General features: G+C 36.8%; 49 protein-coding genes (2 of these 49 only partly in view). 13 read left to right on the top strand and 36 right to left on the bottom strand.

The genetic code is table 11. From position 1 onward, the window contains the following. Nucleotides 1–612, top strand: partial view of a class I SAM-dependent methyltransferase gene (locus tag P278_RS02305; protein WP_038261569.1) — the 3' portion only. The gene continues 6 nt to the left of window position 1, outside the view; the window shows 612 of its 618 coding nt (coding positions 7–618); its start codon lies beyond the left edge, outside the window; it ends in the stop codon at nt 610–612. A 75-nt stretch (nt 613–687) separates the two neighbouring features. Here the strand turns inward: P278_RS02305 and P278_RS02300 are convergent, their stop codons facing one another. From P278_RS02300 to mnmA, 4 genes are all read right to left on the bottom strand, one after another. Next, nucleotides 688–1,608 carry an AraC family transcriptional regulator gene (locus P278_RS02300; RefSeq protein WP_038261566.1) on the bottom strand — a complete coding sequence of 307 codons (921 nt, stop codon included), beginning with the start codon at nt 1,606–1,608 and terminating at the stop codon, nt 688–690. A gap of 45 nt (nt 1,609–1,653) precedes the next feature. Then, a complete protein-coding gene (locus P278_RS02295) occupies nt 1,654–2,595 on the bottom strand; it encodes an NAD(P)H-dependent flavin oxidoreductase (RefSeq protein ID WP_038261563.1) in 942 nt (313 codons plus the stop codon). Next, the gene (locus P278_RS02290; RefSeq protein ID WP_038261559.1) at nt 2,595–4,217 is read right to left on the bottom strand and encodes a S8 family serine peptidase; all 1,623 of its coding nucleotides are present in this window, start codon (nt 4,215–4,217) and stop codon (nt 2,595–2,597) included. The genes P278_RS02295 and P278_RS02290 overlap by 1 nt, the downstream gene beginning before the upstream one ends. Before the next feature lie 117 nt (nt 4,218–4,334). Beyond that, on the bottom strand, nt 4,335–5,531 hold the full coding sequence (mnmA, locus tag P278_RS02285; protein ID WP_038261556.1) for a tRNA 2-thiouridine(34) synthase MnmA: 1,197 nt from the start codon (nt 5,529–5,531) through the stop codon (nt 4,335–4,337). A 341-nt stretch (nt 5,532–5,872) separates the two neighbouring features. Between mnmA and P278_RS02280 the strand changes: the two genes are divergently transcribed. Further along, complete coding sequence (locus P278_RS02280) at nt 5,873–7,717, top strand: fasciclin domain-containing protein (RefSeq protein WP_038261553.1); 1,845 nt, start codon at nt 5,873–5,875, stop codon at nt 7,715–7,717. Nucleotides 7,718–7,787: 70 nt separating this feature from the next. Here the strand turns inward: P278_RS02280 and yidC are convergent, their stop codons facing one another. From yidC to P278_RS02245, 7 genes are all read right to left on the bottom strand, one after another. Then, nucleotides 7,788–9,677 carry a membrane protein insertase YidC gene (gene yidC, locus P278_RS02275; RefSeq protein ID WP_038261550.1) on the bottom strand — a complete coding sequence of 630 codons (1,890 nt, stop codon included), beginning with the start codon at nt 9,675–9,677 and terminating at the stop codon, nt 7,788–7,790. Nucleotides 9,678–9,762: 85 nt separating this feature from the next. Continuing rightward, nucleotides 9,763–11,397, bottom strand: coding sequence for a CTP synthase (locus P278_RS02270; protein WP_038261545.1), 1,635 nt, complete (start codon nt 11,395–11,397; stop codon nt 9,763–9,765). A 158-nt stretch (nt 11,398–11,555) separates the two neighbouring features. Continuing rightward, complete coding sequence (locus P278_RS02265) at nt 11,556–11,756, bottom strand: DUF3820 family protein (RefSeq protein WP_055725798.1); 201 nt, start codon at nt 11,754–11,756, stop codon at nt 11,556–11,558. Nucleotides 11,757–11,797: 41 nt separating this feature from the next. Next, nucleotides 11,798–12,343 carry a DUF922 domain-containing protein gene (locus tag P278_RS02260; RefSeq protein WP_051413359.1) on the bottom strand — a complete coding sequence of 182 codons (546 nt, stop codon included), beginning with the start codon at nt 12,341–12,343 and terminating at the stop codon, nt 11,798–11,800. Between the two features lie 54 nt (nt 12,344–12,397). After that, nucleotides 12,398–14,302 (bottom strand): LysM peptidoglycan-binding domain-containing protein, encoded by a 1,905-nt coding sequence (locus tag P278_RS02255; RefSeq protein ID WP_038261543.1) that lies wholly within the window; start codon nt 14,300–14,302, stop codon nt 12,398–12,400. A 10-nt stretch (nt 14,303–14,312) separates the two neighbouring features. Further along, nucleotides 14,313–15,842, bottom strand: coding sequence for a glutamine-hydrolyzing GMP synthase (guaA, locus tag P278_RS02250; RefSeq protein WP_038261540.1), 1,530 nt, complete (start codon nt 15,840–15,842; stop codon nt 14,313–14,315). Nucleotides 15,843–15,897: 55 nt separating this feature from the next. Beyond that, on the bottom strand, nt 15,898–17,265 hold the full coding sequence (locus P278_RS02245; RefSeq protein WP_038261857.1) for a pyridoxal phosphate-dependent decarboxylase family protein: 1,368 nt from the start codon (nt 17,263–17,265) through the stop codon (nt 15,898–15,900). Between the two features lie 104 nt (nt 17,266–17,369). Between P278_RS02245 and P278_RS02240 the strand changes: the two genes are divergently transcribed. Further along, nucleotides 17,370–17,918 carry a pyridoxamine 5'-phosphate oxidase family protein gene (locus P278_RS02240; protein WP_038261537.1) on the top strand — a complete coding sequence of 183 codons (549 nt, stop codon included), beginning with the start codon at nt 17,370–17,372 and terminating at the stop codon, nt 17,916–17,918. On the opposite strand, the gene bshC is transcribed toward P278_RS02240, so the two are convergent. After that, a complete protein-coding gene (gene bshC / locus P278_RS02235) occupies nt 17,915–19,510 on the bottom strand; it encodes a bacillithiol biosynthesis cysteine-adding enzyme BshC (RefSeq protein ID WP_038261534.1) in 1,596 nt (531 codons plus the stop codon). The genes P278_RS02240 and bshC overlap by 4 nt on opposite strands. A gap of 201 nt (nt 19,511–19,711) precedes the next feature. Here bshC and P278_RS02230 point away from each other — a divergent pair, with 201 nt between their 5' ends. Next, on the top strand, nt 19,712–22,198 hold the full coding sequence (locus tag P278_RS02230) for a M14 metallopeptidase family protein (protein WP_038261531.1): 2,487 nt from the start codon (nt 19,712–19,714) through the stop codon (nt 22,196–22,198). A 144-nt stretch (nt 22,199–22,342) separates the two neighbouring features. Further along, on the top strand, nt 22,343–22,951 hold the full coding sequence (locus tag P278_RS02225) for a DinB family protein (RefSeq protein ID WP_038261528.1): 609 nt from the start codon (nt 22,343–22,345) through the stop codon (nt 22,949–22,951). 96 nt (nt 22,952–23,047) lie between these two features. On the opposite strand, the gene guaB is transcribed toward P278_RS02225, so the two are convergent. The 6 genes from guaB to P278_RS02195 form a co-directional block, all read right to left on the bottom strand. Next, a complete protein-coding gene (gene guaB, locus P278_RS02220; protein ID WP_038261525.1) occupies nt 23,048–24,520 on the bottom strand; it encodes an IMP dehydrogenase in 1,473 nt (490 codons plus the stop codon). Nucleotides 24,521–24,624: 104 nt separating this feature from the next. Beyond that, on the bottom strand, nt 24,625–27,069 hold the full coding sequence (locus P278_RS02215) for a TonB-dependent receptor (RefSeq protein ID WP_038261854.1): 2,445 nt from the start codon (nt 27,067–27,069) through the stop codon (nt 24,625–24,627). After that, nucleotides 27,050–28,417, bottom strand: coding sequence for an HTTM domain-containing protein (locus P278_RS02210; protein ID WP_038261522.1), 1,368 nt, complete (start codon nt 28,415–28,417; stop codon nt 27,050–27,052). The genes P278_RS02215 and P278_RS02210 overlap by 20 nt, the downstream gene beginning before the upstream one ends. Before the next feature lie 7 nt (nt 28,418–28,424). After that, nucleotides 28,425–29,555 carry an imelysin family protein gene (locus P278_RS02205; RefSeq protein WP_038261519.1) on the bottom strand — a complete coding sequence of 377 codons (1,131 nt, stop codon included), beginning with the start codon at nt 29,553–29,555 and terminating at the stop codon, nt 28,425–28,427. 87 nt (nt 29,556–29,642) lie between these two features. Further along, complete coding sequence (locus P278_RS02200; RefSeq protein ID WP_038261516.1) at nt 29,643–30,839, bottom strand: DUF4856 domain-containing protein; 1,197 nt, start codon at nt 30,837–30,839, stop codon at nt 29,643–29,645. A 124-nt stretch (nt 30,840–30,963) separates the two neighbouring features. Continuing rightward, on the bottom strand, nt 30,964–31,827 hold the full coding sequence (locus P278_RS02195) for a hydroxymethylglutaryl-CoA lyase (protein WP_038261513.1): 864 nt from the start codon (nt 31,825–31,827) through the stop codon (nt 30,964–30,966). 122 nt (nt 31,828–31,949) lie between these two features. Between P278_RS02195 and P278_RS02190 the strand changes: the two genes are divergently transcribed. After that, the gene (locus P278_RS02190) at nt 31,950–33,569 is read left to right on the top strand and encodes a class I SAM-dependent methyltransferase (protein WP_038261510.1); all 1,620 of its coding nucleotides are present in this window, start codon (nt 31,950–31,952) and stop codon (nt 33,567–33,569) included. Here P278_RS02190 and P278_RS02185 read toward each other — a convergent pair. Next, nucleotides 33,566–34,579: a quinone-dependent dihydroorotate dehydrogenase gene (locus P278_RS02185; protein WP_038261505.1), complete on the bottom strand. Its 1,014-nt coding sequence runs from the start codon at nt 34,577–34,579 to the stop codon at nt 33,566–33,568. The genes P278_RS02190 and P278_RS02185 overlap by 4 nt on opposite strands. 286 nt (nt 34,580–34,865) lie before the next feature. Between P278_RS02185 and pepT the strand changes: the two genes are divergently transcribed. Then, entirely contained in the window at nt 34,866–36,110 is a 1,245-nt protein-coding gene (gene pepT, locus P278_RS02180) for a peptidase T (RefSeq protein ID WP_038261502.1), read from the top strand. 6 nt (nt 36,111–36,116) lie between these two features. After that, nucleotides 36,117–36,707 carry a YdeI/OmpD-associated family protein gene (locus P278_RS02175; RefSeq protein ID WP_038261499.1) on the top strand — a complete coding sequence of 197 codons (591 nt, stop codon included), beginning with the start codon at nt 36,117–36,119 and terminating at the stop codon, nt 36,705–36,707. 53 nt (nt 36,708–36,760) lie between these two features. Here the strand turns inward: P278_RS02175 and yajC are convergent, their stop codons facing one another. The 4 genes from yajC to P278_RS02155 form a co-directional block, all read right to left on the bottom strand. Further along, the gene (gene yajC, locus P278_RS02170; RefSeq protein WP_038261496.1) at nt 36,761–37,048 is read right to left on the bottom strand and encodes a preprotein translocase subunit YajC; all 288 of its coding nucleotides are present in this window, start codon (nt 37,046–37,048) and stop codon (nt 36,761–36,763) included. 19 nt (nt 37,049–37,067) lie between these two features. Next, nucleotides 37,068–37,544: a DUF1573 domain-containing protein gene (locus P278_RS02165; RefSeq protein ID WP_038261494.1), complete on the bottom strand. Its 477-nt coding sequence runs from the start codon at nt 37,542–37,544 to the stop codon at nt 37,068–37,070. Nucleotides 37,545–37,612: 68 nt separating this feature from the next. Further along, a complete protein-coding gene (nusB, locus tag P278_RS02160; RefSeq protein WP_038261491.1) occupies nt 37,613–38,554 on the bottom strand; it encodes a transcription antitermination factor NusB in 942 nt (313 codons plus the stop codon). 83 nt (nt 38,555–38,637) lie between these two features. Next, the gene (locus P278_RS02155; protein ID WP_038261488.1) at nt 38,638–39,741 is read right to left on the bottom strand and encodes a Leu/Phe/Val dehydrogenase; all 1,104 of its coding nucleotides are present in this window, start codon (nt 39,739–39,741) and stop codon (nt 38,638–38,640) included. A gap of 141 nt (nt 39,742–39,882) precedes the next feature. Between P278_RS02155 and P278_RS02150 the strand changes: the two genes are divergently transcribed. The 3 genes from P278_RS02150 (at nt 39,883) to P278_RS02140 (ending at nt 44,797) form a co-directional block, all read left to right on the top strand. Continuing rightward, nucleotides 39,883–41,640, top strand: coding sequence for an ABC transporter ATP-binding protein (locus P278_RS02150; RefSeq protein ID WP_038261485.1), 1,758 nt, complete (start codon nt 39,883–39,885; stop codon nt 41,638–41,640). A gap of 78 nt (nt 41,641–41,718) precedes the next feature. Further along, entirely contained in the window at nt 41,719–42,108 is a 390-nt protein-coding gene (locus tag P278_RS02145; protein WP_038261482.1) for a PUR family DNA/RNA-binding protein, read from the top strand. A gap of 178 nt (nt 42,109–42,286) precedes the next feature. Then, nucleotides 42,287–44,797 (top strand): M14 family metallopeptidase, encoded by a 2,511-nt coding sequence (locus tag P278_RS02140; protein ID WP_038261481.1) that lies wholly within the window; start codon nt 42,287–42,289, stop codon nt 44,795–44,797. On the opposite strand, the gene P278_RS02135 is transcribed toward P278_RS02140, so the two are convergent. From P278_RS02135 to recR, 13 genes are all read right to left on the bottom strand, one after another. Further along, nucleotides 44,790–45,065: a hypothetical protein gene (locus P278_RS02135; protein WP_038261478.1), complete on the bottom strand. Its 276-nt coding sequence runs from the start codon at nt 45,063–45,065 to the stop codon at nt 44,790–44,792. The two genes, P278_RS02140 and P278_RS02135, sit on opposite strands and share 8 nt — an antisense overlap. Nucleotides 45,066–45,070: 5 nt before the next feature. Continuing rightward, nucleotides 45,071–46,684, bottom strand: coding sequence for an amidase family protein (locus tag P278_RS02130; RefSeq protein ID WP_235444232.1), 1,614 nt, complete (start codon nt 46,682–46,684; stop codon nt 45,071–45,073). A gap of 94 nt (nt 46,685–46,778) precedes the next feature. Beyond that, nucleotides 46,779–47,732: a signal recognition particle-docking protein FtsY gene (gene ftsY / locus P278_RS02125; protein WP_038261473.1), complete on the bottom strand. Its 954-nt coding sequence runs from the start codon at nt 47,730–47,732 to the stop codon at nt 46,779–46,781. A gap of 148 nt (nt 47,733–47,880) precedes the next feature. Beyond that, the gene (locus P278_RS02120) at nt 47,881–49,515 is read right to left on the bottom strand and encodes a glycoside hydrolase family 5 protein (protein WP_082436062.1); all 1,635 of its coding nucleotides are present in this window, start codon (nt 49,513–49,515) and stop codon (nt 47,881–47,883) included. Between the two features lie 213 nt (nt 49,516–49,728). Then, nucleotides 49,729–49,881: a DUF4295 domain-containing protein gene (locus P278_RS16380; RefSeq protein ID WP_074979502.1), complete on the bottom strand. Its 153-nt coding sequence runs from the start codon at nt 49,879–49,881 to the stop codon at nt 49,729–49,731. Nucleotides 49,882–49,893: 12 nt separating this feature from the next. After that, complete coding sequence (rpmG, locus tag P278_RS02115; RefSeq protein WP_038261471.1) at nt 49,894–50,076, bottom strand: 50S ribosomal protein L33; 183 nt, start codon at nt 50,074–50,076, stop codon at nt 49,894–49,896. 20 nt (nt 50,077–50,096) lie between these two features. Continuing rightward, a complete protein-coding gene (rpmB, locus tag P278_RS02110) occupies nt 50,097–50,333 on the bottom strand; it encodes a 50S ribosomal protein L28 (RefSeq protein ID WP_038261468.1) in 237 nt (78 codons plus the stop codon). Nucleotides 50,334–50,409: 76 nt separating this feature from the next. Next, a complete protein-coding gene (locus P278_RS02105) occupies nt 50,410–51,657 on the bottom strand; it encodes a competence/damage-inducible protein A (protein WP_038261465.1) in 1,248 nt (415 codons plus the stop codon). Next, nucleotides 51,657–51,995: an Hpt domain-containing protein gene (locus tag P278_RS02100; RefSeq protein ID WP_038261462.1), complete on the bottom strand. Its 339-nt coding sequence runs from the start codon at nt 51,993–51,995 to the stop codon at nt 51,657–51,659. Before P278_RS02100 ends, P278_RS02105 begins: the two co-directional genes overlap by 1 nt. Next, a complete protein-coding gene (locus tag P278_RS02095; protein WP_038261459.1) occupies nt 51,996–52,607 on the bottom strand; it encodes a fumarylacetoacetate hydrolase family protein in 612 nt (203 codons plus the stop codon). A 98-nt stretch (nt 52,608–52,705) separates the two neighbouring features. Further along, nucleotides 52,706–53,482, bottom strand: a complete 777-nt coding sequence (locus P278_RS02090; protein WP_038261453.1) for a 3'-5' exonuclease — start codon at nt 53,480–53,482, stop codon at nt 52,706–52,708. Between the two features lie 95 nt (nt 53,483–53,577). After that, the gene (locus tag P278_RS02085; RefSeq protein WP_038261449.1) at nt 53,578–54,876 is read right to left on the bottom strand and encodes a dihydrolipoamide acetyltransferase family protein; all 1,299 of its coding nucleotides are present in this window, start codon (nt 54,874–54,876) and stop codon (nt 53,578–53,580) included. 172 nt (nt 54,877–55,048) lie between these two features. Beyond that, nucleotides 55,049–55,666 (bottom strand): recombination mediator RecR, encoded by a 618-nt coding sequence (gene recR, locus P278_RS02080; RefSeq protein ID WP_038261448.1) that lies wholly within the window; start codon nt 55,664–55,666, stop codon nt 55,049–55,051. Between the two features lie 83 nt (nt 55,667–55,749). Here recR and P278_RS02075 point away from each other — a divergent pair, with 83 nt between their 5' ends. Both P278_RS02075 and P278_RS02070 read left to right on the top strand, forming a co-directional pair. After that, the gene (locus P278_RS02075; RefSeq protein WP_038261445.1) at nt 55,750–57,207 is read left to right on the top strand and encodes a sodium:solute symporter; all 1,458 of its coding nucleotides are present in this window, start codon (nt 55,750–55,752) and stop codon (nt 57,205–57,207) included. 32 nt (nt 57,208–57,239) lie between these two features. Further along, nucleotides 57,240–57,671 carry the 5' portion of a lipocalin-like domain-containing protein gene (locus P278_RS02070; protein WP_038261442.1) on the top strand. 30 nt of this gene lie beyond the right edge of the window, so 432 of the gene's 462 nt are visible here — the first part of the coding sequence; its start codon is at nt 57,240–57,242; its stop codon lies beyond the right edge, outside the window.

Below are 57,671 nucleotides of genomic sequence, written 5' to 3'. Positions count from 1 at the left end.
CTATACAATAAATATCTACTGCCAAAATTAATCGATTGGACTTGCAAGCAAAAGCCAAATCGATTACAGCGACAGAAGATTGTTCCATTAGCACACGGTAATGTATTGGAAATAGGTGTCGGCTCTGGATTAAACCTCCCTTTCTATGACAATGAAAAAGTAAAACATCTTATCGCCATCGATCCCTCATTAGAAGTTTGGAAACAAAACAATAATGACCCTAAAATACTTGGACTTCAATTTGACTTTTTAAGAGCATATGCAGATAACCTGCCCATAGAAAACAATGCCATAGACACAGTTGTCACCACATACACCATGTGTTCTATTAAAAATCTCGAACAAACTTTCATAGAATTACGAAGAGTCTTAAAACCTTCGGGGAAACTACTATTTTGTGAACACGGGAAAGCACCTGATAAGAATATTCAAAAATGGCAAAACCGAATCAATCCATTATGGAGGCGATTAGGAGGAGGATGCAATTTAAATCGTGACATTCCCGATATCATTAATAAAAATGGATTTATCATTCCCGACCTCCATACCATGTATATCCCGGGATGGAAACCCGCCAGTTTTAACTTTTGGGGAACCGCCTACCTAAAATGATAATGTATAAATATCTTTTAAATCAAAAACACCGCTTTCGAAGTAACTCAGGTTTTCTCCAAACCAAATAAATCATTATAATTCAATCGGTATATAAAAATCAACTACGGCCTTTTTTTCAGGATGCTCATTGAAGTTGTTATGATAAACTTCAAAAGGATTTGCAGCTGTTTTCTTATATCCATTTTCATTCATCCATAAAAAAAGACCCGTCCACGATTTTTCAAATTCATCCAATCCAATCTCAAAACAACCAACGATAAAAGTGCCTTTAGTTATTGAAGTCAACCCAACCTCTCCATAGAGTTTAACTGGTTTTCGCAGCAAAATAGCCGCACTCATCCTTACTTTTCTGGCCTCTGTCACCTTAAAACTATCATGATATATAGTCACCATTTTGGTATGCTCATTCATTAACCCTTGAGGCGTGGCCCAGCGAATCAATTTATCATACGCATTTTCTAATCCCGCAGGACCATTACATGACACATATGCTAAATCCATATTAGGTACATCCTGAATTTGAATTTTTGCGTTCATCTTTATCCATTTTTTAAGATTATTAATAACGCAAATGTATTTAGAACGATCAGGATAAACTTGTCCATTCTTGCTTTCAAGTTGACGAATCTTACTCAACCTGTTGGGATTTTGCTTTTTAAATAAAATCGGACTTACCCCATAATATTTTTTAAAAGCTCTGGAATAGGAAGAATTGTCACTAAATCCATAAGTATGAGCTATCTCAGTGGTAGACACATTTTTATGCAATAAATCTAAAACCGACTTTTCAATGCGACGTCTGGCTACATAAACATTCAGTGTCTCACCCAACATAAGTTTAAATATGCGATGAAAATGAAATGGAGAAAAACAGGCAACCTCAGAAACCACCCCTAAAGACAAATCTGATCCCAGGTTATTATCGATAAAGTCAAAAACGCGGTTAAGTCGTCTTATATATTCGGTATGTATTGCTTCATCCCTAACCTCCATATGCACTATACCCTTCCTAAATTAATCTTTAAGATCTTGAAGTCATTAAAATTCAGCTATCCGTTCCTTGGCAGCAAAAAATTCAATCATCATATCTTCAATAATTTGAGCTGCCGGCTTAATATCATGGATAAGCCCAGAAATTTGTCCTATTTCTAATTCGCCTTCATCCAAATCTCCTTCAAACATTCCTCGCTTTGCCCTTGCTCTTCCTAAAAGCGCTTTAAGCTCATTTACCGATGGACCCTTTTGATATAAAGACTCCACATCCCGAAAGAATTTATTTTTAAGCATTCTAACAGGAGCCAATTCTTTCAAAGTCAATTTGGTATCACCTTCCTTGGCAGCTACAACCAGCTCCTTGAATTTACTATGAGAAGAAGCCTCCTCACTGGCAACGAACCTGCTTCCCACTTGTACAGCATCAGCCCCTAAAACCATAGCAGCTAACATTCCACTACCAGTGGCTATACCCCCGGCAGCAATTAAAGGAATTTTAATCTGTTCCTTAACCATAGGAATTAAAGTAAAAGTTGTGGTCTCTTCTCTTCCATTATGTCCCCCCGCTTCAAAACCTTCAGCAACAACTGCATCAACGCCCGCTTCCTGCGCCTTTAATGCAAACTTAACACTACTGACAACATGCACTACAGTAATCCCATTCTCTTTTAAAAAAGCTGTATATGTTTTTGGGTTCCCTGCAGAAGTAAAAACAATACGAACTCCCTCATCAACTATAATCTTCATGAGCTTATCGATATCCGGATATAGCATGGGTATATTTACTCCAAAAGGCTTGTCGGTTGCATGTTTACATTTTTGAATATGTTCACGCAATACTTCAGGATACATCGATCCGGCTCCAATAATGCCTAAACCTCCTGCATTTGCAACGGCGGAAGCTAACCGCCAACCACTGGCCCAAATCATTCCCGCTTGAATAATAGGGTAATTAATTTGAAATAAATTGGTAATTCTATTTTGCATTATTGCTTGATAATTTTTAGTGTTTTTTCTGCGTTTTTTGAAGTTATTTTAGCAATATAAACACCACTATTCAAATGGGCAATGTTTATCTGATTATTTCTTGATGAAATATCCTTATTAAAAACCCATTTACCGAGTATATCGTACAGGTTAATTTCTGCATATTTGATTTGCTCAGGAAAAACAACCTCAAATTTACCCGAAGTTGGATTTGGAAAAACACTGAACTCTACGGAGGCAATTTCCTGTGAAAAATTAGCACCAGCAACCCAAAAACCTAAATTTGGAATTCCAAAACCATAAAGATTATTAGGATGATCATAAAGATGCCCGCTTTTTCTAACCAATTGAATTATCGCCTCATTGGAAAGTGATGGATTAGCTTGCCACAAACATGCCACAGCCCCAGCCACAACAGGTGATGAAAAAGAGGTTCCATTTGCATAACGCATGGAATCATCCGGTAATATTACTGCAGTGGCAACACCTTGAGCCATAACATCTGGCTTAACCCTTAGGTCAGCCGTTGGCCCTCTGGAACTAAAAGAGGCATAATTCCCCTCCGCATCTACCGCACCTACCGTGAGTACATCTGCGTCAGCCGGCGCCGTAACAATCTCCCAGGCTAAATTATTTCCTTCGTTTCCTGCAGAGGTCACCAAAAGCATCCCTTTGTCTAAAGCAATCCCGGCACCTTTTGATATAAATGTGGTCTGACCGTCCATCTCTTCTGGAAAATAACTATAATCAGGGTTATCAAAAGTACTATACCCAAGAGATGTATTGATTATATCCACACCTAAACTATCTGCACGCTCTGCAGCTTCTACCCAATAACTCTCCTCCACCGGTGTTTCCTGTTCTGCCTCCTCGGTCCTGAATAATACATACGAAGCATCAGGGGCCGAACCCATATAAATATCCTTAAGGTAGGCTGCCATAGTAGATAAGACCAAAGTTCCATGCTGGTTGCCCTTATAAGAAGAAATATCAGAAGTACGATCAACAAAATCATAACTATTCAAAAACCCGTTCCCCATTCTTAATTTCCGAAACGCTTCCATGAAATCAACCCCGGGAAATCCCGCATCTAAAACAGCTATCAATATCCCCTCACCTCTAAAACCAGCATTATGAAGTTCAGGCACCCCAATTTGAGTCAATTGAGCACTTGTGTAGCCAGAATTGATTATAGTTTCTTTATCAAACTTATTTTTATATATCCTCTGAGATTCACTCCGGCTTTTAAGAACTTCTCCATCATTTAACCTCTTATTGACAAAAACGATCTGACCTACAAAAGACAATCCATTTAAATTCTTAATAGCAGTAACCGAACCTGTAACATGTATACAATTAAACCATTTTGACTTAGCATGTACAGTAATTCCCTCTCGATTTGCAACCGCTGCTATATAAGGGTCATGGACAGGAACATCTTTATGGTCTATAAGAACATTATGGGCCTTTTTCCTTTCAATACTACGCGCTGATAAAATGGTCGATGGATTTTCTAACAAAGCAGACGCGTTAGGTTTATCTTTAAAGTATACCCGGGCATGTTCCTGAAAAGAGTATGCCTTAGAAACGATAATCAAAAAAAAGAGGAGTATCCATTTCATAGGTACCTATGCATTACATTAACAAATCCAGGATATGCTTAAAACGCTTTATCCAAAAAACCAACATAACATTTCAACCTAAGCCGATTATCACTCAACCCTAGTGCTCAGGTAAAATTACGAAATTACACCCGAACCTATCAATTCATCACCAATATAAAATGCCGCAAATTGACCCTCTGTAATAGCACTTTGAGGTAATTCAAAGTCTACATACAATCCACCATCAACCATATGTAAAGTAGCACTTTGTAAAGGTTGCCTGTAACGAATACGAGCCTGAACCTCTAAAGATTCATTAATTTGAAGGGCTAAATCTTCACGAACCCAATGCAGTTCATCAAGATTTACAAACAAAGTCCTCCTGAATAAACCTGGATGAGCCTTGCCCTGACCAGTATAAATTATATTCTCCGAAACATCCGTTTCAATCACAAACAAAGGCTCAGTGGTTCCTCCTACTGCCAATCCCTTGCGTTGTCCTTTGGTGAAATAATGAGCACCCTGATGTTTCCCCACAATTTTACCATCCGTTAATTGATATTGAGGCTTTTGTGAATAAAAAGATAATTCTTCCTCTATATTTTTAAATTCAGGCAACTCCTTATTATACTTACTGCTTTCAACAGGCACCTCTACAATAACACCTTCTTTAGGCTTGAGCTTTTGTTGAAGGAAATCCGGTAATCGTACCTTTCCTATAAAGCAAAGCCCTTGTGAATCTTTTTTTCCTGCAGTTATTAAATCATTCTCAGCTGCTATTTGCCGAACCTCTGGTTTTAATAAATCCCCAATAGGAAATAAAGCCTTTCCTAATTGTTCTTGTGATAATTGACATAAAAAATACGATTGATCTTTATTACTATCTTTTCCTGCCAACAATCGATAAACTTCCTTTCCGTTCTCTATAATAGTATCCTTCCTGCAATAATGACCGGTGGCAACATAATCAGCGCCCAAATCCAAAGCAATCTTCATGAATACATCAAACTTGATCTCCCGATTACAAAGAACATCAGGGTTTGGTGTACGCCCCCGTTCATATTCATTAAACATATAATCAACAATACGCTCCTTGTATTGTTCACTCAAATCAACGGTTTGAAATGGAATCCCCAACCTTTCTGCCACAATCATGGCATCATTGCTGTCTTCTAACCATGGGCACTCATTAGATATGGTAACCGAATCATCGTGCCAGTTCTTCATGAACAAACCAATCACATTATATCCTTGTTCCTTTAAAAGGTATGCAGTAACACTAGAATCTACTCCTCCCGACAAACCTACTACAACTGTTTTATCTCTATTCATCTCATTATTACACTTAAAGAATCATGAGTCGTAATGACCCATCAATACTTTCACAGATACTCCTAAAATATTCAGATTACAAAATTAAGAAATTTAAATTCTAAGCGTCTAAATATTTAATCGCTTACAATCCAATCTCCTAAAATTAAATCAATTTAAAAACGTTTAATTTTTTATAAAAAACATTAAACGTTAGTAAGCACACAATCAATGCTTCATTATCAGTGTTTTACGATTTTAAAATCATGTTAAAAGAACACTAAATTTTTAACATAACTTTGAAATTTCATTTTTGTTTAATAATTTTATAAATAAGTTAAACATAAATAAATTATAGCGTGATGAAACATTTATCAAAAATTATTCAAATTAGTATGTTAGCTTTCTTGCTGATGTTAACGTCGTGTAATGACGATGATGACGGAGGTGGAGAAATGATGACCGATCCTACAATTGCAGAGATTGCTGCAACAACACCTGAGTTCAGTTCCTTGTATGCCGCCTTATTAAAAGCAGGACTAGCTGCTACCCTCGATAGTCCGGGAACATACACAGTTTTTGCACCTACTAATACAGCATTCGATAATTTCCTGGATGCCAATGGGATTGCTACCATTGATGATGTACCAACAGATGTACTAACCAATTTATTATTGAATCACGTATTAAGTAGCGAAGTAACTTCTTCACAGATTACCACTGGCTACACTAATTCCTTGGCCACTGGACCAGACGATAACAATTTAAGCCTGTTTTTAGACACGACATCAGGCGTTGAAATTAATGGAGTAGCTTCAGTAGCAAATGGCGGAGCAGACGTAATGGCCTCAAACGGGGTGGTACATGTAGTGGACGCAGTTATCCCTACTCCTTCAGTTGTTGATCATGCCTTGGCCAACGACAACTTTTCAACCTTGGTAAGCGCGTTGACAAGACCTTCTTTTGGGTCAACTTACACAGATTTACTTTCTGGAACAGATGCGAGTCCATTTACAGTATTCGCACCAACCAACGAAGCCTTTGACAACCTTTTAATGGCACTGGGAGCAAACTCTTTAGATGATATCGATGATGAAACACTTCAAGAGGTTCTTAACTATCATGTAATCGCAGGGGCTAATGTTACTGCAGGATCCTTAACAGACGGACAAATGGCTACTACCTTTCAGGGTGAAGACCTGACTTTTGACCTTTCAGATGGAGCAAAAATTACCGACGCATCCGATGCGCAAGCCAACATCATTGCTACTGATGTACAGTGTAACAACGGTATTATTCATGCCGTAGACAAAGTATTGATACCTCAAACTGTTTGGGATGCTATAAATCCAACCATAGCAGGATTTGTTGCTATGAATGAGGATTATTCCTCCTTACTGGCAGCAGTCCAAAAGGCAGGACTTGTAGATGCTTTAAATGCAGAAGATGCTAATTTAACCGTTTTCGCACCAAATAATGCCGCTTTTGAAGCTTTCTTGAGCGCTAATGGCTTTGCTTCATTAGATGATGTCCCTGTAGATGTGGTTACTCAGATTTTACTAAATCATGTAATTAGTGGAGTGGCTCTTTCAGGAGACCTTTCTACAATGTATGCAAACACTTTGGCAACAAACGAAGACGGAGATAACCTTAGCTTATATATAAACACAGATAGTGGTGTTAGTTTAAATGGTGTATCAGAAGTTACCGCAGCAGATATTGAGGTGCGTAATGGGGTGATACATGCCGTTGATGCAGTTATTGGGTTACCAACTATTGTAACCTTCGCTACAGCTGATCCAAACTTCACTTCCTTAGTTGGAGCCCTTACTGCTGACGGTCAACCTGATTTTGTAGGAATACTTTCCGGAACAACCAATGCTCCATTTACAGTATTCGCTCCTGTTAATTCTGCTTTTGAAGCTTTAGCTTCTGTACCAAGTGGAGATGATTTAACAGCGGTACTACAACATCATGTCATTATCGAAAATAACATTCGTTCAGAAGACTTATCAGATGGAGCATCTGTCGCTACACTAGAAGGTGACAACATTACAGTAACGCTTCCTGGCACAGGTGATAATATAGCCGATCTAACCGATGGTAGCGGTAATTCCGGAATAGGAGTAATTGCCGTAGATGTTCAAGCTACAAATGGTGTCATTCACGCTATAAATGCAGTACTTCTTCCGGATACTACGAATTAATTAATAACTAGTAATTTAATTCATTCGTAAAAAAAAGCTCCGTGTTTTCACGGAGCTTTTAAATTTATTATTACTTCTTAGCATTCTTTTGCGCTTCTGCCTGTTCCATCATTTCACGCATCTTTCGCTGAAATTTACTTTCCTTCTTAGGCTTTTTCTTGTTCTCTTGAATTTTCGCATGAATTTTATCCTCATCGATCACATATTTCTTTATAAATAACATGATAAAGATGGTAATCAGGTTAGATATAAAATAATACAAACTTAATCCACTTGCATAATTGTTAAAGAAAAACAACATCAGCAATGGAGAGATATAAATCATTACTTTCATCATCTTACCCATATCCGGCATCCCCTCTTGGGTTGGTTGTTGCATCATTTGCTGTTGACCCGTAGTCATTCTCATGTAGAAAAATATAGCCACGGAAGCCAGAATAGGAAATAAACTAACATGATCTCCATAAAAAGGAATTTTAAATGGAAGTTTCGCAATGGTGTCATAAGATGATAAATCTTCTGCCCATAAAAAGCTCTTTTGCCTTAGCATGAATGCAGTAGGGAAAAACATAAACAACGCATAGAAAATCGGCAATTGCATTAAAGCAGGAATACAACCACTCATAGGATTCACACCCGCCTTTCCATACAACTTCATGGTCTCTTGCTGCTTCTTCATTGGCTGATCCTTATACTTCTCATTAATCTCATTCATTTCAGGGCGAATCACTTTCATTTTTGCTTGAGATAAATAAGATTTATAAGTGATTGGTGACATCAAAAGACGAACTAAAATAGTCATCACTATAATAGCAACACCATATGGTAAAAATGAACTTAAAACATCATAGAGCGGTGTAAATACGTACTTATTAATAACTCCAAATATCCCCCATCCAAACGGAACAGCATCCGCTAATTCCACATCTTTATACTCCTTTAAAATTTTAAAATCTGTTGGTCCATAATACCAGTTAAGGTTCTGATTAATCTCTCCACCTTGCCATTCCAACGGAATTGAAGTTGTATAAGCCTTGGTAAATTTAGCCTCGGCACTTTCCTCCTCAACAAGATCTTCAGAGGTTATATGAGCAGTTTTGAAAGGAACACTAGAAACCAAAGTAGCCATAAAAAAGTGATGTCGATAAGCCAACCATTTAGCATCCTCTATAGTTTCATCATCATTACCAGTCGGACTCAACTTACTCGTCTTGTCATCCTCGTGCTTGTAAGTCAAACGCGTGTACCTGTTTTCATAGGTAATACTCTTTGAATGTCGAATAGTTTTAAGATTCCAATCCAAAGTAACCGGCTGACTGGTATTAACCACACCACTTAAACCTTGTGATCTAATAGTGAAATCAACCATATAATCATCCGGCTTTAATTCATAGCGATACTCAAGGTACTTATCATTAGAAACCTTAAGCTTCATTGACAGAACCTGATTTTCTCCATTTTTGGTTAGCCGAGGCTCAAAAAATAAATCTTGAGTGTTTAAGTTTCTGTTGTCTGTAGTAGAAAAACTTAAATTGAAGGCAGCATTCCCATCTTTCACCAAATAAACGGGAATTGAATCATAAGTGGTGAAATTCTTCATTTTCGCCTCAACAATCTGCCCACCTTTATTGTTAATTTTAAGTTCGATGAGCTCATTAGCAAGGGTCGTAATATCATCTTTTGCTGAAGGCAATGCAGCAGAATAACCAAACGCCCCTAAGGCATCCTTGTAATTCGCCAAAGCCGCAGAATCCTGAGGTATTGTAGTTTCCGCAACACTCGAATCAACAGCATTATCCTCTAGTACTTTCGCCTTTTCTTTTTCTACTTGTTCTTGTTTAGCCTTTTCGGCCTGCAATTCTTCTTCAGTAGGTTTGTTAGTGTATAACACCCACATTAAAATGGCCCCAATAAGGACAAAGCCAACAATAGAATTGATATCAAACTTTTTTTCTTCCATCTAAATGAACTTAATTTTTTACACAACGAACGCCGAACAAAGTTCAGCGTCAACGAATACACAAAGATATATCCAAAACTCCGAATTATGCCATAGTGGCATGAGCTTTATCTTTCTTGTACTTTAATGCTGCCTTAACAAATGCCACAAACAAAGGATGTGGATTAGCTACAGTACTTTTATATTCAGGATGATATTGAACACCTACAAACCATGGATGCGATTCTAATTCAACTATTTCAACCAAGCCAGTTTTTGGATTAAACCCGGTAGCCTTAAGTCCTGCCGCTTCAATTTGTTGCTTGTATTTGTTATTAAACTCATACCTATGACGATGTCTTTCAGAAATTATTGTTTCCTTATAAACATCCTTAACTATACTTCCATCCTTTAATTCACAATCCCAGGCCCCTAATCGCATGGTCCCACCTTTGTACTCTACTCCTTGCTGATCTTCCATAAGGTCGATAACAGGATGCGTAGTTTTGGAATCCATCTCAGTTGAATTGGCATCTTCAAAACCTAGAACATTTCTTGAAAATTCAATAACAGACATTTGCATTCCAAGACAAATACCAAAGAAAGGAATGTTATGTTCTCGCGCATATTTAACAGCGTCTATTTTCCCTTCAATACCACGCTCTCCAAAACCTGGTGCAACCAAGATACCATCCAATCCAGTAATTTTTTCCGAAATGACCTTATCATCAATAAATTCAGAATGAATAGGCTCTACGTGAACTTTTACCTCGTTCTCCGCTCCAGCGTGAATAAATGCCTCTAAAATTGACTTATATGAATCTTGTAATTCAACATATTTACCAATTAAACCAATCTTAACCTCATGCTGAGGATTCTTATGACGTTGTAAAAATTGATTCCATTGAGTTAAATCTGGTTGAGCTTCCGCTGGTAAAGCTAATTTTTGAAGAGCAACCGTATCCAAACCTTCTTCGAGCATTAAATTAGGTACATCATAAATAGTTGATGCATCTATAGACTGAATAACAGCCTCACGCTTCACATTACAAAAAAGAGCTAACTTCTGTCTGAGTTCATCCGATAACTCATGCTCAGTTCGACATACTAAAACATCCGCCTTAATACCACTTTCCATTAAAGTTTTAACAGAATGTTGAGTAGGTTTTGTTTTTAATTCACCGGCAGCAGCCAAATAAGGAACTAAAGTAAGATGTATCACAATAGCATTATTATCACCAAGCTCCCATAATAATTGTCGTACCGCCTCTATATATGGTAAAGACTCAATATCACCTACGGTTCCTCCTATTTCAGTAATAACAATATCATACTCACCGGTATTTCCCAAAATCTGAATTCGATCCTTGATCTCATTCGTAATATGTGGAACTACCTGTACAGTCTTCCCTAAAAACTCACCTCTCCTTTCCTTCTCAATAACACTTTGGTAGATGCGTCCGGTTGTTACATTATTGGCTTGTGAAGTTCTTACATTAAGAAAACGTTCATAATGTCCTAGATCAAGATCCGTTTCAGCCCCATCATCGGTAACGTAACATTCCCCATGTTCATAGGGATTTAATGTTCCTGGATCGACATTAATATAAGGGTCTAATTTTTGTATGGTAGTCTTATAACCACGTGCTTGTAGCAATTTGGCCAATGAAGCCGCAATAATCCCTTTACCTAACGAAGAAGTTACACCACCCGTAACAAAAATGTATTTGGTATCTGCCATTATGAATTAAATGTTGTGTTGTTGTATTACGGCGGCAAAAGTACAAATTGCTAGCGGAATTTAACTAAAGATTTCCTTAAAAAATACAATCCAACAAAAAGAAAAACAGATCCACATAAAACCCTATATTTCAAATAATTCCAAAAAAACAAAGGAAATTAATAACGCTTTTGAATCTCCTTAATCAGCCCCTCCAAACCGTTAATCTTAATTTCGTGCATAGCCTTCATCTGCTCACCAAGTTTTCCTGCAGGGAACCCCTTCTGACTATACCAGGTGTAATATGGCTCAGGTAAATCCACAAGAAACCAATCCTTATACTTGCCAAAGGGCATTTTAGCCTTAGCAAGTTTAATCAAAAATTCATTATTTGGTAAAATCTCCAATTGATATTTATGATTTATTTACGTACTTCATTTAACTTTAAATAGGCGGTAAGCTGGTCATTTATTTTTTGCCGCCAAATTACTTGTGCAGATTCATTAACAGAAGCCTCAGTTTGTTTATCATAAATCTTTTGCACAGAGTCCATTTCCTTGGTAACATGATGGTACAACGTTTCTAACCCTTCCCCCACGTCACCTTCAAAATTTAATTCACTAATCTCATGGATTAATTTCTGAGCGTATAAGGCGGTAATATCAAAATGAAGTTGCTCATGAGCCAAAATAGCATTATTAACATAACGAGATTTATACCAACTGTCTCTGGTTGAAAAATAAGCAAATACCACTACGTCGTATTTACGATCATCACTTTCCTTTCTGGTAATAAGCTTATAGCCAATTCCACTGGAAGTTACGGCAACCGCTCTACTATCAACCACAGGCCTGCCTTTAAAATCAGCCCATGAAAGCTTTTGTCCGGCCTCCCATAGTATAATCTCCTTGGGGGCATCCTGAACAGACGCAAACAGTAAAAATAATATGAAAAATAAAAGCTTCATTAATCTTCAATACCAATTGCCATGAAATTAATCAAAAGAAGCTTTAGTTGATAATTACTTCACCTCCTTTATCTCTAAATCATCATATTTAACGATATAAGCTCCAGTATTTAAATACCCCCCTACATACTGTTTCTTATAATCAAACTTGTTTTCGAGATATTCAGTTTCTCCTACTTCAGAAGCAACCTGATAAAGATCTTTTTTATAAGCCAATCGCAATAAAACATCCATCATCAGATCAAAACCGCGAATAGCATATCTATTAGGATAGGTCCCAAAACGATCTTCATAGACTTTATGAAAATTATTATCTAACGAAGAAGGCTTATCTACAGTAGGATAGTGAAACTTTAATGCCGATAAATATGAATTCTTAATATCGTCACTAATCTCATAAGCATCACCCTTATGAGTCGTAAACATCACTATGGTACGCTCTTCATTTCGAAGTGAATTTAAAACATTGGTAATATTGGTTAACAAAGGAATACGATTAGACTCAACAATTACCCAATTCTCTTTCTCCATGGAAAGACTTTCTTCAAGAGCCTCCATTTGAACATAATTATCAGATTCTGTAGCAATTATCTGTGCTGAAGGTATCTTAGATTTTAATTGATTTCTAACGGCAGTATTTTTACTATCTGCAATAACAATTATATGTTTATCCTGACCTCTTTGAGCTATAAAATTAATCATTTGATCTCTTAGCACCTCATCTGAAGGTAAAGTCTGAAATACATTTTGATACAACTCAACCTTCTTACTTGTAAAGGGAGCAAATACAGGTAAATTTTCACTCCTCAAGCCATAGGATAATTTATTAAAAGATCGATAGGTAAAGGGCCCAATCACCGCATCATAATTTTTAAAAGAAGCACTATTAAGCAATCTGGAAATTCCAACCTCTGTACCCTCAGTATCTAACAAAGTAATTTCGGAGTTAACCCCTAATTTCTTAACAGAATCAATAGCGACTAACATTCCAGAATAAAAGTCAAGCGAAACATTTAGCAGACGATCCCGTTTTAATTTATCCTCCGCACCAGCTTCAGAATTAAAGTCAACTTCATTTAGCTTTAAAGGAATAGCCACTACAACTTTAGAAGTAAGCTGCTTGTTAACACTGTCAATCAAGGTAAATCTAGGCATTAGTTTCCCATCTGCCTGAATGTTGTAGTCCCCATAAGTTTCCTTTGGTAGTTTAAGTATCATTCCGGCTTTTAAACCTGCCTTGGCTTCTGGATTCAAGGCTACAATAGAATCCCGCTCCATACCAAATTTCACTTTTAGCCTGTAGAAACCCTCTTTTGGCTGGACGGAATAGTAATTATATTTTATATCATCAACCGTCTTTACACTATCCTGATGAACATCCGGTACAATAATCTCTTCGCCATCTTGTAAGACTGTACCCATTTCCGGGTTCAATTTTTCCAATTCAGGTACCGAAATCCCATGCTCATAAGCTATACGCCACTTACCTTCTTTAGGCTTTACGATATACCTTACAAGACCATCTGGCAAAGAATCTGTTTCCTTTACAGGCACATAAGTGACTTGGGGAATTCGAATTTTTTCACCCTTGTCTAGCTGACGACTATACAGTTCTTTATTATACCGTTTAATATCATCAACCTTTACGTTGTAACGTTTTGCTATACTAAAAAGAGTCTCTTTTTTTCTTACCTTATGAGTAACGAAAGTTACCTTCTCTTGAAAACGTTCATCATTTTCTACAGTGGAAGAACTAGGTATGATTAAGATTGTATTTTTTTCAACTCCCTTTTTAGCTTCCGGATTTAACTTTAAAATTGCATAAGGAGTGACCTTGTAATACTTCGCTATGCTCTCTATAGTTTCCCCTTCTTTTACTTGATGTGTTTTAAACTTATCTTGAGCAAATATCGAAACACTTAAAATAAAAGCTAAAAAAAATACAATCTGTTTATTCATACTTATATATTTATTCCCATTCTATGGTTGCTGGCGGTTTAGAACTAATATCATATACTACTCTATTAACGCCTTTTACCTTATTTATTATCTCATTAGACATTTTTTGTAAAAAATCGTACGGCAAATGTACCCAGTCTGCAGTCATTCCGTCAGTACTTTCCACTGCACGCAAAGCTACACATTTTTCATAAGTACGCTCATCTCCCATTACACCAACCGAATTCACAGGAAGCAAAATTGCACCAGCCTGCCAAACCGAATCATATAAGCCCCAGCTCTTTAGACCATTAATAAATACAGAATCAACCTCCTGTAAAATACTCACCTTTTCTGGAGTAATATCTCCCAAAATTCTAATTGCCAATCCTGGTCCTGGAAATGGATGCCTGCCTAACAATTCAGGATCTATTCCCATAGAAGCACCAACTCGCCTTACCTCATCTTTAAACAACATTCTCAATGGCTCAACAACTTTCAACTTCATAAAATCTGGTAAGCCCCCTACGTTGTGGTGACTTTTGATTGTTGCTGAAGGTCCATTCACAGAAATTGACTCAATTACATCCGGATAAATTGTTCCCTGTCCCAACCATTTGGCATCTTCAATTTTATGCGACTCGTCATCAAAAACTTCAATAAATACACGTCCTATGGTTTTTCTCTTTTCCTCAGGATCAGATATTCCTGCTAATGCATCCAAAAAGCGTGCCGAAGCATCAACGCCTTTTACATTAAGCCCCATACCCTCGTATTGATCCAATACACTTTGAAATTCGTTCTTACGAAGCAAGCCATTATTCACAAAAATACAATGAAGCTGATTTCCAATCGCCTTATTTAACAGCACAGCTGCTACAGTTGAGTCTACCCCTCCGGAAAGACCTAGAACTACCTTTTCCTTTCCTACCTTTTCCTTCAGCTCAGCAACCGTCATGTCAACAAAGTTATCTGGAGTCCATGACTGCTCTACTCCCGCTATTTTCACAAGGAAGTTCTCAAGTAATTGCTTACCATCCGTTGAATGATATACCTCCGGATGAAATTGAATCGCATACGTTTCCTCTCCTTCAATTCTATAAGCCGCATTCGCTACGTCATGAGTACTGGCAATACGAACCCCTCCGGTTGGAAGTTCTTTAATCGTATCACTATGACTCATCCAAACCTGGCTTCCTTCATGAATAGACTCAAAGAAAACTTCCCCGTCTTTCACATAAGAAAGATTAGCTCTACCATATTCTCGGGTATTCGATGGAGCTACATTTCCGCCACCAAAATGCGCGAGATACTGAGCACCATAGCATACCGCCAAAGTAGGAATCTTTCCTTTAATCTCAGAAAGATCAGGATGCGGAGCCTCTTCACTTCGAACCGAAAATGGACTTCCCGATAAAATGACAGCTCTGAAGCTGGAAATGTCTTCTGGTAAATTGTTGTAAGGATAAATCTCGCAGTAGATATTAAGCTCTCTTACACGTCGAGCTATTAATTGTGTGTACTGCGAACCGAAATCTAAAATTAGTACGTTGTGTTGCATGCGCAAAAATACTACTAAATGCTAAAAGCAAAAGGGTTTATTAAACTTTTTTATTCTACATTGAATCCAAAATGGCTTTGATATCATCCTCAGTGGTATCCGGATTGATAAAGCAGAACCTCGAAACAGTTTCATAAGTATCGCCATTCTTCCATTTGGTCGGAGTTACTAACGCAAATCCATCTTTATGATTTTTAAAAGTCCATTCTTTATAATCATCTGGAGTCCACCCCTTCCTTCTGTATAAAACACATGATAAGCCGGGTTCTCTGACCAACTCCAAATTAGGATCTTCTTCGATCATACGAGCTGCAGATTTAGCCAATGCTATTCCACGCTCTACTGCCCATTTATATTTAGCAGTTCCATGCATAGCCAATGAAAACCACAACGGTAATCCACGAACCCTCCTGGTTAACTGAATTTGATAATCTGCAGGATTAAACCCACGGGCACCTTCATCTTTAAAAATATCCAAATATGAACCTTCCTGCGAGTGTGCCTTTTTAGCCAATTCAGGCTCTTTATATATAACAGCTCCACAATCATATGGAGAAAATAACCATTTATGAGGATCAATAGTAATACTGTCTGCCTCTTCAATACCATTAAACAAATGTCTTACCGAATCTGCCGCTAATGCACCGCCCCCATAGGCAGCATCCACATGAAACCATAGGTTTTCCTTTTTACACACCTTAGCTACACCATCCAGTTCATCAACGATACCAGCATTCGTTGTACCCCCTGTAGCCACAACCGCAAATAAACGTTGACGCTCCTCAGGTGATAAATCGTTAATAGCGTTAGACAAATCTCCCCCTAATAAACGATCCTCAGAATCTACCAAATGTACATCCACATCAATAACCTGCGCCATAGCTTTAATTGAAGAATGAGCCCCAATGGAAGTAATAATAAGTCCTTTTTTTCCCTGGTTTGTAGCTTGTCTTCTCCAATGCTCCCTTGCAGTAACCATTGCAGATAAATTAGCAGCTGTACCACCGCTGGTAAAAACGCCAAACGAACCTTCAGGTAAACCAGTTAATGACACCAACCATTTCATCGCTTCATTTTCACAAAAGATCCCCCCGGCTCCTTCCATCCAATAGGCTCCATGAATACTTGATGCAGAGGTTACCAAATCAAACATCACAGCTGCTCTGGAGGGCGAGGCGGGCACAAAAGCCAAATGTCTCGGATGATCTATAGGTACGGTGGCCTTTACTAAAACATCTTTAAAAAGTTGTAATGCCTTTTCGCCTCCTATCCCCTCTTCCGTTACCGTTTCGCCAACAAGAGCCTTTAAATCTTCTTCCCGCATTGGCTTACCCAACTCAGGTGAGGTGTTCGTAATTCTATTAATGACATATTTTGCAATATCCAATGTCATTTCAACTACATCAATATCTATATTATGCATACTTCTATTTTTAGGACCACAAAGGTACGGTTTTGCAAAACTTTCAAAACCCATTTATACAAACTCATCTTAAAATTTAGTAACTTTATAGTAATATCCTTGTTATGATTCCTGATATTTTAGAAATAATAAAAACCGAATTAACCAAGGGCACAACAGTTGAAGGTCATCCATTTCGACTTTGCGCCATGGCAACTGTAGGTATCAATCATACAGCCAGAATCAGAACCGTTGTACTTAGAGACGTAGATGAAAATCTTAATCTTACTTTTTACACCGACAAACGCACAAAAAAAATCACGCATATAAGAGAAAACAAAAACGTCAGCTTATTGTTTTATCATCCAGGAATCAGAACTCAACTAAGAATTGAAGGGTTTGCTATGATAGAAGAAAATGAATCTGTCATTCAGGACTTATGGAGCAAGATACACAAGGATGCACAAAAAGACTACACCTCAGCAGAAGCTCCGGGCACAAAAATCGGAGACCCTGATTTTATAACCCACCTCGAAGACGAACATTATTTTACGGTAATCAGAGTGCTCTCTCAAAAAATAGATTATTTTGAACTAAAACCTAAAAAGCACGTACGTGCAGCATTCTCTTTTGAAGACGGTTATAAATGGAACGGAACCTTCCTGGTGCCTTAAAGCTTCACGATTAAAAATGCCTCTTTCAATGGGTCGAGATCTTCAAACAATTCCCTAAGTAAAGCCTTGCCATTTTCTGCATAAAACTCTGAAAAATTCTTAGTCCGTTCTTGTAAATTTCCATTTGGAAATAAAGTTTCTTGAATTGCTGTCATTCGACTTACCTCGTCCGACAATTTTCTTTTTTGAGCTTTAAGCAATCTTTTCTCAAGTTTATCAAGGCCTTTGAGTTGCTTAACCTCTTGAGCTTTTACAGCATTCAAAAAAGTTTCATCTGTCTTCTCAGCCAAAGCATACATCCCCTCGAACTGATTTTTGAGATGTGCGCGTTGAGGATCAAAATTAATATCAATATCGCTGATCTCCCTTACTCTTCTGTTAATAAAACTATGACGTTTTAAAAATAATAATGGATATGAAATTTCTAATCGCTTTAATTTATCATCCTCCTTTCCAGATACTAATAATGCCGAATTCCTCAATAATAAGATCGGAAATACTACACCAACTTTATTAAAAAAAGATTTCAATTGCAGCCAATAAGCCAACTCTCCTCCCCCTCCGATATAACAAAGGTTAGGCAGTATTACTTCCTGGTACAAAGGTCGCAGCAAAACATTCGGTGAAAAACGTTCAGGATAATCATGAAGTTCTTTAAGAATTTCAGTTTTTGAGAATTTCAGTTCAGTATCGTTAACAACAAAACCATCATCCGTTTTTACAATTCGTTCTCTTAAACCTTCTTTTAAATAAAAAAGATTTATTTCCCTCGGATTCACCTGAACACCATACCCCCTGGAAGATAAATCCTCAACAATATCAACAACCGCATTATAAGAATGTTGATGCAATAATTCATCAGCGGCATATGGAGAAAAAAGCCTTTTAAGACCTCTATCATTTCCGTCAACAATCACCAATCCATAGGCTCCAAATATTTCATTGGCCAAAAATCGAGTGGCAGCATCTAGGGTATCATGTTTCAAATAGGCCTCCTCAAACAATCTCCTCAACTCATCTGCATCCGAGCCTACGCCTAACTCGAGATTTAATAAATCAAAAACTTCCTGTAACCCCTCAGTTGACAAGGCTCCAACTGCTCCGGAAACCTCTTTATTCCATTGAAATTTCTTCCCCTTAAAATTGAAAAAATTAATTTCTTCAAAATCATGATCCTCAGTAGCCATCCAATAAACAGGAACAAAATTATAATCAGGATATGAGGCTTTTAATTTTTTAGTGAGATTTACAGTAGAAATAATTTTATACAAAAAATATAATGGACCGGTAAACAAGTTCAGCTGGTGACCTGTGGTAATGGTAAACGTCTTGGTCTGCGCTAAGGAATTCAAATTCGCATCTGTAGCTTCTGACACCTCAATCCCATGATACTGCGCTCTCAGGGAATCAACCAAAATCTTACGATGCTCTTCATTATATTCAGATTGCTTTTCTTCTATTTGCTTCTTAAAATTCTCTAATTCAGGATACCTGTTATATAAATGTTTAACCTCCTGTTTTTGCTCTAAATAATCTAAAATTAGATTGGAAAAATACCCGGTATCCTTAAAAGATATACTGTCTGCTAGCATAGAAATATAGTTCTTTTGATATTTTTAAGATTATTCCAGATCGTCATTCACATATCAAACCGTCACCTTGAAGAATAAACCTGCTTAAAAAAAGTAAAGATAAAACTCTTTAACATTCTAAAAACTAAAAATTCGTTAAGATTATAAAGAGTGTTTTTTATTATTTATTAGTAGCTTTGAAAGTATTAATCATCTACCTGAATGAAATCAACACTTCTAATAACACTAACTTTTCTGAGTTCTCTATTAACCTTTTCTCAGAACATTAAATCTCCTTCAGAATTCCTGGAGTATGATTTAGGAAAACGATTTTCAAGACATCATCAGGTTGTTGAATATTACGAATATTTAGCAGAGGCTACCCCGGAACAAGTCAAAATGATCGAATATGGTCAAACCTATGAAGGGAGAAGTTTAATATTGGTATATATTTCTTCTGAAGATAATATGATTAATTTAGAAACCATCAGAAACGCACATTTGAACTCTACCAAAAAAGATAATTCGAACGATAAAGCTATCGTTTGGCTAAGCTATAATGTACATGGAAATGAAGCTGTGAGTTCAGAAGCATCAATGCTTACCGCATACGAATTGATTACAAAAAAGAAGGAATGGCTTGAAAATACTATTGTCATAATAGACCCCTGTATAAATCCTGATGGAAGAGATCGTTATGTTAACTGGTATAATCAATTTAAAAACACCCCATTCAATGTAGACCCAAATAGCAAAGAACACCATGAGCCATGGCTCTCTGGCAGGCCGAACCATTATATGTTTGACTTAAACAGAGACTGGGCCTGGATTACACAAAAAGAAAGCCAACAACGATTGAAAGTCTTTAACAAATGGCTGCCACACATTCACGTCGATTTTCACGAACAGGGAGTAGATGCCCCGTATTATTTTGCTCCTGCAGCTGAACCACTCCATGAAGCCATAACAGACTGGCAGATTGAATTTCAGACAACAATTGGTGAAAATCATGCGAAATATTTTGATGCCAATGGATGGTTTTATTTCACCAAGGAAATCTTTGATTTATTATACCCAAGTTACGGAGATACCTACCCCACATACAATGGAGCTATAGGAATGACCTACGAACAAGGCGGAAGCGGTAGAGCAGGTCTGGGCGTTATTAATCGAAATGGAGACACGCTTACCCTTAAAGACCGTATTGCACATCATCATACTACAGGGCTCTCTACCATTGAAGTATCATCATTAAATGCAGACAAATTAAACAATGAGTTCAAAAAATTCCATGCGAAACAAGATTTTAAATTTAAAAGCTATATACTGTCCGGCAACAAAGATAAGATCCAACTACTGACAGAACTATTAGACGCCCATGAAATTGAATATGGCTACACCCCGGTTACAACAGTACGCGGATACGATTATAATAGCGGTAACAACAACACTTATAAAACCTCCGAAGATGATCTCGTTATCAGTACAGATCAATTCAAAGGTACACTTGTAAAGGTGCTCTTTGAGCCGAAAACCAAATTAAGCGACTCCCTGACCTACGATATTACAGCCTGGTCTTTACCTTACGCCTATGGATTAAACGCCATAGCCTCGGAACAAAAAATAACCTCAACTGCTCAAAATAAAACGAACGATGTTTTAAATAATATCGATTTTAACGAAAATGAATATGCTTATATCTGTAGGTGGGAAAGCATGAAGGATGCCCGCTTTTTGTCAGATCTTCTTAAAAACAAAATTAGAGTACGATTTACCACTGAACCATTCGAAGTGAATAACACAACTTTTAAAAGAGGAAGCTTGATTATTACAAAGGCTGACAATAAAAGTAATCCTGAATTTTTAACCATCCTAAAAGAAACAAGATTCAAACATAGTAGAGAACTTACCGTTGCTCCAACAGGATTGGTGGATACCGGCAAGGATTTTGGTTCTAGTGCAGTCAAAATGATTCACAATAACAAAGTAGCAGTTTTGACAGGAAAACCTTTTTCAAGTCTTAGTTTTGGTGAAATTTGGCATTACTTTGAACAACAACTTCACTACCCCATTACAGTTTTAGAACAAAGCTATTTTAACTATATAGATCTATACCAATATGATATCATCATACTTCCGGAAACAGCTGGGGTCATTGAGAAACAGACTATGGATAGAATCAAAAACTGGGTCAAGAATGGTGGAAAACTTGTAACCATAGGAAGAACTGTCAATTCCTTAGCTAAAGACAAAGACTTTAGCATAACACAAAAAAAGGACTCCGCGGAAAATGATGAAGACGCTGAAAATGGTAAGGATAATAGCGAAATGAACATAATCCCGTACAGTGGCAATGAAAGAAACTATATAAAAGAAATGATAACCGGAGCAATATTCAAAGCAAAAGTCGATAAAACACACCCATTAAGCTATGGATTTAACAACGACTATTTCACTCTTAAATTAAATAGTGACGCGTACGATTATCTCGAGGGTGGAAATGCTGTTTATATAGACCATGAAAACAAACCCTTTAACGGCTTTGCCGGAAGTGACGCTACGGATAAGCAAAAAAGAAGTGTAATAGTAGGGTCCCAAAAATACGGAAAAGGCAATATTATTATCATGGTAGACAATCCTTTATTTAGAGGTTTTTGGGAAAACGGTAAGCTTTTCATGGCCAACACCCTATTCTTTATGGGAAGCTAACCGTCCATTAAACCCAAAAAAAATTCTTATAAACTAGATTCCAAAAAGCAACTAGCTATTGTTTATATTTTTTCGTATCTTAACATTTAGAAATCTCACCCCCTTTAGCTTTCCCTACGAAATGTAAACCAATAGCATAGTAAAATGAAATCATTTTGTAGCATTCTGTTTGTTTGTGCTTTCGTATTCAACTTAAGCCTCTATAGCCAAAACACTTTATCGGAGAAAGACCGAGCTTTTGCAATAAAGCATCTGAATGAATCTAAAGCAGAATTATTAAAAGCAATTAAAGGATTATCTGAAGAACAGTTAAACTTTAAACCTTCTGAAAATTCATGGTCAATTGCTAATTGCGTTGAACATCTTGCGCTATCAGAAAACAATATTATGGGGGCAGTTAAAAAGTCCTTGGAAGAGAAACCAAGCACTGAATCCCTGAACGAATTAAAAACTAGCGACAAAGAATTAATTGACATGATTACGGATCGGTCCAGTAAGGTCAAAACATCCAAACCATTTGAACCAACAAATAGTTTTGGATCCTACGAAGAAACACTGAAAGCATTTAAGGATCGAAGAAAAAACAATATCACATTTGTAAAAAAAGACAAAATCAATTTACGAAATTACGTAATGGATTTGCCGTTTGGAAAAATTGATGCATTTCAGGGTATTCTATTTATGTCCGGACACACAAGTCGTCATGTAAAACAGATAAATGAAATTAAATCTAATGAAAGCTTTCCGGAATAACCAGCCAGCATACCACTTATAAACAACCAACCAAAAGAAGAGGCCTGTAATCAGAATTACAGGCCTCTTTTATTTTAGAATGCTTTATGCTATACTTTATCTACTGTAATTAGGAGCCTCTTTAGTAATGGTTATATTATGTGGATGACTCTCCTTAATTCCACTACCTGTTAACTTAACAAAGCGACCGGTTTCTTTAAGCGTATCAATATCTTTGGCACCACAATACCCCATACCGGCACGAAGACCTCCAATAAACTGATGCATACTCTCATTCAACTCTCCTTTATACGGAACACGCCCCACAATACCTTCAGGAACTAATTTTTTGATATCATCTTCAACATCCTGAAAATATCTGTCTTTACTACCTTTATTCATAGCCTCTACAGACCCCATTCCACGATAGGACTTAAACTTTCTTCCTTCAAAAATAATAGTTTCTCCAGGAGATTCTTTAGTACCTGCCAAAAGTGATCCAAGCATTACACAATCAGCACCGGCAGCAATAGCTTTAGGGATATCACCAGTATAACGAATACCTCCATCAGCAATTACCGGAACTCCAGTTCCTTTTAATGCAGCAGAAACCTCTAAAACCGCAGAAAGTTGAGGAAAACCAACACCTGCAACAACCCTTGTAGTACAAATAGAACCAGGACCAATACCTACCTTCACGGCATCTGCTCCATTATCTGCCAAATATTTAGCAGCTTCTGGAGTTGCTATATTTCCAACAACTACATCGAGATCAGGGTGCGCTTTTTTAACCTCTTTTAATACGGTAACAACACCTTTGGTATGTCCATGAGCCGTGTCTATTACAATAGCATCAATACCCGCATTTACGAGTACTCCTGCACGTTCCATAGCATCACTGGTAACTCCTACAGCAGCAGCAACTCTTAAACGACCATATTTATCTTTATTCGCAATAGGCTTTTGCGTTAATTTAGTAATATCTCTAAACGTAATTAACCCAACCAGCTTTTCTGCATCATTAACAACCGGAAGTTTTTCAATCTTATTTCCTTGTAAAATCTGTTCGGCATCCTTAAGTGAAGTTCCCTCAGCAACAGTTACCAGATTCTCACTCGTCATCACCTCAGTGATTGGTCGATCCTCATTTCGCTCGAAACGAAGATCTCTATTCGTAACAATCCCTTTTAAGAATCCACTATCATCAACGATTGGAATTCCTCCAATACTATGTTCTTTCATACACTGCTTCGCATCGGCAACCTTAGCTGTAAGCGGCAGAGTTACAGGATCTATGATCATACCACTTTCAGCACGCTTTACCTTACGCACCTCCAGGGCTTGTTGTTCAGCAGTCATGTTTTTATGTAAGACCCCGATTCCACCTTCTCTGGCCATTGCTATAGCCATAGCTGACTCGGTCACAGTATCCATAGCAGCAGCTACAATAGGTACATTCAGAGTAATGTTCTTAGTAAATTTTGCTTGGATATTTACTTCGCGGGGGAGTACCTCTGAGTAATTAGGTACGAGAAGAACGTCGTCGTAGGTTAGACCTTCGCCAACAAATTTAGCATCGTGAGCTTTCATATTGCAACTTGTGATTTTGTTGCACGCAAATATACTGCTTTTTTATAGATTAAATAATGCTTTAACTATTATTTAATTTTATCCCATTTAAGTTTCTGTTTATATTAAAACTTAAATTGCAAGGTAGCGTAATAAGTACGTGGTGCAGAAGGTATAATTCCAGGTCCTGGATACCCGGTTGCCCTGCGGGTAAAATAATTATTATCAGTTAAATTATTAATCCCTGTTTCAATCCTGAATCTGGAAAATGAATACGACAGAGCCAGATCCATAACATGGTAAGCTGGAATCTGCCCTTCAATTCCTCGCACATTATCATTCACATCAATTGGAGCATTTGAAGCATCCGTATATTGATCTGACAAGTACGTATACTGAACAGATGCTAAAAAGTTTTTATATCCGAATGAAGTACCGGTCTTTAAGTTCACATTGGGAACAAACTCAACCTTATTCCCTTCAACGCCCGGAATATCAGACTCGATATACTCCGAATTTGTAAAAGCTGAATTGACAAAAACACTCCATTTGTACTGAAGGTCACCATTAAAAAATGTTTTGTATATATTCCAGTCAATAAAACCTTCAAGACCGTACATAAAAGCCTTCCCTATATTACCACGGCTTCTAACAACCCTGTTATCTTCAGCTACCAGCACTTCACCAATTCTATCATTGTACATTAACCCAAAAACATTAGCGTCATATGACACCTTACCTCCCAATTGCCCTCTTGCACCTAAATCGGCGGTAAATCCTTTCTCATCCGATATATCCGGATCTACCTTAAAAGAAGGATTAGCTATTCGAATATCATTAAAAGTAACTGATCGGTAATTCTGAGAGAAATTACCATACAATTCCATACTATTTAACGGCTTATAACTAACGCCCAGTCCAAAAAGAACAAAAGAACGCTCTAAATTTTCATCTTCATAAACGGTTTCATTCTGTATTACATTCCCAGCATTATCTAAATTAATATTTTTATAAAACCCTTCTGCCTTGGTATCAATAAATTCAAATCTGAAACCTGGAGTAAGGGTGAACTTATCAGATAACCGAAAAATATTTTCACCGAAAAATGCCAGGTTTAAATTAGGAAATTTATAATCCGATTGATTCGGATAGTTCGGAAACTCTTCTGTATAAAACTCAAAATCCGGACCATTGCCAGAACTTCCCGGCCCCTGAATAGCAGTATTATCAGACTGGTAATACTTCGCTCCCAACAATAAAGCATTTTCTTTATCTTTAAGAGTATACTTATGAAGCATCCGTAGTTCCGCTCCCCAATTCACAAAATCTCCTGAAATTAAATCCCTCACAGTTCCCGGTTCATCGGGTTGTGAAACTCTGTTCGTCCTGAATCCCACACTTTCTCTCGAAGCATCTAATCCAAATAAATTCAAAGTAAACATCGTTTGTTCCGAAAATTGATGTTTTAATTTCAAAGCCAATAGATTCCAATCTACCGCAAACCAATTTCGTTCCCTGTTGCTTTGTGAAGGATCCTCTAAAAACATAACATCAGTGAGTCCCCCAGCCTGATGAGCTAAATAATTAAAATAGGTATAATCCAAACTTAGACTGGTTTGCTCACTAAACTGATAATTCAAATTGGCAAAAAAGTTTCTGGCATTAAACTCCGAGTTATCCTGATACCCATCTCCTTCTTTATAATTGAAATAAGTATAATAACTAAATTTTCCTACTGTACCACTTAAACTATTAAAACTTGTAAATAAACTATTAGAACCAAGTGTTTGTCTACTAACCCACTCTATCTTTTTATCAGCAACCGGTTCTTTCAGCTTAAAATTAACCAAACCTCCAAACTGCGTACCATATTGCAGCGATGCAGCTCCCCTGATAATTTGGATTTCATTCAAGGCCTCTGCCGGAGGAGTATAATAACTTTCAGGATACCCTAAAACATCAGCACTTATATCATACCCGTTCTGCCTGGTATTAAAATTGGCGGAACGATTAGGATCTAAGCCTCTCCCCCCAATATTCAATTGAAGTCCACCATCATCACCTTCATAGATATTTAAACCTACTACCTGAGAATACAATTGTCGTGGTGAATTAACCGCCAAATTACCCATTTGCTCACCAACCAAAACAACTTCATTCTTCTTACCGGCATAGATTGCGGTTTCCTCAATATCCTTTAATCGCTTAAGTGCAAAAAGTTCCTTCCTCTTTTGAGATAAAACTACTTCAGTCAACTCTACAGACAAAGGTGATAAAGCCAGGTCAAGAGTTAAAACCTCATCGCTCGAAACACTAACACTCCGCTGAACAGTATTATATTCATAACTAAAAAATATCAACTCGTATGAACCAGCCCCTAATCCGGTAAATTCATAAACACCATTTTCATTGGTTGAGACCAGTTTTTCAATGGTCTTATTATAAACCTCTACAAATGGTATAACAGTTCCTTTTTCAGCATCTGTCACCACTCCCTTAATGGTACTTTGAGAATACATGAAACCGGAAACGAACGCAAACAATAAAAAACTATAAACCTTTAATTTCATCATTAAATGGTAACAACCAGGATTTATGGGCAAAAGACTCTTTTTCCTTTGCCAGATTAACAGTTGGATCTATATATAATTGACTCAATCGTCCATTGAGCGCTACATAACATTCTACTCGAACCTCAGGATTATCTATTCCCATTTCCTCAAAATGATCATGTAAAAAATGAGCAAACTCTAAAATGAAGTCGGGTTGAAACGACATTTGCTTTTCCTGAAATGGAGTCAAAAAATTAGAATTATCTACATGATAAGATTTCTTCGTATTAGGGTCAGTTATAATAAAATTTGCATAACCAGCCTTTTCCATCAGCATAACCCGCCATGAGAAGCGAAACCCCTCTTCGGTCCAAAAAAGCTCACCCGGATACAATAAATACCTGAAAGGAAACAAAAGTTGTATAATTAAAAACAACATTAACAATCTGAGCTTAAACCTCACGTAGGGAATACGTGACATAACCAGCTTTTTCCCATTGTCAAAATACGACTTGGAAACTTTTAAATACTTTGATATAATTGATAAAAATCTATGATGCCAACGATCACTAAAGAATATTAGTGTTGAAAAAATCATTATAAACGGAAACATCCCAATCGGAAACATCACACGGGTTAGCACATGAAAAATAACCACTAAAGCAAAAGCAAACAATCTAGTCCTTTTAAAGAGTAGTAAAAAAGGAATTAATAGATCATAAAAGGCACCTATCCAACTAAAAGCATAATGAACCCACTCCTGCTCTAAAAAGCTACCTATTACAGGGATATTGTATTTCGATGGCAACCAAATTTTAAGAGGCAAAGCATGAAGCAACCAATCGGAATTAAGCTTTGCCAATCCGGCATAAAAATAGACAATACCCAATAACACTTTTACAATATCAATAGTCCATGCCGGAACTTTTTGATAAGCAATGTTTCCACGGTGTTTTGCATCAATGGAATAATAGGCATTTGCAGGTAGAAATATCATCACAAATGCCATTAAGCTAATAAAATAGTAATGGTTTAAATAAGTAGTCTTGTCCATCAATTCTATGTAGGTGAAACTTAGAAAAAAAGAAATAATAGCAAGACGGTATTTATATCCGAAGGCTACCGCAAGAGCTGAAAGACCACAAAAAACAAAAATCAGATAAGTATAGATTCCGATCGGTTTTACCCATTCAAATCCATAATACGAAAAGAAAAACTTAGGTTGAATATATAACTTATCCACCCAACCTAAACCCATAAACCTAACAATACTCAGGAACATGAGGAAACCAAAGAAAATACGAAAGACTGCTAAAGGTGCAGCCTCACGGTATTTATTAAAATATGTATTTTCTTCTGGATTCATTTATTAATTAATCACCATCAGCATCAACATAATCAACATTGATACTCATTGCCGAAAGCATATCAACCTTAAAGTATACTACATTACGCTGTAACTCATCATATACATTAAGAGCCACTGAATTATCACTTTGAACCTGAGCACTTATACTTTCAGAAAGTTGGTCAGCCATATTCTTGGCAGCAGAAAACTGAACATTTATCAAAAGTGCAAGGTTGTTACCTTCCTGAATATCGTTCAAGTATTCCAAATAAGATTTTAATGATGCTCCCTCAACACCTGATGCAAAAGCTCTTCCATTAAAAAAATCATTTGCAGCATCGATAGCATCTAATAAAAGTAACTTCGAAACATCATTTCTGTAATACCCTTCAACCTTTTCCGGTAATATAGTACCCCCGGAGAACACACCCGCTGGTATACCTATTTTACCAGCCCTAAGATTCTTTTCGAAATGGTAAATAAAATCATTCACCAACTTATTCGTCGAGCTGGTGGCCGTATTTCCTTTATTATTGATAAAATTATCCCTGTAAGTCCCTTTCCAATCAGCCAAAACCGCATCAGCCAAACTCTTCAAACGAACAGATAAATCAGTGAGATAAGTTTTATAATTAGATCCATTTAGATATAAATTCACAATTTCTGTATCCGTTTCAGCGATTCCATGAAGCATGTAATCAAGAGCTGGAAAACCTTGTTCATCTATATTTGAAAGTGCAGTAAGGTCATATGAGCCAGAAGCTATGTTTTGATTAATCCCATCAGCATCAACAGCGTTACCGTCTACCTGAGTCGGATAAATATTAGAATAACTATGCAGCTTCAGCTCTTCTGCTTTGCCAATTTCATACATCCCTACATACTGAAAAGCCCTGTAAGCTTCCAACCAGGCAACTCTTACATTATTTAAATTCGATTCATCAGGAGTCGTAACGAATACCTCAGCCTGAGCATTTAATGTAGCTAACTTTTCGGTATAATTCTCATAAGCAGGAATAATAATATTATCTGCCCAATTAATAAGCATTGCCTGCCTGTCAAATGAATCTTTACCCTGATTTCCTCCATCAGAATCATCTCCACTACTACAGCCCACTAAACCTGCGAAAGCCAAAAATAAAAGTATCCGTTTCATATTTTTAATTATTCTAAATAAAACTTTGCAAATATATAAAAATCAGACTCAAGAGAACACGCTCTTAAACCTGATTTTTATCATATGTTATTCGCTAATTGCAGCAGCTTCTACCGTAAATCCAAAAGCTTCAGCAATTTTTTGAGAAATAACATCTAAATTATCATTAAGATGATCAACATCCCAAAAACCATTTGTACCTCCTAATAAAGTTTCCAACATCCCGTCTACATCCTCTTTAGAAAGATATGGCGCTTCAGAGCTTGGATTTTGAGTATATCGCAAACTTAAAATAAAACCGTACCCTTCAGATAATGCATGAAAAGCGGCTGTAGCATCAGGAACTAAACTCTCTTTACCGCTTTGTAAATAATGTACTGCTCTTACCGCTACCACCAATGAAAGGTTCTCCTTAATTATTGCAGCCTGGCGATCTCTCTCTTCATAGTCCCCATTAACAATGGCGGCTCTACCAGCAATAAACGCCTCATCAATAGCGGCTCTAACACCTGAAAAGTCTGAATCAGCATCCACTTGACTGATATAACTATCCCAATATTTACCTCCACCGGCTCCATAAATGTATCCATAAGCTTCATCCCATTTATGCTCCATAGTAGTGTATAGTTCACCTTCCTCTAAAACCGCATTATCATTATTGGCTACATTTGAAGCTTCGTCTAAAACTGCTCCGCTTATGTAGTTATTTAAGATCTGATCTACAAATACAGCGCCCATTAATCCTTTAGCCATCACTTGTTCGATCTCTAAACCGTTACCATCTACTAAACGACTGCCATCTGCAATACCAGCAAAACCCGGCTCCGCATTAACTGCATTCGCCCCGTTAACCGAAGCTTCTGCTGCAGCTGACAACCAATTCTCAAATTGTTGTCTGACTGCTACCTGCTCAGCTGTTGAACCTCCACCATTCAAATTCACAAAATAATCTCTTGAGGCAGCGGTTTTACTCTTTAGTTGTTTTGAGGTTGCTTCATTTAAATCTGCACTCTCAAAAGGCGCATCTGTATTGCTATACATATTTGAAACCCTGTTAGCATCTAAAGGCCAATTATCTTGTGTTTTAAGATAAGTTCTTAATTCATCCAACATTAAAATCCTTGTGGTTTGCCCTCCATAACTTACAGTTGAAGCACCATCTCTTTCAAAAGTATAAGATGCAGGTATTTCGTATCCTAGGTTCACTCCATCATCATCCGATGAACATGAAGTGAATGCCATTGTTGTAATTGATAGTACTGAAAGCAGTAATCTTGATCTCATTATTCGTTTATTTAGACTTATTATTAATAACAGGGCAAATGTAAAAACGAATTTGAATTTAACAAAGTTTATTTAGATTAATTTTAAGTAAAAATTAAGAAAGGGATTGGATGTAGCTATTTTCCTAGTGGTAATTATTAAAAATCTTTATAGATTCATTATACGCACTCTCAAAACTCATGGCTTGTAAATTCGTTTCAACCTGGTTAACGTTAAAATAAGACAACAAACGTTCCGTAGGCATGTTTCCAGTTAGCTTATCCTTTGCCATCGGGCAGCCGCCATACCCCATAATAGCACCATCAAATCGCTTACAGCCTGCCTTATAGGCCGCATCAACCTTTTCATGCCAGCTATCAGGTGTTGTATGCAAATGAGCACCAAACTCAATCTGAGGATACTCGGGAATCAAATTAGAAAATAAATAAGTAATAACTTCAGGAGATGAAGAACCAACGGTATCCGACAATGACAAAATTCGTACACCCATAGAAGAAAGCTTTTCAGTCCATTCACCCACAATCTCAACATCCCAGGGATCTCCATAAGGATTGCCGAATCCCATTGATAAATAAGCGACCACCTCCTTATTCGATTTATCTGCAATTTCTAGTATTTCTTTTAAGACTTCAATACTCTCCGAAATCGTTTTATGCGTATTCCTCATTTGAAAGTTTTCAGATATTGAAAATGGATATCCCAAATAATCAATTTCTTTAAACCGTGAAGCATCATTAGCACCTCTAACATTAGCTACAATAGCGAGGAGCTTACTTTTCGTTACAGACAAATCTAGCTTCTCTAACACTTCAGCAGTATCAACCATCTGAGGAATTGCCCTTGGCGACACAAAACTCCCAAAATCTATGGTATCAAATCCCACCCTAAGTAAAGACTGAATGTAATCCACTTTTTTCTCGGTTGGAATAAAATCCTTTATGCCTTGCATAGCATCCCTCGGACACTCTATAATTTTCACTTCACTCATTGCATCAAAGATAGAAACGTTTTTCTTTAATAAAAACAATTTAATCTCATTAGAACTAAATAATCAACAGGATAATTAACTATATAATTATGTATCTTTAATAGCACACAATGATTAATCGAATGCTTACTAAACAACAAAAACAAAGTTATCGGGCCGAACTTTTCAAACACCTTGATGGTATCGTTACAGCTCCGACCGTCACAAGCCTTTATGAAAACAAGGTCATTGAATTTCTCAGTAAATTAAAAGATCCCGTAGAGATAAACGAAATTTCTTCAAAGTTCAATACCAACCCAGGATACTTAAATGTGGCTCTAAGAATTCTAAGCTCTCAAGGATGGTTAAATTACAAAGTAGATAATAAAAAAAACACCATCACCCTCAGTAGGAATAATAATACCGTAAAATTAAACGAATTTGCTCATCTATACATTCCTGTCAAAAATTTTTTAAAGAAAACAGAAAAAACAGGGCTGGCTGCACTAAATAAAGAAATTGTAAATACATTAATACAAAACTTTACTGAATTTCAAAAAGCAGGATCTGAATTTGAAAATATCAATCCATCAAACCAAAAAGTATACTATCAAATCCTAAAACACCTGGAAGGCATGATCGTTGGCCCGCTAATCGTTATACTGGGACAAGGAGGAATGTTTCACAAATACTTCATGGAAGCTTCGTTTAAACCCGAGGAGTACCATAAAGAAGCCAAAATTTTTGAAGAAGCCCTTAATATCCTTACCAAACTTTCATGGTTTTCAAAAACTAATGACACCTATAGTTTTACTGAAAAAGGATTGTTTTTTGCCAAAAGAGCCAGTGCATATGGCGTCACCGTTTCATACATACCTACCCTAAGAAATCTGGATCAATTAATATTTGGCGATCATTTACCGCTGAGAACACTTGAACCTAACAAACCCGAGCCACATGTTTACAGAGAAATGAATGTCTGGGGAAGCGGTGGCGCTCATGCTATTTATTTCAAAAAAATAGACGAGATTATTCTAAGTATATTCAATAAAGAACCCGTGGCTGAACAACCCAAAGGAATTTTAGACATGGGATGCGGAAATGGCGCATTTCTAATTCATCTTTATAACCTGATAGAAAAGCAAACCCTGAGAGGAAAAAACTTAGATGAATACCCACTGTTTTTAATAGGAGCAGACTACAACCAGGCAGCTTTAAAAGTCACACGTGCCAATATGATACAAGCCGATATCTGGGCAAAAGTAATTTGGGGAGATATTAGCGATCCCATACAATTAGAACAAACCCTTAAAAACGATTATAATATTAAATTAAAAGAATTACTAAACGTTCGAACATTTTTAGACCATAACAGGATTTGGAAACAACCTAAAGAAGAACCAACCTTCATAAGCAAATCAACAGGCGCATTCGCCTTCAAAGGTAAAACACTCAACAACAATGAAGTAGAACAAAATTTAACAGAACACCTTTCATTATGGAAACCCTATGTAGAAAAATTTGGACTCCTGGTTATTGAACTACACACCACCCCTCCCGACCTTACGGCCAAGAATCTGGGCAAAACAGCAGCTACCGCCTATGACGCTACACATGGCTATTCAGATCAGTATATCGTTGAAATTGATGTTTTCGAACAAGCTGCAGAAAGAGCCGGATTATACATCAACAAAGAATCCTTTGCTAAATTCCCGGATTCTGAATTAGCAAGCATTAGCATTTGTCTTTTAAAAGGATCTTAACGCAATAATGCCTTATTGATTTCTTTTACTAATTTGGGGCCTTCATAAATGAACCCGGTATAGACCTGAACAAGATCAGCACCGGCTTCTAGTTTTTCAATAGCATCCTCAGCAGAATGAATACCTCCAACCCCAATGATTGGGAATGCCTTATCACTTCTATTAGCCAAAAATCGAATAACTTCAGTAGCCCTGTTGGTCAGAGGCTTTCCACTTAATCCCCCTGTCTCCTTCTTATTTTCCGAAATCAGCCCGTCCCTGGAAATCGTCGTATTTGTAGCAATAACTCCGGCGATTTTAGTATCCTTTACAATCTCTATAATATCCAACAATTGTTCGTCCGTCAAATCAGGGGCAATCTTAAGCAAGATTGGCTTCTGAATTGTTTTTTGAGTATTTAATTCTTGTAAAGTATGTAAGAGATGCTTTAAAGGCTCCTTATCCTGCAAGGCCCTTAAATTGGGGGTATTAGGAGAACTAACGTTCACGACAAAATAATCGACATATTCGTAAAGCGTTTCAAAACAAATTTTATAATCATTTACAGCGTCTTCATTTGGGGTAACCTTGTTCTTACCTATGTTCCCCCCAATAAGGACCCCTTTGTTTTTCTTTAATCGCTCAACAGCATCTTCAACTCCACCATTATTAAAACCCATCCGATTGACAATTGCACTATCGGACTTCAACCTGAACAATCTCTTTTTTGGGTTTCCAGGCTGTGGTTTTGGAGTTAAGGTCCCAATTTCGATGAATCCAAAACCAAAATTAGAAAACTCATTAAATAAGCGCGCATCTTTATCAAATCCGGCAGCCAATCCAACAGGATTTTTAAACTTCAGTCCAAAAACTTCCTTTTCCAGACGTTCATCTTCAACCTTATAAATAGATCTGATCAATGCAGGTACACCTGGAATCTTATGAATGAATTTAATAACAGAAAATGTAAAATAATGAACCTTTTCCGGATCAAAAAGGAAAAGAATTGGACGGATAAAAAGTTTGTACATGCCGATTTTGTTTGGGCAAAAATAAGCTAAAAAAACACGAATGAAAAACTACTTTTAATTTTAAAATTACGAACGTATTAATTCTATCAAAACGCTAAATAAAAGCAAGTATAATGTCATGGTAATTAAAAACACAGGAGCTCCGTCAGACAAGCCATTCCATAATAAAGAATTATATAAACCCACTAAAAAGCAAGCTTAATGAACTAGATTATTAACGACCATGAACAGCTAAGAATATAAAATTGCCAATGAAATTATTTACTTTTGAAAAAAATAACACAACATGACAAACAAACAACAAGTAATAGACCGATTTACTAGTTATATTACCATAGACACACAATCAGATCCAAAAAGTGAAACTACACCTAGTACTAAAAAACAATGGGATCTGGCCAACAAGCTTGTCGAAGAACTTAAAGACATGGGAATGCAAGATGTAAGCATAGACGAAAACGCATACATCATGGCCACCCTTCCCACAAATGTCAATCATGAAATACCTACCATTGGATTTGTAGCTCATTTCGATACTACTCCAGACTATAGTGGCACCAATGTAAACCCACAAATCATTAATGATTATGATGGTGGAGATATCGTTTTAAACAAAACTGAAAATATTGTTTTATCTCCTGATTATTTTGAAGATCTAAAACAATATAAAGGCCAGACATTAATAACCACAGATGGAACCACACTTCTTGGTGCTGACGATAAAGCCGGTATAACCGAGATCATGGAAGCCATGAAATACCTAATCGATCATCCCGAAATTAAACATGGAAATATTAGAGTCGGTTTTACTCCTGATGAAGAAATAGGAAGAGGCGCTCATAAATTCGATGTGAAAAAATTTGGAGCAGAATGGGCATATACAATGGATGGAAGCCAGATTGGAGAATTAGAATACGAAAATTTTAATGCTGCAGGAGTAATCGTAAAGTTCAAAGGTAAAAGTGTACATCCAGGATATGCAAAAAATAAAATGGTTAACGCTGTTTTATTGGCCAATGAATTCCTATCTCTTTTGCCTCCTCGGGAAGTACCTCAGCACACCTCCGAAAGAGAAGGATTTTTCCATTTCTATAGCATCAAAGGAGATATCGAGCTAACTGAAATCGAAGGAATAATAAGAGACCATGACCGTAATAATTTTGAAGCACGTAAACAATTAGTAAATCAAATTGCAGACGACTTAAAACAAAAATACAACGATGATATCATTTCCATCGAAATAAGCGATCAATACTACAACATGAGAGAGAAGGTAGAACCTGTTTTTCATATTGTAGAAATTGCAGAAGAAGCCATGAAACAATTAAATATTGAACCCATTATCAAACCTATCCGAGGTGGCACCGATGGATCACAATTATCATACATGGGCTTACCATGTCCAAATATTTTTGCAGGCGGTCATAATTTTCATGGTAGATACGAATATGTCCCGGTAGAAAGCATGCAAAAAGCAATAGAGGTAATTATAAAGATTGCTGAAATTACAGCTACCAAATATCTTAATTAAAAACTAATGAAAATTACTTCATTTGACGAATACCTCAAGAAACACAAAAAATGGGAAAAAGAATTAACAACCCTAAGAACTTTAATTCTTGAGACCCAAATGGAAGAATCCATTAAATGGGGTGCCCCCACATACAGCATTAACAAAAAAAATGTAGTTGGGCTCGGTGCATTTAAAAACCATATAGGCCTCTGGTTTTTTAATGGAGCTCTTCTTGAAGATAAAAACAATGTCCTAATAAATGCTCAAGAAGGTAAAACCGTAGCAATGCGACAATGGAGGTTTACCTCTATGGATGAAATTGATAAAAAACTAATTCTAAACTACCTTAAAGAAGCGATTAGTAATCAACAAGAAGGCAAAGAAGTCATATCGGCTAGATCAAATAACCTCATCATCCCAATAGAGCTCGAACAGGCTTTTGAGGAAAATAATAAACTAAAACTGGCTTTCGGGGAGTTTACTCCATACAAGAAAAAAGAATTCGCCGAATACCTATTAGAAGCCAAAAGAGATAGCACTAGGCTAAAACGCCTGGAAAAGATAATCCCTATGATCTTAAAGCGAGAAGGCTTGAATGATAAATATCGAAAATAAATAAAGGCCGCACTTGCGGCCTTTATTTATTTATAAAATCATCATAAGAATGATTATTTCTTCTTTTCAGGAGCATTCAAACGTAACGACATTTCCATAGATATGGCCGAACGATCAAATTTAATTTTGCCCGCCATAGTTTCAATAACACAAGTATTATCATCGTTTAGATCCAATACTTTACCATGCATTCCACTTTTGGTAACAACTTTATCTCCTTTTTTTAATTCGCTAGCGAACTTCTTTTCTTGTTTTTGTTTTTTAATCTGTGGACGTATCATGAAGAAATACATGACCGCAAAAATTAAAATAAACGGGGCAAATTGATTTAAAATTTCCATTAATTATAGTATTAAATACTTAGTTAGACACTTTTATAGGCGACCCTGCCTTATCTTTAGGTGTTACAAACGCTTTAATTCTCAAGGTTTCATTACCATTCGCTGTATTTGCAGTAACAGTGATCGTCTTGGTAACCTGATTCGAACCTGAACCATTAAATTTCACTAAAAGCTCTCCTGTTTCTCCTGGCGCGATTGGATCCTTTGGTTTTTCAGGAACCGTACATCCACAACTAGATTTTGCATCTGTAATAATTAAAGGCGCATCTCCTGTATTAGTAAATTTAAACTTGGTCTCAACCGGAGTACCCTGAACTATATTTCCAAAATCATGCTCTGTCTTTTCAAAAGTCATAACTGGTAATTTCTTAGCATCCTCATCACGTTGAGCTGCAATATCAACATTTTCTGATTTTATCTTATTAGTCGCATTATCCTTACACGATACAATAGACAATGAAGCTACGGCAACTAACATTAAAACTGCTTTTTTCATTTTGTTAGAATTTTAAGGGGTTAAAATTACTTAATAATTAACGTAATATAATAAATTATTACAGAGTATTACATGAGTCCACGACCAACCTTATTCAGTTTATTGTCTTGCTGGTATTCTTTCACCAGTTTATCTAAAATACCATTAATAAACACACTACTTTTAGGAGTTGAATATTCTTTGGCAATCTCCACATATTCATTCATAGTAACTTTTACCGGAATGGAAGGAAATCTCAAAAATTCACAGATCGCCATCTTTAAAAGTATCGAATCTAAATCCGCAATTCGTTCAACATCCCAATTAGGTGTTTTACCAACAATCTCCTCCTGTAGTTTCTCATAATTGAGCACCGTTTTCTTAAATAGATCTGAAGCAAACTTTAGATCATCTTCATCCTTATATAAGGAAGGTAAGAAATATCTGGCATCAGGATCCTTTTTAAGATTGGTGATCATTTTTAAAATAAGCGTATTCACCAATGGCAAATCATCTACCCATGTTAAATTGCGGTCCTCTATAAAATCATAAAGTTTATCATTAGGCGCAATGATATTCTTATAAATGGCAATTACAAACTCCCTGTCCTCTTTAAAATTGGTTTCTGACTTCGACATATATTCCTGATAAATATCACTCGCCAAAATAGCATCATATATGATCTCTACATATTTATCATCTAAATCCCATGACAATTTCCTATTTGAAAGCTCTTCAGTCAATAGCTCATTCTCAACCAGGAGCTTTAAAACACTATTGTTTACAAATTTTTTATTAGGATTTTTTTCTTCTTGGGTAGCTAGATATTTCTTCTGTGATAATTGCTGCTGTTCTTCAGCCTTTTTTTGAACCTCCACCAACAGTGCTAATAGCGTTAAATAGAGATTATACATATTATCCATGCTGAATTTAACGAACTTCACCTCTTTATCAACATCGGCATTACCAGATTGGGCTATTGCATAGATCGACTGCATTACTTTTACCCGAATATGTCTTCTTGTTAACATACTTTAAAGAACTTACTAAAAAATTAAGGGCGAAAGGTAAATCCTTTCGCCCCGCAAAATTAAAATTATTTATGTAATATCTCTTATTTTTTTAGCTCTAATTTACGAGCATCGATAAGAGACTGAGCCGTTTTTAAGGCAGCTTGATGGGTTGTAATACCTTCCAACTCCGCTTTTGAGAAAATCTCTAAGGTCGTATTGTAGATATTTTCAGTTTTATTAATGATCTCCTGCTTTCCATAGTTCTCAATTTCAGCATATACATTAATAATACCTCCGGCATTAATTAAAAAATCAGGTGCATAAGCAATCCCCTTCTCTTTCAATAAAGCACCATGGATATTCTCATCAGCCAATTGATTATTGGCTGCACCCGCTATAACCTTTGCCTTTAGCTTCCCTATCGTTTCATTATTCACTGTAGCTCCTAAAGCACATGGCGCATAAATATCGGCTTCTTCTGAATAAAGATCTTTTCCTCTATAGATTTCAGCACCATATTTACTACTTACCTCATTAAGTCGTTCTTCATTAATATCCGCAATAACAACCCTTGCATCTTCTTTGGTTAAATAAGAAACCAAAGTTTCACCAACATGACCAATTCCCTGAACCAACACCTTCTTACCAGAAAGAACATCAGAACCGAACTGAAACTTTGCCGCCGCTTTCATCCCCATATATACACCATAAGCAGTAATTGGTGACGGATTTCCAGCGCCTCCTCTTGATTCGGAAATACCAGTAACGTAAGGAGTAACATCATGTACCAAATCCATATCTGAAGTCTCCATCCCTACATCTTCTGCAGTAATATATTTACCTCCCAATGAATGAACATAAGCTCCAAATTTCTGCATGAGTTCAGGAGTTTTTTCAGTTTTGGCATCTCCAATAATTACAGCTTTACCTCCACCAAGATTTAAACCACTGATCGCAGATTTAAAAGTCATACCGCGAGATAATCTCAACACATCATTCAAGGCCTCCCATTCATTATTGTATTTCCACATTCTGGTTCCTCCTAAAGCTGGACCCAATACTGTATTATGAATACCAATTATTGCCTTTAATCCTGTATCTTTGTCCTGACAGAATACAACTTGTTCATGATTATCAAAAGAAATCTGACCAAACACCGGGTCCACTTTTTTAAGATCATTTAGAGCAATCAATTCTGATTCCATATTTACGAATTTTAAATTTTTAGCGTGTTAAATTTTTAATTCGTCAAAATTAAACTAAAAAACAATACCTAAATTGAATATTTGATAAAATTAACGTTTTTAATCACTTATTTATCAAATCTAAATAACCTCAAATAAGACATGAAAGAATTAAAATCAATTCATAAATTCTTCTATAAATACAAATGGAAACTCTTAATTGGAGTTATCATTACCATCATAGCAAGAATATTTTCTTTGTTTCTCCCTCCATATATTAATAAGTCGATCACAGCCGTTCAGAATTACTTAAACACCCCCGATGCAAGCCTCACGGAAGTAAAAGATGAACTCATTTTATACATCCTGATCATTATCGGCACTACCCTCCTATCTGCTTTCTTTACTTTCCTGATGAGACAAACCATTATTAATGTATCCAGATATGTAGAATACGACCTGAAAAATGAAATATTTAAACAATACGAAAAACTTTCACTCGGCTTCTACAAAAAAAACCGAACAGGAGATTTAATGAACCGAATTAGTGAAGATGTTACCCAAGTAAGAAGCTATGCAGGTCCGGCCATTATGTATAGTATCCAAACCATTACCTTGTTTATCTGTGTCATCCCAATAATGATCTACAAATCACCTACCATGGCAATGTACACATTAATACCATTACCATTTCTATCCATTCTTATTTATAAGATCAGTAAAGTGATTCACGAAAGAAGTACTTCCGTTCAAGCATATTTATCAGATCTATCTGCATTCTCTCAAGAATCATTTTCTGGGATTTCTGTAATAAAAGCATACAGTATTGAACCTGAAACAAACACCTCCCTGGTAAATCTTGCTAACGAAGGCAAGAACCGTAGTATGAATTTGGCTAAAGTTAACGCATGGTTCATGCCCCTAATGATATTAATGATAGGACTAAGTACCACCCTGGCAATTTATGTAGGGGGTATGCAATACATTAACGGAGAAATTAACTCTATTGGAATCATTGCTGAATTTATTATGTACGTAAACTTCCTGACATGGCCCGTGGCGATAGTCGGATGGGTTACCTCTATAGTCCAAAGAGCAGAAGCTTCACAAAAGAGAATTAATGAATTCATGAGCCTAACCCCGGAAATTCAAAATGAAGTAGACACGCATACACCTGTTGAAGGAGAAATAACATTTAAAAATGTTAGCTTGACATATGATGACACAAATATAACAGCCTTAAAAAATATTTCCTTTACCATAGAAAAAGGACAGACATTAGCCATAATCGGTAAAACAGGATCCGGAAAATCCACCATCCTGGATCTTATTGGAAGACTCTATGACACGACCGAAGGAACAATTTATATAGATAAGACACCAATAAGAAAAATGAATTTATCTGACCTGAGAAATAGTATTGGTGCTGTTCCTCAAGATGCCTTCCTGTTCTCTGATTCGATAAAAAACAATATCAAATTCGGAAAAGCATCTGCAACAGATGAAGAGGTAATCGAAGCAGCCAAAAAAGCTGCTGTACACGAAAATATTCTTGGATTTAATAAAAAATACGAAACCGTATTGGGAGAAAGAGGTATCACTTTAAGTGGGGGCCAAAAACAACGAGTTTCAATCGCCAGAGCCATGATAAAAGATCCTCAGATATATCTCTTTGACGATTCATTATCTGCAGTAGATACTGAAACAGAAGAACAAATTCTAAATAATCTTCGAAAAATTTCGAGCGAAAAAACTACAATTATTGTAAGTCATAGAGTCTCTTCGGCCAAAAACGCAGATAAAATTATAGTTTTAGAAGACGGACAAATAATTCAGCAAGGATCTCACAATCAATTAATAAACCAGGAAGGATACTACAAAGAACTATATTTAAATCAATTGTCAGAAAAAGAAAACTGATTTTTTTTTGTTTCGTTGCGATTTTTTTCACATTTTTGATTTGTTGAAAAAACTAATTTTAAGACTACAAGAGGGATTATGAGCGAAAAAGATTTATTAGAGAAAGACGAAATTTTCTCTAAAGTTTTAAGAGCCGGAAGAAGAACCTATTTCTTTGATGTAAGAGAAACCAAAGCTGGAGATTATTATTTAACAATCACCGAAAGTAAAAAGTTTACTCACGACGACGGTTCTTTCCATTACAAAAAACACAAAATCTATCTCTACAAAGAAGATTTTGATGCCTTCAAAGAAATCCTTGATGAAACCACCAATTTCATCATAGACAACAAAGGAGAAGAAGTTATATCTGAAAGACATCAGAAAAACTTTAAAAAAGAAAGCTTCTCTTCAAATGGCGATTCGGAATCAAACGTAGAAGAAGTTAATACCGAAAAGTTTACCGATATCAGCTTTGACGATATTTAAAAAGTTAAAACTTTCTTAAGTAGAAACCACCTCTGTTAATTCAAAGGTGGTTTTTTTATATTTACTTATCAGGTATGATCCATATCATACCAAGAATAGTTTACTATAATGTACTCATAAATTAACCCCTCTAAGAAACGTCTTAGAGGTAATTTACTCTTTAAGAAAATCAACACCTATGAAAAAAATTACTTTTCTATTTATTGTTTTCACCCAAATCCTCTTAGGGCAAAACAATATTTCATTAGATTACTATTTACCTCAAAACATATCCTTCAACCAGGAAATACCCACCCCCAAAGAAATTATAGGTCATGAAGTTGGAGAATGGCACGTAACTCATGATAAACTGGTAGAATACATGAAAAAAATTGCTGAAGTATCCCCGAGAGTCAGCATCGAAAATCGAGGTGAAACCTATGAAGGAAGACCAATAATCCTCTTAACAATCACCGCACCTGAAAACCATTCAAATATCACCGAAATAAGAAAAAGCCATGTTCAACTAACCGAAAACAGTGGGAATTCACTTAATACGGAAAATATGCCAATTGTGGTTTATCAAGGTTTTTCTATACACGGAAATGAACCGAGTGGATCCAACGCTGCACTGGCTACTATTTACTATCTGGCTGCTGCTGAAGGAAATGAAATAAATGATTTATTAAAGAATACTGTCATTCTTCTCGACCCATCTCTGAACCCTGATGGACTTCAACGCTTTGCTTACTGGGCTAACACCAATAGAAGCCATGTTCTCAATCCTGACCCGAATGACAGAGAATATGATGAAGTTTGGCCCGGTGGTCGAACAAATCATTACTGGTTTGACCTTAACAGAGATTGGCTCCCGATACAATTACCGGAAAGTAAAGCACGTATTAAAACATTTCACCAATGGATGCCCAATATCCTTACCGACCATCATGAAATGGGTACAAATTCAACATTCTTTTTCCAGCCGGGAGAACCCTCTAGAGTGAATCCTTTAACTCCAAAAATGAACCAACAACTTACAAAAGAAATTGCAAAATATCATGCAAAGGCATTAGATAAAATCGGCTCTCTATATTACTCAGAAGAGGATTATGATGATTTCTACTACGGAAAAGGTTCCACATTCCCGGATATAAACGGAAGTATAGGTATTCTTTTTGAACAAGGAAGCTCAAGAGGACATATACAGGAATCAGAAAACGGAATCCTCACCTTTCCATTCACCATAAGAAATCAATTCACAACAGCATTATCTACCCTTGAAGCTGCAAAAAACCTTCGCGTCGATATACTAAACTATCAACGAGAATTTTATACAAATGCCAGAAAGGAGGCCGCAAAATCAAAAAGCAGCGCATATATTTTTGGAGATGAAAAAGATGCCGCCAAAACATATCAGTTAGCCAAAATTTTAGAAAGTCAGAAAATTGAATTGTACCAGGCTAATGAAGATATCACCATAAATGAAAAGACCTTTAAAAAAGGATATAGCTATTTGGTTCCCAAAAATCAAAAAAATCATCGCCTGATAGAAGCAATGTTCGACATTAGAACTGAGTTCGAAGACAGCCTGTTCTATGACATTTCTGCATGGACATTTCCTTATGCCTTTAATTTAGACTTTGAAGAAACCAAAACAGCTGGAAACAGAACAAACAACATTACCCTAAGAACAGGTAATGTTAACGAACAAAGCAACTACGCCTACCTGTTTGATTGGCATGAGTATTACACCCCAAAAGCTCTGAACATGATCCTTAACAAGGGACTTAGAGCCAAAGTAGGTAAAACACCTTTCAGCCTTGAAGGCAAAGACTATGACTACGGAACAATAATGATTCCCGTACAAAACCAAAAATTAAACAAAAGCGAGCTATACGAATTCCTTCAAAAGGTTGCAAAAGAAGCACATATAGAGATTACCTCCGTAGCAACAGGATTAACCAAAGGAATCGACTTGGGAAGCAATGATTTTGAAGCCTTAAAAAAACAGAAAGTCGCTTTGATTGTAGGCAATGGAATTACATCTTACGATGCTGGAGAAATATGGCATTTATTCGATCAGCGATATAACATGCAAATTACTAAACTAGACACCGACAATTTAGGCAGAACAAGTCTCGACAAATACACCACTATAATCCTTCCAAACATGTGGGGAAGTGCTTTAAACGGAACTGCTACCCAAAAAATAAAAGACTGGGTGCGCAATGGGGGTACCCTGATTGGTTACCGCAATGCGGTAAATTGGCTCGAACGTAATGACCTGCTCAAGGTAGAATTCAAGAAAAACGAAATGACCGCTAAGAATATCACTTTCGAGCAAAAGCAATTCTTTTCTGGAGCTCAGGTAACTGGAGGTGCAATCTTCAAAGCAAACCTCGATAGGTCTCATCCGATAAACTTTGGCTATAAAAACGAAACATTGCCGGTTTTTAGAAACACAAACATCTATATGAAACCTAATGAAGAAAGCTACAACAATCCAATTCAATATGATTTAAACCCATTACTAAGTGGTTACATCTCTGAGGAAAACTTAGAACTATTAAAAGGAGCTGTTCCTTTTAAAGTACAACGCAACGGAAGTGGACGTGTAATTGCATTTACAGATAACACAAACTTCCGCGCATTTTGGTATGGCACCAACAAATTACTGATGAATGCCATATTCTTCTCAAAAGTTATGTAGTAGATATTAATTGATACAAATAATTTGATACCTCAGATTCATAGTATCTTAATGCTGAAATAAATACAACTCCTATAATGGCATACCACCAATTATAGGAGTTTCTTTTTATAATGATAAAGCCCAACGCTGCATTAATCAATAAAATTAAAGCTATAAAAAGGTTAGGAACCAACCACATTCCTTGAAAAACCCCAAAGACTTTAACTCCGGCATAAAAAAGACAATAAAATGCAACGATTTTGGTAATGATAATTAATGATTTCATGAATATTATTGATAGTTTTTTGGAAGTTCTCTTATCGGATTTATCCTTTCATAAGCACCCCCTAGTTCATATAATTTCATTTCTTGAAACGGTTTGGAAATAAAGGTTAAACCCACGGGCTCTCCCGACACTTTATACCCCATAGGCACAATGAGAGCCGGGTACTTTGCCACCGCAGCAAAAGCTGCATGATAATTATTAATAGAAAGCACAGCATCGAGATCATGAGTATCTAGAATACTATTGAAATAGCTACGACCCTTTGACTCTAAATCTATTTTTATATCCTCTAATTGCTCAGAGGTAGTGGTATCCGAAATGATTCCTTCAAACAGTTTTTGATTATACGGAACCCTCACTATAGAATCTTTAAGATTAAAATCAACCACCTCTTCAATAGTTTTAACCGCAACCCCTTCTGTTGCATTAGCCTCTAAATATGCAGGTAAATCATTTTTCATATCTATATTCAAAAGGGTTATAAATCCATCCAGACTCAATTTTGGTGCTTCCACTTCAATGACAACTGCCCCATTTTCTTTAAGGAAGCCAACACTTCTTGAATAAAGGGAATCCTCCTGAACCAAATCCTTAAAAACCCCAAAACGCTTGCCCTTTAAAGTTGACTTTTGCAAAACATCTAACCCCATATTTAATTCACTAACGTCCTTCATCGCATCAAAAATTATGAAATTATCCATAACATTTCCGGTCATCGGACCAGGGGTGTCCAACGTACTTGAAATGGGCACAATTCCATTTTGACTCAAAACACCTACAGTCGGTTTTAGCCCAACAACAGAATTTTGTCCGGACGGCGATAATATAGACCCGGCAGTTTCTGTTCCAACGGCTCCCACCGCATAATTGGCGGCAACAACCACTCCACTTCCTGAACTGGATCCACCGGTTTCAAAAACCTTTCGGCCATACGGATTTAAGGTCTGACCACCTATAGCAGAGTAACCCAGCGGACATCCATCACAAAAAAAGTAAGCCCATTCACTTAAATTCACCTTACCAAGAATTATAGCACCTTTAGCCTTTAAGTTCCGCGTTACTACAGCGTCTTCCGGCATATTTTCTGCCAATGCAACAGCACCCGCCGTTGTATGAAGTCCCGATGCACCGATATTATCTTTCAAAAGAACTGGAATACCATAAACTTCATGATTTTTATCCGATTTCCTTTCGAGATCCATTTCCCTGGCAAGGGCTATCACTTCTGGATTTAATTCAATAATTGAATGAAGCGACGTTAATGGATTGCCTTCGTAATATCTAATTCGATAAAGATAAAAGAGAGTCAATTCCTCATAAGAGAATTCATTATTCGCAACTGAAGCCTGAATTTGAATTATACTCCTCCCTAAAATCGAAGATTTTAATTCCTCATACCTCCGAACGGGGAAACTATCCAGTTTTTCATCAAAAACCTGCCATGGCTCCTCTTGCTTATAACGCGACTGAATCAATTTATAACGCATTCTTTTATTAGGATGCTCCTGCTGTTCCAAAATTTCAGTCGATTCTTCATAATTATCTGACACCTCCTGTTTAGGATCAGTCTTACAGGCCAAACACAAAGAAAATAAAGCGATTGCTATGAATGATTTCATAAAGTTACTTTTCATTAAAGATAAAAACTTAAATCAAAAAAACTCCACCTTAACAAGATGGAGTTTTTTTTTATAAAAGCTTTTCTGGTACCTGTTACTTAAAAAAAGAATCTACAAATTCATACTTATTAAATACCTGAAGGTCTTCAATCCCTTCTCCAACTCCGATATATTTAACCGGTATCTGAAACTGATCAGATATTCCTATTACAACTCCACCCTTGGCAGTACCATCCAGTTTAGTAACCGCCAAAGAAGTAACTTCAGTTGCCTTTGTAAATTGTTTGGCTTGCTCGAATGCATTTTGCCCTGTTGAACCATCAAGAACTAACAACACATCATGAGGAGCATCCCCAACCAACTTTTGCATTACCCTTTTTACTTTGGAAAGCTCATTCATTAAATTCACTTTATTATGCAATCGTCCGGCTGTATCGATAATCACGATATCCGCATCTTTAGAAATAGCAGACTTTAAGGTATCATACGCTACAGAAGCAGGATCACTCCCCATATCCTGTTTAACAATAGGCACACCAACTCTGTCTGCCCATACCTGCAACTGGTCTATAGCAGCAGCCCTGAAGGTATCAGCAGCACCCAAAACAACCTTCTTTCCTTGCTTTTTAAATTGATAAGCCAACTTACCAATAGTCGTTGTTTTACCAACTCCATTAACCCCGACAACCATCATCACATAAGGCTTTTTATCAGTTGGGATTGAAAATTCAGTCGCTACACCTTTATTGGTTTCGGAAAGAAGATTGGCAATCTCTTCCCGTAGAATTTTATTCAATTCATCTGTACCGAGATACTTATCGCGCGAAACCCTGTCCTCAATTCTTTCTATTACCTTTAAAGTGGTATCCACACCAACATCACTGGTAACTAATACTTCTTCAAGATTATCCAGAACCTCATCATCTACCTTAGATTTTCCGGCGACAGCCTTACTAAGTTTTGAAAAAAAGCTGGTCTTTGATTTTTCCAGCCCCTTATCTAAAGTCTCTTTTTTATCCGAAGAGAATATTTTTTTAAATAAGCTCATTTATTATGAAATTTATTTATGATAAAACTACGCAAATTTAGGCAATTAAATACTTGACTAAAACTCAAATAGACTGATTCTTTTCAAAAACAATATGTTTACATTAATTAACCGCACAGAACATCTTCCAATTTAAATTTTAATCGATCTACTTTACCGTCCATCCAAATTTAATTACCTTGGATTTTCCATCACTATTAATCGCCAGAAAAGCTGAATGTGAATTCGGAATTTCGATTAATTCTATATGTTCAGGAGCCACATTAGTCTGAAGCTCCATAGCTTTAAACTCACTTACATCGGAAACATATATAAGAGTAGGTTTAGATATACTGAGATTCGGTTTCCACGAACAAGAAAAGCTACCATCAATTTCATTCCTATACGACAAAAGAGTCCCGGTTACTGCCACCGGATAGCTTCGAACCAAACAATCAGAAAAATAAGACTGCTTCGAGATGCCCTTCTGGTAAGCCCAATAGGTTTGTCCCATCTTATATCGCTCTATTAAATTAATATGCACATTACACGGACGAACGTAAGAAACATCAGAAGACAGTGGAAAAGCACCCCACTCATCCAAAACTACGGGCACTCCTCGCTTTTTTGCCGACGAATCTATAACAGACAATATATAGCTTAATCTTTTGTCATTAACCTTTTCCACATCATCCGTATCTACAACCAAATCATAAGCATGAGGAGTATACAATACTAAAGAATCACGCACCCCATTTTCATCATAAGGAATCTTAAAAGTACTCTCTACTCCCATATTACAGAAATAATTATGATTAAAACCTAGAAGTATATCCTCATTAACTTCCCGAATAGAATCCCGGACTTTCTGATAAAAAGCAGATAAACTTCCTTTTTCAAAATTATCGGAAATGGTTTGAATTACAGAAATTAACTTTTGGAAATTTTGATTTCGATTTAGCACCTCAAGAGCCTCATTCCTACCTGAGGCATTTCCCCATAGGGCAGCCAATTCATCCTCGTTCAACTTTTGCCCGGAGTCTTCATAAACGATTTCAGCATATTTTGTCAATAATAATGGTAGTATTTGCTTGGCCACGGAACCAGGAAACGGCTCATTCATTACATCGATACCAGCGACTGATGAATTTGAGCGATACCGTTCAGCAAGAACCTTTAAAACATTCACATACCTATCTTGCACCCCCTTACCATCTTTGGCCGGCTTATTTGCCCAAAAATTGTCAAAAGATTTTTGTACCGCAGGACTCAACAAATAAGAATCACTCCAGATGGCTCCTGTGACATGTGGCATATCTTCATCAAGCGTTGCCCATTCCGGAGCACCATCACTAAATCGACGGGCATACAAATCCTGATGCATATCGAGAATAAGATAAATACCATTATCCTCAGCCCAGCGGACTCTTTTATCAATCTCCTTTAAATAGACTTCATTATAAAACCCTGGCCTAGGTTCTAAAGCATCCCAGAAAATACCATACCGAACACAATTAAAACCAAGCGCTTTAAACTTTATAAACAACAATGAATCTTCCTGGTGTAAATAATCCGCAGCCGGATCTTTATTAATATGACAAATACCATTTAACAGTATGGATCTGCCTGCTTCGTCTTTTATAACACCATCTTCGACACTTATACGACTAAGTGTTGCTTTCTCCTTTGAATTAGAACCTGAACAACTTTGCACCAAAAAAGACATGACTATTACCACGGGTGTTAAAACCAAAACACGAAGAGCAAGCCGCCAACTGAACATCGATGTAATCAAATAAACCATAATTAATCTGTTTAAATTTATTAAACAAATCTACCGCATATGGTTATTTATCCGGAAATCTAAATCTATTTGGTACAAAAAGCCCTCACAAGGGATCAAAGGGCATTAGGGCTTTATATAACGATTATAAAATCTGAAGAGAGATCGCTACCCCAAAAACGAAAAGCTGCCCTCGGTTAGAGTGCAGCTTTATGTATAATAAATTTTGTGAACTTATTTTTTACTCAACCAGTCGTTAACAACTTCTGGAGCCATAACAGACTCAACAAAAGTGTAAGCACCAGTTTTTGGAGACTTCACCATTTTAATGGCTTTTGTCAACCTTTTTGATTTACCTTGTAACGTTGCTACTGTTTTCTTTGCCATGACTCAAAAATATTATTTAATTTCTTTGTGAACTGTCATTCTCTTCAAGATAGGATTAAACTTTTTAAGCTCTAATCTATCCGGAGTGTTCTTTTTATTTTTTGTAGTAATATAACGAGATGTACCTGGCTTACCAGACTCTTTGTGCTCAGTACACTCTAAAATAACCTGTACTCTATTACCTTTCTTTGCCATTTTAATATCGTTTTAGAGGATTACTTAATAAATCCTTTTGCTCTAGCTTCTTTTAAAACCGCTGATATCCCTTTCTTATTGATAGTTTTAAGTGCAGAAGTAGACACTTTTAAAGTAATCCACTTATCCTCCTCAGGGATATAAAAACGCTTTTTTGTTAGGTTAGCGTTAAATTTACGCTTGGTTTTGTTCATTGCGTGAGAAACATTATTTCCCACCATTGCTTTCTTACCTGTAAGTTCACAAACTCTTGACATTTCTTCTAACTTTTGTGTTATTTCAAAACAGGGTGCAAATTAACGAATTTTTCACCATCCGTACAAGCACCAGGCATTAATTTTTTAAAATTTCTTTTTGAAGCATTTCAAAAGCCTTATTTACTGCCTTATTTACCACTCTTTCGCGATGATTTCCAAAATTGAATGCTTCCGAAAACACACCACTTGGCGTAGCTATGGCAATATAGACCGTTCCCAATTCTGCTTCCGAATCTCCCTTGGTAGGCCCTGCATTACCCGTTGTAGCCATAGAATAATCCGATTTATACAACTTTTTAACCCCCAGAGCCATGGCCTCAGAAACTTCAGCGCTAACGACAGAATGTTGATTGATAAGGGATTCCGACACTTTTAAAATATCCACTTTAGTATCGGTAGCATAAGCTACAACCCCTCCCCTGAAATATTTTGAGGCTCCGGGAACAGCGGTTATAGCTTCAGCAAGCTTACCGCCTGTACAACTCTCTGCTACACTTAGAGTCTTATTTTTTTCCGTAAAGAGCCTGGCAATTAAAGCCTCTATAGAATCCTCTTCCTCTAATCCGTAGATCGCATCGCCTATAATGGCACGTAATATCTCGATCTGTTTTGCTACCTCAGAATCTATAAGCTCTCTGTTATCACCCTTAGCCGTAAGTCGCAACCTCACTTTTCCTAAATTAGGCAGGTAAGCCAACCTTACAAAAGACGGAAGATTATCCTCCCAATCCGAGATAAGATCAGCAAGGGCACTTTCTCCTATACCATAGGTCAAAATCGTTTTATGAAGAATGTAAGGAGTTTTGTATGCATTTTGAATTCTGGGTATAACCTCATCCTCTATCAATGACTTCATCTCAAACGGAACTCCCGGTAAAGAAACAAATATTTTCTCGCCCTTGGCAAACCACATTCCCGGAGCTGTTCCGAAATTATTAAACAAGACTTCGGCCTTAGATGGTAACCAGGCCTGCTTCTTATTAACATCGAGTAAAGGCACAGAAAGGTATTTCTTAAAGAGCGCTTCCACGTGCTTTAAAACAGCCTCATTTTCTACTAATTCATCATTAAAATATTCGCAAAGTGTATACTTGGTAATATCATCCTTAGTAGGCCCTAACCCTCCGGTTAATATAACAATATCAGCCCTTCGCTCAGCCTCATTGAGCGCATTTAAAATATGTGCTCTCTCGTCTTGAATAGAGGTCATTTGAAATACCGAAACTCCAATTTTATTCAGTGCCTTAGCTATAAAACTAGAATTCGTATCGACAATTTGACCAATAAGAATTTCATCACCAATTGTGATAATTTCAGCATTCATTACAACTGAAAGTCTTTTTTAAGTTCCAATATGGTTTCGTCCACATAAACAACAGCATCAGGAATCAACGACTTGATTAACTCAATATTTTGATCACCTTTCGCCTCCTTTTCAATGGTTAGAATACTATTTTTGGCATACTCCATTCCCAGCAAATCCAAATTAGGCTTTAGCTTATGAGCATATTGATAAATAGCGTCAAAATCTTCTTGTGCAATAGCCTCCTTTAAGCTGTTTAAATCTCCTGGTACTTCTTCCAAAAATGCCGCGACAATAGTCTCTATAAACTCCTGATCACCGGCAGCTAATTCGTTCAGTTTATCTAGTTGGTATTTCATTTATTTTATATTAAGGGTAAACAATTTCTTTCCTTCCAAATATCCCTCCAAATAATCACCTTTAGTAACTTTACCAACCCCAGATGGAGTTCCCGTAAATACAACATCCCCTGTTTTAAGCGTAAAGTATTTAGAGACATATGATATTAGCTCGTCAATTTTCCATAACATGTGAGCTGTATTTCCTTTCTGAACAACTTCACTATTCTTAATAAGATTAAAATCAACCTTATCTATATCTTCAAATTCATTCTTGTCTATCCATTCTCCTATAAGAGCTGAACCATCAAAAGCTTTAGCCTTTTCCCAAGGCAATCCCTTTTCCTTAAGTTTAGCCTGAAGATCTCTGGCGGTAAAATCAATCCCTAAACTAATTTGGTCATAATACTTATGAGCAAACTTCGGATCAATATGCTTCCCGACCTTATTAATTCGAACAAGTAATTCTACTTCATGATGCACTTCTTCAGAAAAATCCGGAATATAAAAACCTTGTTCTTTATTCAAAATCGAAGTATCGGGCTTTATAAAAACAACGGGGTTATCCGGCTTTTCATTAGCCAACTCCTCAATATGTTCCGTATAATTTCTTCCAACACAAATAATCTTCATCTCCTAAACAATCTTAAGTTACCAATTAATAAATCATTAAACCAAAACAAACTCCAAAAACACAGAATCATCCGATATGAAATGACTTTTAAAACAAGCTATTGAAGTTTATTATTAAGCTTTCTCAATTTAATAGCCGTTAACACCTTTTTGGTATACAAAGGAAAATCCGCGTTTAATATCCATCCAAAATACCCGGGTTCCTGCTCAAGAACTTCTTCAACTTTCTTCCCCTTATGCTTCCCAAAAGAAAAGGCTTCATCCCCCTCCTTGTCATAAATAATAAAACCCGCAAAATCTGCCGTCTGTTTCCTTGTGGTAAATGCCGATAAAAACTTCACATCATTCTCCAGCTCATCATATCTTGCTACCTGGGCTTTCAATACCTCATAGGTCGCCATGGTATCCGCCTCTGCACTATGAGCATCCTCTAAATTTTTATCGCAATAAAACTTGTAAGCAGCAGTTAAGGTACGCTGCTCCATTTTATGAAAAATAGTTTGAACATCAACAGACACCCTGTTTTTCATGTCAAAATCAACATCAGCCCTGAGCATTTCCTCAGCTAACAGAGGTATGTCAAATCGGTTAGAGTTATACCCGCCCAGATCACTATCCTTAATCATGTTATAAATCTCCTTAGACAACTCTTTAAAAGTGGGCTCATTAGCCACTCTGTCATCCGTTATCCCATGAATTGCTGAAACATTCGCCGGAATTGGCATTTCAGGGTTAACCAACCACGTTTTACTTTCCTTATTCCCATTAGGATATACCTTCAAAATAGATATTTCCACAACGCGATCTTTAGCTACGTCCGTACCCGTGGTTTCAAGATCAAAAAAACATATGGGTTTGGTCAGATTTAAATCCATTTCATTTTATTTTTCCTTGGTAAATATACATTATCAAAAAAGAAAACCCTGAAAGTTTCAGGGTTTATTAACAAGATAATATTTATATACTTAAATTATACTTCTCTTTCAGAATCCCAACTTTCAAGATACTCAGCAACGCGTTTCACAAACTGCCCTCCTAGAGCACCATTAACAACACGGTGATCATAACTATGAGATAAAAACATTTTATGTCTTATACCTATAAAATCTCCATCGGGGGTCTCTATAACGGCAGGAACCTTTCTGATAGCGCCCAAAGCCAAAATGGCAACCTGAGGCTGATTGATGATCGGTGTTCCAAACACACTCCCAAATGTCCCTACATTCGTTACCGTATAGGTTCCCCCCTGAATTTCATCAGGCTTCAACTGGTTTAAGCGAGCACGACCCGCCAGATCATTCACAGCTTTGGCCATACCCACCAAGTTCAATCGATCCGCATTTTTAATAACAGGAACAATTAAATTACCATCAGGCAAGGCTGCTGCCATCCCAAGATTTATATTCTTCTTTATTATGATTTTATCACCATCAACAGAAATGTTGATCAATGGGAAATCACGAATAGCCTTCGCGATAGCCTCCATGAAAATTGGAGTAAAAGTCAGTTTCTCTCCTTCTTTTTGCTCGAACGACTTTTTAATTTTATTTCTCCAGTTAACTATTTTAGTAACATCCACCTCAATAAAACTCTGAACATGAGCCGAAGTATGTTTACTCTCCGTCATATGATGAGCAATAAGCTTACCCATTCTGGTCATCTCTATGATCTCATCCTCACCATTAACAGAAACTGGTACTGATGGCGCTATTGGCGCAACCGGCTTCGTTGTTTTCGACTTGATTGCTTGTCCTGACTTCCTGTTTTCAATATAGGCAAGCATGTCGTTTTTGGTTACACGCCCATCTTTACCTGTACCTTGAATAGTATCCAATTCCATTACATCAATCCCCTCCTCTTTAGCCATATTTTTAACCAAAGGTGAATAAAAACGATCAGAGGCTGAAAAATCAACCTTCGTAGTAGCTACGGTTGCTTTGGCAGACTCCATTGATTCTTCCAATTCAGAAACAGCTTCTTCCATCTGTTCTTCTGGCTCTGCTACATTGCTTTCTGCAGGTGCATCACCTTCAATCTCTATCACAGCCAAAACCTGTCCAACCTGAACCACATCGTCTACTTCAAAAAATCGCTCGACCAAAACACCTTCAACTTCACTGGGAACCTCAGAGTCCACTTTATCAGTAGCTATTTCTAATACTGCCTCATCCGCTTCAATAGTATCTCCAACTTCCTTTAACCAAGAGGTTATAGTTGCCTCTGCAACACTCTCCCCCATCTTAGGTAATTTTAGTTCAAATTTTGCCATATTTCTAATTCAGTAGTAATTTTTGTTAGTTGCGTTGCGAAATTAATCAAAAAATAGATGATTCGTTAGTAAATCAATAAAAAATATTCACGGTTCATCGATCAATAACTTTATATTCGGTGTATAAAATTAAGGCTTTTACATAAACTCATCCAATTCAAAGAAGCTCTTTTTAACTTTTTAAAGAGTTTTCAAAAGGAATTCGATTCAAAATACTTCTTCCAAGCGTAACCTCATCTGCATACTCCAATTCATCACCTACAGCTATACCTCTGGCAATGGTGGACGTTTTTATATTAAATGGACTTACCTGCTTATAAATGTAAAAATTCGTCGTATCCCCCTCCATCGTCGAGCTTAATGCAAATATAATCTCTTTAACCACCCCTTCTTTTACCTTTTCCACCAGGGAATGAATATTTAAATCACTCGGACCAATGCCATCCAATGGCGATATCTTTCCTCCTAACACGTGATACAAGCCCTTATACTGACCCGTATTTTCTATAGCCATAACATCCCTGATATCTTCTACCACACACACTAAAGACTCCTCTCGCTTAGGATTGGCGCATATCTCACACAAATCGACATCCGAAATATTATGACAATTTTTACAATACTTGATCTCGTTTCTTAAGTTTTGTAAAGCAAAAGACAACCGCTCCGTTTGATCCTTGGGTTGCCTCAATAAATGTAAGGCCAGACGTAGTGCAGTGCGCTTACCAATCCCGGGTAATTGCGAAATTTCGTATACTGCGTTCTCCAATAATTTAGATGAAAAATCCATGCTACGAATTTACGATTTTAGATTCAGCTAGATGATATTCAAATCGAGTTTTGTATTTTGGCTTGTAAATTTTACAAACATCCATGAAGCCTATACATATCCTAATCCTCATCGCAATCTACTTTGCTGTACTAATCATCATTTCATACTTTACTGGTAAAGAAGACTCCAATGAAGCCTTCTTCAAGGCTAACAAATCATCCCCATGGTTCATCGTGGCATTTGGTATGATTGGCGCATCCTTAAGTGGTGTTACCTTTATCTCTGTGCCCGGAGACGTAGGCAGCGGTATGTTTAGCTATATGCAGGTAGTCTTCGGCTATCTTTTCGGATATTTCGTGATCGCATTCGTCCTGATGCCTATTTATTACAAACTCAATGTAACATCAATCTACGAATATTTAGGAAATAGATTCGGGATTGTAAGCCACAAAACCGGAGCAGCTTTCTTCTTTATTTCCAGGGTGCTGGGAGCAGCTTTCAGATTATTTTTAGTTGCAAGCGTTTTACATGAGTTCGTCTTTAAGTTTTGGCACTTTCCATTTGCTCTAACGGTACTTATATCAGTATTACTTATCATGATTTACACTTTTAAAGGAGGCGTAAAAACAGTTGTTTGGACCGACACCATTCAAACCCTATTTATGCTAATAGCCCTGGTAGTAACTATCGTTTTAATATACCAACAAATGGGCTGGGGTCTTGGGGACTTCCTTGATAGCAAAGAGCTTAGAAAATTTGACAAAATCTTTTTCTTCGACGACTTCATGGCGAAAAATCATTTTGTAAAACAATTTTTAGGTGGAATGTTTATCACCATATGCATGACGGGACTGGATCAGGACATGATGCAAAAAAATCTTACCTGTAAATCACTCAAAGACGCTCAAAAAAACATGATTAGTTTTAGCGTCATTCTGGTATTCGTGAATTTTGTCTTCCTGCTCCTGGGAGCACTTTTGTTCATTTATGCCAATGCGAACAATATAGATATCCCTGTAGTAGATGGAGTAACAAAAACCGACTTGCTTTATCCGGAAATTGCCCTAAAATCAGATCTTGGTATTTCAGTTGCCATATTCTTTACGTTAGGACTGGTCGCTGCTGCATATTCAAGTGCAGATAGCGCTCTTACATCACTAACCACTTCTTTTTGTATCGACTTCCTGAACATAGAAAAGAGGCCACAGAACACCCAAAAGAAAACAAGGAAAAAGGTGCACATTATGATGGCCGGCCTTTTAGTGCTGGTTATAATTAGCTTTTACTACCTGTTAGATCAAAGTGTTATAAGCGGCTTGCTGACGGTCGCTGGATATACATACGGACCCTTACTTGGCTTATTTGCCTTCGGTATTTTTACAAATCACAATATCAAAGATAAATTGGTACCGTGGGTTGCAGCAGTATCCGTTACACTTTCCTATCTTATCGCAAAATTACCGTCAGAATATATCGGTGGATACCAATGGGGTTATGAGTTATTAATCTTAAATGGTATAATCACTTTTATTGGCCTGCTAATAATTAGAAAGAAATAATCTTTAATAACAAACGAATCAAATTAGAATAATTGAAAAAACTTGCATTAGTAACGGTAAGCCTCATAGTAAGTGCAGCATGCGCTCCTGAGAAAAAACAAAATCCTGCTCCGGTAAAGACCTCTATCATTGGCACATGGAAATTAATAACCGGAATAACCATCAAAGACAATGATACAATCATTACCGATTATACAAAAGATCAGGAAATGATTAAAATTATAAACGAAACGCATTTCGCATTCTTAAGGCATGACAAGAATACCAGCAATGACAGCACAGCAGTTTTTGCAGCTGGAGGTGGCCCTTATACAATTGAAGATAACATATATACTGAATATTTAGAATATTGCAATTACCGGGCATGGGAGAATAATTCTTTTTCATTCGAATATTCAATACATAACGACACGCTTACCACCATCGGTGTTGAGAAAATCGACAAGATCGGCGTAAACCATATT

It is taken from the genome of Zhouia amylolytica AD3 (assembly GCF_000511935.2).
In the GTDB taxonomy this organism is placed as follows: domain Bacteria; phylum Bacteroidota; class Bacteroidia; order Flavobacteriales; family Flavobacteriaceae; genus Zhouia; species Zhouia amylolytica.
Note: the sequence above shows the minus strand (reverse complement) of the source record. Positions and strands in the feature narration are given on the sequence as shown.

Coding starts and splice junctions, on each gene's coding strand:
- P278_RS02280 (WP_038261553.1), top strand. CDS start 5,873: ATGAAACATTTATCAAAAATTATTCAAATTAGTATGTTAGCTTTCTTG.
- rpmB (WP_038261468.1), bottom strand. CDS start 50,333: ATGTCAAGAGTTTGTGAACTTACAGGTAAGAAAGCAATGGTGGGAAAT.
- P278_RS02150 (WP_038261485.1), top strand. CDS start 39,883: ATGAAAGAATTAAAATCAATTCATAAATTCTTCTATAAATACAAATGG.
- P278_RS02175 (WP_038261499.1), top strand. CDS start 36,117: ATGAAAATTACTTCATTTGACGAATACCTCAAGAAACACAAAAAATGG.
- P278_RS02210 (WP_038261522.1), bottom strand. CDS start 28,417: ATGAATCCAGAAGAAAATACATATTTTAATAAATACCGTGAGGCTGCA.
- yajC (WP_038261496.1), bottom strand. CDS start 37,048: ATGGAAATTTTAAATCAATTTGCCCCGTTTATTTTAATTTTTGCGGTC.
- rpmG (WP_038261471.1), bottom strand. CDS start 50,076: ATGGCAAAGAAAGGTAATAGAGTACAGGTTATTTTAGAGTGTACTGAG.
- bshC (WP_038261534.1), bottom strand. CDS start 19,510: ATGCTAGCAGACAGTATATCTTTTAAGGATACCGGGTATTTTTCCAAT.
- P278_RS02140 (WP_038261481.1), top strand. CDS start 42,287: ATGAAAAAAATTACTTTTCTATTTATTGTTTTCACCCAAATCCTCTTA.
- P278_RS02095 (WP_038261459.1), bottom strand. CDS start 52,607: ATGAAGATTATTTGTGTTGGAAGAAATTATACGGAACATATTGAGGAG.
- ftsY (WP_038261473.1), bottom strand. CDS start 47,732: ATGAGCTTATTTAAAAAAATATTCTCTTCGGATAAAAAAGAGACTTTA.
- P278_RS02240 (WP_038261537.1), top strand. CDS start 17,370: ATGATTCCTGATATTTTAGAAATAATAAAAACCGAATTAACCAAGGGC.
- P278_RS02085 (WP_038261449.1), bottom strand. CDS start 54,876: ATGGCAAAATTTGAACTAAAATTACCTAAGATGGGGGAGAGTGTTGCA.
- P278_RS02130 (WP_235444232.1), bottom strand. CDS start 46,684: ATGAAATCATTCATAGCAATCGCTTTATTTTCTTTGTGTTTGGCCTGT.
- P278_RS02090 (WP_038261453.1), bottom strand. CDS start 53,482: ATGGATTTAAATCTGACCAAACCCATATGTTTTTTTGATCTTGAAACC.
- P278_RS02155 (WP_038261488.1), bottom strand. CDS start 39,741: ATGGAATCAGAATTGATTGCTCTAAATGATCTTAAAAAAGTGGACCCG.
- P278_RS02230 (WP_038261531.1), top strand. CDS start 19,712: ATGAAATCAACACTTCTAATAACACTAACTTTTCTGAGTTCTCTATTA.
- P278_RS02225 (WP_038261528.1), top strand. CDS start 22,343: ATGAAATCATTTTGTAGCATTCTGTTTGTTTGTGCTTTCGTATTCAAC.
- P278_RS02185 (WP_038261505.1), bottom strand. CDS start 34,579: ATGTACAAACTTTTTATCCGTCCAATTCTTTTCCTTTTTGATCCGGAA.
- recR (WP_038261448.1), bottom strand. CDS start 55,666: ATGGATTTTTCATCTAAATTATTGGAGAACGCAGTATACGAAATTTCG.
- P278_RS02205 (WP_038261519.1), bottom strand. CDS start 29,555: ATGAAACGGATACTTTTATTTTTGGCTTTCGCAGGTTTAGTGGGCTGT.
- P278_RS02290 (WP_038261559.1), bottom strand. CDS start 4,217: ATGAAATGGATACTCCTCTTTTTTTTGATTATCGTTTCTAAGGCATAC.
- P278_RS02165 (WP_038261494.1), bottom strand. CDS start 37,544: ATGAAAAAAGCAGTTTTAATGTTAGTTGCCGTAGCTTCATTGTCTATT.
- P278_RS16380 (WP_074979502.1), bottom strand. CDS start 49,881: ATGGCAAAGAAAACAGTAGCAACGTTACAAGGTAAATCAAAAAGGTTG.
- guaA (WP_038261540.1), bottom strand. CDS start 15,842: ATGCAACACAACGTACTAATTTTAGATTTCGGTTCGCAGTACACACAA.
- guaB (WP_038261525.1), bottom strand. CDS start 24,520: ATGAAAGCTCACGATGCTAAATTTGTTGGCGAAGGTCTAACCTACGAC.
- nusB (WP_038261491.1), bottom strand. CDS start 38,554: ATGTTAACAAGAAGACATATTCGGGTAAAAGTAATGCAGTCGATCTAT.
- P278_RS02195 (WP_038261513.1), bottom strand. CDS start 31,827: ATGAGTGAAGTGAAAATTATAGAGTGTCCGAGGGATGCTATGCAAGGC.
- P278_RS02100 (WP_038261462.1), bottom strand. CDS start 51,995: ATGAAATACCAACTAGATAAACTGAACGAATTAGCTGCCGGTGATCAG.
- P278_RS02295 (WP_038261563.1), bottom strand. CDS start 2,595: ATGCAAAATAGAATTACCAATTTATTTCAAATTAATTACCCTATTATT.
- P278_RS02200 (WP_038261516.1), bottom strand. CDS start 30,839: ATGAGATCAAGATTACTGCTTTCAGTACTATCAATTACAACAATGGCA.
- P278_RS02215 (WP_038261854.1), bottom strand. CDS start 27,069: ATGAAATTAAAGGTTTATAGTTTTTTATTGTTTGCGTTCGTTTCCGGT.
- P278_RS02145 (WP_038261482.1), top strand. CDS start 41,719: ATGAGCGAAAAAGATTTATTAGAGAAAGACGAAATTTTCTCTAAAGTT.
- P278_RS02190 (WP_038261510.1), top strand. CDS start 31,950: ATGCTTACTAAACAACAAAAACAAAGTTATCGGGCCGAACTTTTCAAA.
- yidC (WP_038261550.1), bottom strand. CDS start 9,677: ATGGAAGAAAAAAAGTTTGATATCAATTCTATTGTTGGCTTTGTCCTT.
- P278_RS02120 (WP_082436062.1), bottom strand. CDS start 49,515: ATGGTTTATTTGATTACATCGATGTTCAGTTGGCGGCTTGCTCTTCGT.
- P278_RS02245 (WP_038261857.1), bottom strand. CDS start 17,265: ATGCATAATATAGATATTGATGTAGTTGAAATGACATTGGATATTGCA.
- P278_RS02300 (WP_038261566.1), bottom strand. CDS start 1,608: ATGGAGGTTAGGGATGAAGCAATACATACCGAATATATAAGACGACTT.
- pepT (WP_038261502.1), top strand. CDS start 34,866: ATGACAAACAAACAACAAGTAATAGACCGATTTACTAGTTATATTACC.
- P278_RS02105 (WP_038261465.1), bottom strand. CDS start 51,657: ATGAATGCTGAAATTATCACAATTGGTGATGAAATTCTTATTGGTCAA.
- P278_RS02260 (WP_051413359.1), bottom strand. CDS start 12,343: ATGAAGCTTTTATTTTTCATATTATTTTTACTGTTTGCGTCTGTTCAG.
- P278_RS02255 (WP_038261543.1), bottom strand. CDS start 14,302: ATGAATAAACAGATTGTATTTTTTTTAGCTTTTATTTTAAGTGTTTCG.
- P278_RS02270 (WP_038261545.1), bottom strand. CDS start 11,397: ATGGCAGATACCAAATACATTTTTGTTACGGGTGGTGTAACTTCTTCG.
- P278_RS02075 (WP_038261445.1), top strand. CDS start 55,750: ATGAAGCCTATACATATCCTAATCCTCATCGCAATCTACTTTGCTGTA.
- mnmA (WP_038261556.1), bottom strand. CDS start 5,531: ATGAATAGAGATAAAACAGTTGTAGTAGGTTTGTCGGGAGGAGTAGAT.
- P278_RS02135 (WP_038261478.1), bottom strand. CDS start 45,065: ATGAAATCATTAATTATCATTACCAAAATCGTTGCATTTTATTGTCTT.